Here is a 56389-nt window from a genome sequence, read left to right as displayed (position 1 = left end):
ACGCAGGACCATATAACGGTCATGCGTTACGGTCACGCAGGAAATACAGCGAATTATCTGGCCGCAGATCAAGCATAATCCATTTGGATGATCCGCGCCCGGCCAGGCCGGGCCGATGGCGAATCGGCAACCCGATCCGCGGGATGGGGGTCTGCGACGCGCGACACCGGATGGCCGGGACGGGGCTGTTTCATACGGTCTCCGACTGATCGCTTCGCGACGCGGAAATCGGCTTCGCTCGGGCGCCGCGCGGGCCCGTGATGCGAAGTCCGGAAGGAAACCTCCGGACTTCGCATCACCGTGCCAGGATCTCGCGGTAGCGCGCGAGATCGGCCGCGGCCATGCGGGTGGCCGAGAAGCGCTCGCGCGCGGCGGCCCGGCAGGCCTCCGGATCGAGGGCGCCGACCGCGTCCGGGCTCACCGCGGCGAACGGATAGGCGACGCCCGGGAGGGTGCGCGGCCTCACGGGCCCGGCCGCGCCTCGTCGCCCTTCGGGTGGCCGAGGGACAGCCGCCGCCCGGTCTCCTCCCCGGCATCCGCCGCCCCGAGCAAGGCCATCGCGGCGCGGTAGCCGTGGAGCGTGCCGGTATCGACGTAGGCGGTGCCGGCGCGCACGCCGACCGCACGGCCGCCCGCCGCGAGCCAGGCATTGACGAGGGTGCCGATATACTCGTCGCGGCACTGGCGCTCCCGCCACAGGGCGTAGAGCTCGGCGAGGATGCGGCCGGTGAGCTTGAACGCCCCCCAGACCCAGGACGAGGCGGCGTCCGCCCGCTTCACCTGGATCTCCCGCACGGCATCGCCGTCGAGCACCACGGCGTCGAACAGCTCCGGCCGCTCGACCGGGAAGAGCAGGAACGACAGGCCGTCCGCTGGCAGCCGCGTCAGCCCGTCATCCGGGAACCACACCGTGTCGGGCAGGCCGACCAGCACCGGCTCGTCGGGGGCGATCAGCGGCAGGGCACGGAACAGCGCGTCGCACAGGCCCTCGGGGCGCGGCTGCACCACGTAGGCGATCGGCGCCGGGCCGTAGCCGGAGCCGTAATACTCGACGATGTCGGACTTGCCCGGGGCGATCACGAAACAGATCTTGTCGGCCCCGCCGCGGATCATCCGCTCGACGACGTACTCGCTCACCGCGCAGGGGCGCTCGACCCCGTCGCGCAGGCGGCTGCCGACCGGCAGCAGCTCCTTGGAGAAGGCGAGCGGCTAGATGCGGCTGCCGCGCCCGGCGGCCGGAACGATGCCCCACATACGGTCTCACGCCTCCATCGCGACAGGTGTCCGGGCGCACTCGAGAAGCGCCTCCAGCTCGGCCGCCTAACGGTCCGCGGTGTGGTCGGCGAGCGTGCGGGCACGGCCCGCCTCGGCGATGCGGCGCAAGGCGGCATCGCTCAGGTCGAGGGCGCCCATCACCGCCTCCGGCGTTTGGGCGAGCAGGATTTCGTCGCCCGGCCGGGAGAAGGCGTCAAGCCCCTCGAAGGCGTCGCTCAGCACGGCGGCCCCGCAGGCGGTGGCCTCGAACCTTCGCGCCCCCGCCGTGCCTCGCCCGCCGTCCCACATCCCGATCCCTCCGCCGATTCTTCCGCAGATCCCTCAGGCGCCGGGAGAGAACGTACCCCGGCTTGATCCGTTCAGGTTCTAACGTTGATGATTCCCATCAAGCGTGGCCGGAGCACCCGAACCTCCCGCAGGCTCGGCCGTTGAGGGAGGTCCACGACCCGCCAGAAGGCCTCCTCCGGTTGCTCCGCGTCCTCACCTACAACGTGCGCCGCTGCCTCGGGGCCGACGGCCGGCTCGCCCCGGAGCGCATCGCCGCGGTGATCGCCGCCTGCCGGCCGGACGTGGTGGCGCTGCAGGAACTCGATGTCGGGCGCGCCCGCAGCGGCGGGATCGACCAGGCGGCGGCGATCGCCGGCCATCTCGGGATGCGCTCCCACTTCCACCCGGCGATGCGGGTGAGCGAGGAGCTCTACGGCGACGCGATCCTGACCGCCCTCCCCTCCCGGCTGGTGCGGGCGGGAAGCCTGCCGGGCCGGGACGGGTGCGAGCCCCGCGGCGCGCTCTGGGCGGCGGTGACCGCCGGCGATGCCGAGGTGCAGGTGCTCACGACCCATCTCGGCCTCGGCCGCCGCGAGCGGCGGGCCCAGGCCGAGGCTCTCCTCGGGCCCGATTTCCTCGGCGATCCGGCCTGCCGCGACCCGGTGGTGCTGCTCGGCGACTTCAACGCCCTGCCGGGCTCGGGCGCCCACCGCCGCCTCGCCGCCCGGCTCCCGGACGCGCAGGGATCCCGGGCCTGGACGCGGCCGACCTTCCCGGCCCGCCTGCCGCTCCTGCGCATCGACCACGTCTTCGTCAGCCACGGCGTCGCGGTGCGGGGGGTGCGCACGCTCGGCGGCAGGCTCGCCCGCGTGGCCTCCGACCACCTGCCCCTCGTCGCCGACATCGACCTCGCGCCGGCTGCGGCCGCCCGCATCTCCGTGCCCCGGGAGGAACCCGCGTGACGCAGGCCGACACCGTTCAGGACAAGACCTCCGACGACAAGCAGAAGAAATCCGCCCGCCGCCGGTTCTGGACCATCCTCCTCACCGTTCTGAGCGTGGCACTCGGCGGCTACCTGCTCTACCGCACGCTGGCCGGCTACAGCCTGGATCAGCTCGTCCAGTCGGTGCGGGCGCTGCCGGCCGGGCGGCTTGCCGCCGCCGGGGGCTTCGCCGCCGCGAGCTACCTCTGCCTCACCGGCATCGACTGGCTGGCCCTGCGCGCCGCCGGCACGCCGCTGCCCTATCCCCGGGTCGCGCTCGCGGCCTTCATCAGCCTGGGGCTCGGCCACAGCATCGGCTTTGCCGGCCTGAGCAGCGGGGCGATCCGCTACCGCTTCTACACCCGCTGGGGCCTTCACACCGCGGACGTCGCCAAGGCGGTGCTGTTCTGCGGCGTCACCGTCGCGGTCGGCCTGATGGCCCTCGGCGCCGTCGCGGTGCTGGTCCATCCCGATCTCGCCCGGGACGTGACGGGCCTGGGATCCGGGGCCGTGCTGGCGGCGGGCCTGGCCTGCGCGGGCGGCGTCGCGGGCTATCTCGGGCTGGCCGCCTGGTGGCGCAAGCCGCTGACGTTCCGGCGCTGGTCGCTCGAGATGCCGCCGCTGCCGCTGGCGGCGGCGCAGGTCGGCCTGGGAGCGGTCAACTTCGCCCTGGTCTCGGCCTGCCTGCACCAGGTCCTGTCGGCGGTCTCCGACGTCGGCTACCTGGCGGTGGCCTCGGTCTTCGTCATCGCCAACGCGGCGGTGCTGATCACCCACGTGCCGGGCGGCGTCGGGGTGATCGAGAGCGTGGTCGTCCACCTGCTGCCGAAGACCGACGTGATCGGCCCGCTGATCGCCTTCCGGTGCCTGTACTTCCTCGGTCCCCTGGCGCTCGGCCTCCTCGCCTTCGCGGTGACCGAGGCGGTGTTCCGGTGGCGCGACGCGGGTGGGGCGGCTACGCCGTCCCGAACGGCCGCTCCGGGTCGAGCAGCTCGGAGCTGACCAGCGGATCGAGCAGACCCTCCTCCTCCGGCACCTCGCAGACCCGCAGGGATCGGGGCCCGCCCATGTGGCGCCGGATCGCCGCGATCAGGCCGCCTTCCGCGATCGCCTCGGCCATCGCGTCGGGCGCCACCCCGAGATGCTCGGCCACCAGGAGGTCGCGCAGGCCGCGGATCGCCCGGCGCTCCTCTTGGGTGCGGGCCTCGACCGCGAGGTCGCATTCGGTGTCGAGGGCGACGGAGCGGTTGTTGAGGTTCGACGAGCCGATGCGCAGGAACCAGTCGTCGATCAGGACGAGCTTGGCGTGGACCTCGATCTCGCAATCGCCGTCCGGATCCGCGCCATCGGGCCGCGGCACCACCGGATAGGCGACGAACAGGCGCCCGAAGCGGTCGGCGGCGCGCAGGCGGCGCAGCACCCGGTCCCGGGGCGTACCCATGGCGACGCGCTCGGTGAAGTTGTGCGAGCGGCGCGTCAGCACCACCACGATCTCCGGCCCCTCGTCCGCCGCCAGGTGGGCGGCGAGCGCGTCGGCAACGAAGGTGGCCGTGAGGTACTGCGCCTCGAGGTAGATCGTCCGCCGCGCGGCCGCGAGCGCCGCGGCGGTGAGCGCCGCCGCCTCCTCCACCGAGGGCTCGCCGCCCTGGAGCGGCATGGTGCGGGCGATGGCGACGGGCGCCTCGGTGAACAGCGGGGCGAGGCCCTGCGGCCAGACCGGGGCGGCGGTGGGGTGGACGGGGGCCAGCACCTCGCCGGTGGCGGCGCGCCAGCGCTCGCGGGCGAGATCCCCCAGCCGCGCGGCGGCCTCGCCGTCGACCGCCATCTGCAGGTCATGCACCGGCGGATAGAGCTCGCCGTCGGGATTGGTGCGCAAGGGATCGCCCGCCGTGTGGGCCACGGTATCCCAGCGCCCGACCGTCAGGTCGATGCCGCCGCAGAAGGCGATCCGGTCGTCGATGCAGACGAGCTTCTGGTGGTGCGCGGCGTAGAGCGGGTGGTGGGTGTCGAGACGCAGGGTCACGCGCGGGTGCGCCTCCCACTCGGCCCCGAACAGCAGCGGCAGCGCCGCGCCGGGCCCGTGCACCGTGGCGGCGCTCCAGACCAGCACCCGCACCGCGAGCCCGGGGCGCTGCGCCGCGAGGTCGCGCAGCAGCGGGCCCAAGGGCGGAGACTCCTCCGGGCTGGCATCGTGGCGCAGGCGGATGCGCCCGTCGAAATCCCAGCCGACGATCAGGATCGAGGATTGCGCCTGCCGCAGCGCGTCCTCCAGCCGGGCGAAATACTCGGCGGAATCGATCATCACCGCGACCCGCCCGGCCCGCGCCACGCACCAGCAGGTGCGCCCGGGCTCAAACAGGGTCTCGGTCTCGTCGCGCGCGGGTTCGGTGGTCATGAGGCGCCTGGATCCTCCTGTCGGCGGCCGGGGGACGGGGCCGGAACGGCGGGCGGACCCGTCCGTTCCACAGCTCGGCCGTGGTGCCGGGATTTGCAGCCCGGCCCCGGACACCTGCCTTGGCTTCCCTTACCTTCGCTTCCATGACGCCGTGAAGGCCGCTTTCCCGTCGACGAGCCGAAACCTCCGATGAGCGGTCATCCCCCTTTGCCGAGCGGGACGTCCTGCGCGCCTGCGGCCGCCAGGCCCTCGACGCCGGACAGCGCCTGGCCGTCAAGGGGCGCGTCCTGGACGCGCGGCAGGCGGAGGCCGGCTTCATCTCGGGGGAGGTCTCGCGCGATTACGGACGGGGCCGGCACAGCGTCTTCGTCAACCTGGAACCCGACGAGGTCGGCATCGCCATCGACGGGGGGCGCAGCGGCCGCGACGGCGAGACGCCGCGGCTGGCACGGACCGGGCTCAACCTCGTTTCCGCCGATACGGTGATCCTCTACGACCCGTGGTGGAACCCGGCGGTGGAGGCCCAGGCCGTCGACCGCGCCCACCGGATCGGCCAGGACGAGCCGGTCTTCGCCCACAAGATCGTCGCGGCGCGCCGCATCGCGGAGAAGATGGAGGCGCTGAAGGCGCGCAAGAGCGCGCTGGCCGACTCGCTGTTCGATCCCGACGGAGCGCCGACCGGTGCGCTGACGCCGGCGGACCTGGACGTGCCGCTGGAGGGGTGAGGCGAGAGGCGCCCTCGGCCCTGCGCCCCGCCGTCATGACGTGCTCCGCGACATCCCGGGGCTGCGAAGGCGGAGCCCGGAACGATACGGCGTATGCCGAATCCGGCGCGCCCTCGCACCAGGCCCTCACGCCGCCCGCCGCATCTCCGGCAAGCTCAGTTCCGGCAAGGCCGCCACCGCCGGCCTGGCGAACAGGTAGCCCTGGAACAGGGTGATGCCGGCCTCGCGCAAGGCGGCGAACTCGTCCGCCGTCTCGACGCCCTCCGCGATCACCGCGACGCCGAGCGCCCGGGCGATGCCGATCACGCCGGCCACGATCGCCTGCCGGGCCGGCGAGCCGGGGATGCCGCGGATCAGCTCCATGTCGAGCTTGATCAGGTCGGGCTGGAACCGCGCCAGCAGCCCGAGGCCCGCATAGCCGGCGCCGAAATCGTCCAAGGCGGTGAGGAAGCCGCGCTGGCGGTAATCGGCGACGATGCGCTGGACATGGGCGACGTCGGTCATGCGCTCGTTCTCGGTGAACTCGAACATGATCCGCTGGTGCGAGAAGCCGATCCGCCGCGCTGCCTCCAGGGTGGCGCGGATGCAGGCCGCCGGCTCGTAGACCGCGTTCGGCAGGAAGTTGATCGACAGCCGCACGTCGCCGCCGGGCGGGAACAGCCCGCCGGCGAGCTCGATCGCCTTGGTGCGGCAGGCCTGGTCGAAGCGGTAGCGGTTGTCGTCGTTGACCTGGCCGAGGATGAAGCCCGCGCCCTGCCCCTCGGTGCCGCGCACCAGCGCCTCGTAACCCCACACGCCGCCGGCCGCGAGATCGACGATCGGGTGGAACGCCATCGTGAAGGAGAAGGGCAGCGGCTCGCCGCTCCTGCACTGCCCGCACCCGCTCTGCCTGGTCATGCTGCCGCTCCGGCCCCGTCCGCCGGGACTCTCGCCGGGCCGGCTTCACGCATCGTAAAACCGGAGCGTGAATTCGCGCCCGCGGCACATTTTGCGAGTGCGCGTCACGGCCGCGGCACGGCGTTGACCCACAGCACCAGGGCCGGCCGGTCGGGGGACGGGTTGCGGTAGCGGTGCGGGCGCCGGCTGGCGAAGCGGAAGCTGTCGCCGGGTCCGAGTTCCGCCGTCATGTCCTCGACCGTGAGGACGAGGGCGCCCTCCAACACCAGCCCGGCCTCCTCGCCGTCATGGACCAGGGGCTCGTCGCCGGTGCCGGCGAGCGGCGCGAGCTGCATCTGGAACAGGCTCAAGGCGCCGTCGCCCTGCGTCAGCAGCTGCTTGGTGATGCCGGCGCGCCAGAGGGTGAGCGCCGCCCGTGCCCCGGCCCGGGTGACGATGCCGTCGGCGGGGGGCGCCTCCGGCCCGCCGAACAGGGCGCCGAGGCCGACCCCGAGGAGGTCGGCGACCCGGGTCAGAACCCGCAGCGAGGGCGAGGACAGGCCGCGCTCGACCTGGCTGAGATAGCCGATCGACAACCCGGTCAGCCCCGCCACCGCCTTCAGCGACAGCCCGCGCTCCTGCCGCAGGGTGCGCAACCGCTGCCCGACCGCCCGGTCGGCGGCCAAGTCCGTGGCCGACTCGGCGGTCAAGTCCGCGGCCGAGCCGGCGGCCGGGCCGGTGGCCAACTCGGCGGTCGATTCGGCCGCCCCCTGCTCGTTCGGTGATCCGCCTGCCGCCTGTTTCATGTGCATGAAATTCGATTGCGTGACTCAGCGAATTATGGCCTGATGTTCATGTCAATGAAATTTAAGCGGTGGGGCGGCGCGCCGTACACCACCCGCAGGGGAGCAGAGGATGATGAGGCGTCTGGTTCGGGCCGCGGGCGCGGCCCTGGTGCTGCTCGCGGGGAGCGCCCTCGCCCGCCCGGCCCTGGCGCAGGAGACGGTCCGGGTCGGCTCGACCCCGACGGGCGTCCCCTTCACCTTCCTCGACACCAAGACCAACACCATCCAGGGCGTGATGGTGGACGTGATCTCGGCCATCGGCAAGCAGGCCGGCTTCTCGGTGCAGATCGAGCCGTTCCAGTTCTCGACCCTGATCGCGGCGCTCACCGCCAAGAAGATCGACGCGATCTCGGCGGCGATGTTCATCACGCCGCCGCGCAAGGAGGTGATCGCCTTCTCAGAGCCGGTCTACACCTACGGCGAGGGGCTGGTGGTGCCGAAGGCCGACACCAAGGCCTACACGGCCTTCTCCGACCTCAAGGGCGAGACGGTGGGCGCCCAGGTCGGCACCGCCTTCGTCGACGCGCTCAAGAAGTCGGGCCAGTTCGGCGAGGTGAAGGTCTACGACACCTTCCCGGACATGCTGCGGGACGTGAATGCCGGCCGTGTCAAGGCGGTCTTCGCCGATGCGCCGATCATCGCCTACAACCTCAAGAGCGGCAACTTCCCCAACGCCCACCTCGTCGCCTCGTACAAGCCGGTGGTCGTCGGCTCGGTCGGCATCGGGGTGCGCAAGGACGACACGGCGTTGCTCGCCAAGATCAATGCGGGGCTCGCCAAGATCAAGGAAACCGGCGAGCTGGCGCGCATCCTGGAGAAGTGGGGCCTGCAGCCGTCGGTGAACCCGTCCTGATCGGGTAGAATCGTCCGATGGACGGCTTCCTGTCCGACGCCCGCGAGTTCCTGCCGATCCTGCTGCAGGGCGTGTGGCTGACGATCCTGATCACGGCGGGCTCGCTCGTGGTCTCGACCGCGCTCGGCCTCGTCTGGGCGATGATGCGGGTCTCGGGCGTGCGCGCCCTTTCGTTCTTCGCCGCGACCTTCATCAACGTGATCCGGGGCATCCCGATCATCGTGCAGCTGTTCTACATCTACTTCGTGCTGCCGGATTTCGGAGTCTCCCTCACGGCGGTGCAGGCCGGCGTGCTCGGCCTCGGCCTCGCCTACTCGGCCTACCAGGCCGAGAACTTCCGGGCGGCCATCGAGGCGATCGACAAGGGCCAGGTCGAGGCGGCGCAGACCATCGGGATGGGCTGGGGCCTCACCATGCGGCGGGTGCTGCTGCCGCAGGCCTTCCGCACCGCACTCCCGCCCTTCGGCAACGTGATGATCATGATGCTGAAGGATTCGTCCCAGGCCTCGACCATCACGGTCGCCGAGCTGGCGCTCCAGGGCAAGCTCATCGCCTCGGCGACGTTCAAGAACACGAGCGTCTTCACCCTCGTCGCCCTGATGTACCTGACCTTGAGCCTGCCCCTGATCCTGATCGTGCGCCACTTCGAGAAGCAGGCGGGCCGGCGATGATCGCGCTCGACGACGTCCGCAAGGCCTACGGCGCCCTGCCCGTCCTCAAGGGCATCACCGCCCAGGTCTCGAAGGGCGAGGTGGTCTGCATCATCGGGCCGTCGGGCTCGGGCAAGTCCACGGTCTTGCGCTGCATCAACGGGCTCGAATCCTACGATTCCGGCACGATCACGGTGAACGGCCGCAAGGTCGACCGGTCCGACCGCTCGATCCGTGCCGTGCGGGTCCAGGTCTCGATGGTGTTCCAGCGCTTCAACCTGTTCCCGCACCGCACCGCCCTCGAGAACGTCATCGAGGGGCCGATCTACGTGAAGGGCGAGACCCGTCGGGAGGCGACCGAGCGCGGCCGGGCGCTCCTCGCCCGGGTCGGGCTCGCCGGCAAGGAGGAGGCCCATCCGCCGCGGCTCTCCGGCGGCCAGCAGCAGCGGGTCGCCATCGCCCGGGCGCTCGCCATGCGGCCCGACGCGATCCTGTTCGACGAGCCGACCTCCGCCCTCGATCCCGAGCTCGTCGGCGAGGTCCTGGGCACGATGCGCGGGCTCGCCGAGGAGGGGATGACCATGGTCGTCGTCACCCACGAGATGAGCTTCGCCCGCGAGGTCGCCGACCGGGTGCTCTTCCTCGACGGCGGCGTGATCGTCGAGGAGGGCGCCGCCCGCGAGGTGCTGGGCCGACCGCAGCAGCCCCGCACCCAGGACTTCTTGCGAAGGGTGCTGAACCCGCTGTGACGAGCTTGCCGATGACCGAACCCTTCCCCCTCGGCCCCGCCCTCTGGGCCACGACCGCGGCGCCTGCTCCCGCGACCGCGCCGCTCGTCGAATCCGGCCGTGCCGACGTGGTGGTGATCGGCGGCGGGTTCTGCGGCCTGTCGACGGCGCTCCACCTCGCCGAGGCCGGGCTGAAGCCCGTCCTGCTGGAGGCGCGCGAGATCGGCTTCGGCGGCTCGGGCCGCAACGGCGGCCAGGTGATCCCGGGCCTCAAGCACGATCCCGACGAACTGGTGCAGATGTTCGGGCCGGAGCGCGGCGAGCGCCTCGCCGCCTTCGGGGCCGGCACCGCCGACGCGGTGTTCGACCTGATCGCCAGGCACCGGATGGACGTGCCGCACACCCGCACCGGCTGGATCCAGGGTGCGCACACCGCCGAGGGGCTGGCGCAGGCGGAAAGGCGGGCGGAGCAATGGGCGCGGCGCGGCGCGCCGACCCGGCTCCTCGACAAGGCCGAGGCGACCCGGCTGATCGGCAGCGAGCGCTATCTCGGCGGCTGGCTCGACGGACGCGGCGGCGCGGTGCAGCCGCTCTCCTACGCCCGCGGCCTCGCCCGGGCGGCGCTGGCGGCCGGTGCCCGCATCCACACCGATACGCCGGTGGCCGGCCTGTCGCGGCAAGGCGATGTCTGGACGGTGCGGACGGCCCCCGGCCCGAGCCTGACCACCGGGCGTGTGGTGCTCTGCACCAACGGCTATTCGGGCGACCTGTGGCCGAACCTGCGCCGGACCATCATCGCGGCGAACTCGTTCCAGGTCGCCACGACGCCGCTCTCCGACAACCTGCGCCGCAGCGTCCTGCCGGAGGGCCAGGTCTCCTCCGACACCCGCAAGCTGCTGCTCTATTTCCGCCTCGACCATACCGGCCGGCTGCTGCTCGGCGGGCGCGGGCCGTTCCGCGAGCCGAAGGGCACGAGCGACTGGGCGCATCTGGAACGGATCGTGCCGAAGCTGTTTCCGCAGCTCGCCGGCATCGGCTTCGACCACCGCTGGTGCGGCCGGGTCGCGGTCACCCGGGACTACCTGCCCCACCTGCACGCGCCCGAGCCCGGCCTGCTCATCGACATCGGCTGCCAGGGCCGCGGCGTCGGCCTCCAGACCCGCATGGGCCAGGCGATCGCCGCCTATCTCGCGCGCGGCGACGCCGATGCCCTGCCGATCGCCCCCACCCCGATCACGCCCCTGCCGCTGCACGGGCTGCACCGGCTCTACGCCTCGGCGGTCGTGGCCTGGTACCGGTTTCAGGACGGGGGATTGTGAGACGCAATCCGGACGATCACCTCCGGATTTCGCATCACGCCGCGCCCGGACTCCACCCCGTACCGGCGGCCCCGAATCACCCGCGCGACGCGCGCCGAGGCGCCGGCCCGTCCGCCGCCCGCGGCGGACGGGCCGGCGCCTCGGCCCTCGCGCTCCCGGGCAGTTCCCCGGCCGGGCACGGCCGACCGAACAGGTAGCCCTGCAGCTCGTCGCAGCCGATCGCTCGCAGGAGCCTGGCCTGGGCCTCGGTCTCGACCCCCTCCGCCAGCACGATCATGCCGAGCGCCCGGCCGAGGCCGACCGTGGCGCGGACGATCTCGCCGCTGCCGCCCTCGCCGGATTCCTGCCCGAGGCTCGCCACGAAGCTGCGGTCGATCTTGATCTTGTCGAAGGGGAAGCGGCGCAGGTAGCTCAGGGACGAGTAGCCGGTGCCGAAATCGTCCATCGCGGTGCTGACGCCGAGGGCGCGCAGGCGGTGCAGGATCTCGAGCGTGGCCTCGTCGTCCTGCAGCAGCACCGATTCGGTGATCTCGAGCTCGAGCCGTCCGGCCGGCAGGCCGCTCGCTGCCAGCGCCTGCGCTACCTCCTCGACGAGGGAATCGCCGACGAACTGCGCCGGCGAGAGGTTCACCGCCACCTTGATCCCGGCCGGCCAGGCGGCGGCGTCGCGGCAGGCCCGGACGAGGGCCCAGGCGCCGAGCCGGCGGATCTGCCCGGTCGCCTCGGCGATCGGGATGAACTCTCCGGGGCCGACGAAGCCCTCGCGCGGGTGGCGCCAGCGCAGCAGCGCCTCGTAGGCCCGCACCCCCGACCCGTCGGCGGCGACGATCGGCTGGTAGTGCAGGTCGAGCTGCCCCGCCGCGAGGGCACTGCGCAGGTCGGCGCCGAGCTGCCGGCGCCGCTGCAGGTCGGCATCCATCGCCGGATCGAAGAAGCGCCAGCCGTTCCGCCCCGCGGCCTTGGCCTGGTAGAGCGCCACGTCGGCCCGGCGCAGCAGCTCGGCGCTCGTGACGTCGGCGCTCGCGACGTCGGCCTCCTCGGTCAGCGCGAGGCCGATCGAGGTGCCGATGCCGACCTCGTGGCCCTGGACCTCGAACGGCGAGCGCAGGAGCCGGACGATGCGCTCGGCGAGGGCCGCCACCCCGGCCGGATGGGAGGGCGCGCAGCGCATGACCGCGAACTCGTCGCCGCCGAGGCGCGCGACGAGGGCGGTGGCGCCGACCGCCTCCTGCAGGCGCCGGGCGACGAGGCGCAGGAGATCGTCGCCGACCGGATGGCCGTAGGTGTCGTTGACCTCCTTGAAACCGTCGAGGTCGAGGCAGAGCACGCTCACCGCGTCGCCGTCGCCCCGTCCCGCCAGCGCGGCGTCGAGCCGCTCCTGGAGCCGGGTGCGGTTCGGCAGCCCGGTCAGGCCGTCATGGCCGGCCATGTGGGCGATGCGGGCCTCGCTGCGCCGCCGCTCGGTCACGTCCTCGTGGGTGCAGATCCAGCCGCCCCCCGGGATCGGCACGTGCACGACCGCGATGGCGCGGCCGTCGGCGAGGTCGCAGGTGACGCTCTCCGGGACACGGCCGGCGCCGATGCGGGTGCACGCCGCCGCCAGCGGCTCCGCCGGCGTCCCGTCGGCGCCCAGATGGGCGAGCAGGGCGGCGATCGTCGTGCCCCGCCGGCGCAGGGCGTCCGGCACCGCATGCATCTGCGCGTAGCGGGCATTCATCACGATCAGCCGGTCGTCGCCGTCGAACAGGCACAGGCCCTGGGTCATGTGGTCGAGGGCGATGCCGAACTGGGCGTGCTGGGCGCTGAGCTCCCGCTCGCCGCGCTCCCGCACCTCGGCCGCCGCCCGGGCGGCCTCGGCCTCGGCGAGCCGCGCCTGGGCCCGCGACTGGCGCAGGCCGAGCAGGACCAGCCCGGCGAGGCCGAGATCGAGGAGGAAAGCGGCCACGCCGATGACCCAGGCCTGCCGGCGCCAGTCGGCGAGGCTCGCCTCGGTGGTGCGGCTGACGCTGAGGATCAGGGGAAAGCGCGCCAGCGCCCGGGCGCCGGCGATGCGGTCCTGCCCGTCGATCGGGCTGGTGGTGCGCATCACGCCGCCGGTCGGGTTCGCGCGGGCGATCCGCAGGGCCGCCGCGGTCGCGAAGACCTGCCCGACGACGCCGTCGCGCTTGGGGTGGCGGACGAGGAGCGTGCCGTCGTCGCGGAAGATCGACACGACGGCGTCGGCGGACGGCGAGGTCGCCGCGTAGAGCCGCTCGAAATAGCTGAGCTCGATGGCGCCGAGCACGAGGCCGAGGAACGAGCCGTCCGGCGCGCGCACCTTGCGGGCGATGTAGATCGTCCAGGCCCCGTCGCCGCGGTTCTGCACCGGCCGGCCGATATACCGATCGAGGTTGGGATCGGCCGAGAGCACCTTGAAGTAGTCCCGGTCGGCGATGTTGACCTTCGGGATCGGCCAGTAGCGGCTGAAGTTCAGGAGATTGCCGTTCCGGTCGATCACCGTGACGGCGTTCACCTGCGGCAGGGCGCCGATCCGCGTCTTCAGGATCTCATGCAGGGCCGGCAGCCCGGCCTGCGCGGCGTAATCGGCCTCGCTGGCCACCCCGGCGCTGCGGAACGTGGCGATCACGTTGTCCTGGACCAGCTCGATGGCCTGCAGCGCCCGGTCGGCCTGGTCGGCGAGCACGGTCGAGAGCCCGACGACGCTACGCTCGGTCTCCGTGACCGTCTGGCCGTGCAGGTCGTGCACGAGCAGCCCGGCGCCGATCGCGAGCGCCGCCGCCAGAAGCCCGGCGGACAGAGCCACGATCCGGAAGGAGCGGCCGCGCGACGGATCGGACGGCTGTGAGAGGTCGGTCGTCGGGCCCACAGGTCTCGTCTGATCGATACGAATGTCGCCGGGACCAGCCCTACGCCGTCCGGCTTAAGGGCCGATGAAGAAAAGCGCGCGATCGCCACATGTCGTGCATTGATCCCCAGTCTAACGGCAAGCAACGGCGGCAGAGGAGGGCAGGCCGCCGACAGCGATCTCCGTCAAATCCGGCCCGAGGGACGGGCGTATTCCGCCAGGCGCAGATCAGTACAGTGCCATGGAGCGGCCGTAACACCTCGCGCCGGCCCACGGTGCAGCGAGTGAAACAGACCGACTTGTCTATCCAGGATCTTCCGGCGGACCGGGATCGTGACCGGATTCCGTGTCTCTGCGAAGCAGGTGGGCCGACGCTCGATGACGTTTCGGCACATGCCGCCTGCCTCACGCCTCCAGCGGCACCGGCCTGCCGAACAGGTAGCCCTGCACCTCCGTGCACCCCTCGCGCCGCACCGCCGCGAGCTGGTCCTCGGTCTCGATGCCCTCGGCGGTGATCGTCGCCCCGAGCTGCGCCCCGATGCCGACCACCGCGCGCACGATCGCGGCCGTGTCGGGATCGGCGATGTCGGCGATGAAGGAACGGTCGATCTTGATCGTGTCGAAGGGAAAGCGGCGCAGGTAGCTGAGGGACGAGTAGCCGGTGCCGAAATCGTCCAGCGCGATCCGCACCCCGAGGCGGCGGAGCGCCATGAGCAGGTCGGCGGCCGTGCCCTCGATCGGCAGGCTCTCGGTGATCTCGATCTCGAGCCGCTCCGGCGCCAGGCCGGCGTCGCGCAACGCGGCCGTGACGGCGGCGACCAGCGGCCCCTGCCTCACCTGCGCCGCCGAGACGTTGACGGCGACCCGGGCGCCGTCGGGCCAGGACACCGCGTCCCGGCAGGCACGGCGCAGGATCCAGGCGCCGAGGCGCTCGATCAGGCCCGTCTCCTCGGCGAGCGGGATGAAGGAGGCCGGCGGGACCAGGCCGCGGGTCGGGTGGCGCCAGCGCACCAGGGCCTCGCGGCACACGACACGCCGCTCCGCCGCGGTGACGATCGGCTGGTAATGCAATTCGAACTCGCCGCGATCGAGGCCGAGGCGCAGGTCGAGCTCGAGGCCGTGCCGCTCGGCGACCGCGGCCTCCATCGCCGGATCGTAGAGCCGGAAGGTGCTGCGGCCGGCGGCCTTGGCGCCGTAGAGCGCCCGGTCGGCCCGGGCCATCAGGGTGCCGGCGTCGCCGCCGTGGCAGGGGCTCAGCACGACGCCGATGCTGACGCCGACATGCATCGCCCGGCCCGCGACGGTGACCGGCGCCTGCATCGCCTCGACGAGGCGGGCGGCCGCCTGCGACGCCGCCAGGGGATCGGCCTCGGGCAGGAGCACCGCGAACTCGTCGCCGCCGAGCCGCGCGATCGTGTCCGCAGGACCGAGCACGGCCCGCATCCGCCGGGCGACCTCGCACAGCAGGGTGTCGCCGGCGGCATGGCCGAGCGTATCGTTGACCACCTTGAACCGGTCGAGGTCGAGCCACAGGATCGCGCAGGCGCCCTCGCTCAAGAGGGCGTCGAGGCGTGCGCGGAACAGGGTCCGGTTCGGCAGGTCGGTGAGCGCGTCGTGGCCCGCCATGTGGGCGATCCGCCGCTCGGCCTCGCGCCGGGCGGTGACGTCCTCGACTTGAAGCAGGGTCGATGGGAGCGGGGACGAGACCGGATCGGGCGGCAGGTCGAGGCGCACCGCCGAGACCCGGGCCCACAGCATCGATCCGTCCGGACGGCGGAACCGCATCTCGGTCAGGACCGGACCGGCCTCCGCGGCCGCGCGGGCGAGGAGGCCGGCGAGCCGGTCCGCCTCCTCGGCCGGCATCAGGGCGGCGAGGGGCTGCCCGACGGGGTCGGCCCGCGCCTCGCCCCCGAGGGCGGCGCGGAAGGCGCGGTTCGCCTCGACCAGGGTCCCGGCGGCATCGACCACCAGCATCCCGGACGGCGCGTGCTCGATGATGCCGCGGAAATGGCTGGCGCGGCGCAGGGCCTCGGCCTCGGCGGCCCGCAACGCCGCCTGCTCGCGCTTGAGCGCGGTGATGTCGAAATGGACGCCGGTGCGCACGCCGCTCTCGCGCACGTGCTCGATCACCCGGATCCAGCGGTCGCCCGGCAGCGGCACCTCGAACGGCGCCCCGGCGAAGTGCAGGGATTCCCGCAGGCGCGCCAGCAGCTGGTCGGGCGCATCCCCGTCGGCCTCCTGCCAGGCCCGGGCCACCACCGCCTCGAGGGTCAGGCCGACGGCCTCGGCCGGGGGGAGGCCGTAGAGCTGGCCGAACTGCCGGTTGGCCGACACGATGCGCCCGTCGGCATTCGCCGCCGCGATGCCGTCCGGCGCCGCGCGGGCGGCCTGCGCGGCGGCGGCGTCGCCGGCGGGTGCCGCCTCCCGGGTGATCGGCCGCCACAGCCGCAGCCGGCCGAGCGCCGGGATGGTCTGAGTCGAGACCCGCAGCCAGGTGCCGCGATGCTCGAACTCGTAGGGGCGGCTCTGGGCCTGGTGGCGCGCGATCCTGCTCGCGACGTATTCCTCGACGTAGCGGAACTCGTCGGAGGTCAGGCGGGTGCGGTAGAACCGCAGCAGGTTCTCGCGGTAATGCTCGCCGACATGGACGAAGCCGTCATGCTCGGGGAAGAGATACAGGAAGGTCTGGTTCCAGCCCAGCGTCCGGTCGTCGGCGTCGAACGCGCACAGACCGATGTCGAGGCCGTCGAGCAGGTCGGCGAGGAGATCGAGGCTCGTCTTGGGCTTCGGCATGACTCTGATTTCAGCACGATTCAAGGTTTCGGAGCGACCCGGACTTCAGCATGGCCCGGGCCTCGACCTGCGGCGGACCTGGATGGTACGGCGCGCCGATCCCGGTCCGGGCGGCCGGCGGGCCGGAACGACCGTGACGTGCTCTTCGTCCCGGGCCACCCTCGCACGGACAGATGACCGTCATCTTTACCGTCGGGTGACCCGCCCGGCTGTGGCCCGCCTGCCTGTGACCCGCCTGGCCGGTCGGATCGCGGTGCCGCTGCGGGTGCGGGCGAAACGCGGCCCTTGCCTCGCGGGCGCGGATGGGCTGTGAAGGCGGAAGTGACGACACGACGTGACGACACGAAGAGACGAACGGGGCGACCTCGCGCGGGACGACGCGGGCGCCGGGAGGAGCCGAGGATGAACCGTTTCACCACCGCCCTGTGCGGGGCCGCCATGACGCTCGCGGCGCTCGCCGGACCGGCCGCGGCGCAGATCTCCGACGACGTGGTGCGGATCGGCGTGCTCACCGACCTGTCGGGCCCCTACGCCGATAGCGGCGGGCGCGGCTCGGTGGCGGCGGCCGAGATGGCGGCGAAGGATTTCGGCGGGGCGGTCCGGGGCAAGCCGGTCGAGATCGTCTCGGCCGACCACCAGAACAAGCCCGACGTCGCATCGGGCATCGCCCGGCGCTGGTACGACGTCGACAAGGTCGACGCCGTCGTCGACCTGCCGGTGACCGCCATCGCGCTCGCCGTCCAGGCGGTCGCCAAGGAGAAGAACCGCACGGTGATGATCACCGCGGCGGCGACGTCCGACCTCACCGCCAAGACCTGCTCCCCGGTCAGCTCGCACTGGACCGACGACACCCACGCGCTCACCGCCGGCACGGCCCGGGCGGTGTTCGAGCGCGGCGGCAAGTCCTGGTACTTCATCACGGTCGACCACGCCTTCGGCCACGCCCTGCAGAAGGAGGCGACGACCGTCGTCGAGTCGCTGGACGGCAAGGTGCTGGGCACCTCGCGCCACCCGATCAACACCGCCGACTACTCGTCCTTCCTGCTCCAGGCCCAGAGCTCGGGGGCGGACGTGGTCGCCTTCGCGAGCGTGGGCGACGACTTCACCAAGGCGGTCAAGCAGGCCGACGAGTTCGGCCTGACCGGCGGACGCCAGACCCTCACGGGCTTCCTCGTCTACGTCACCGACATCAAGGGGCTCGGCCTGTCGGTGGCCCACGGCCTGACCTTCTCGGAAGCGTTCTACTGGGACCAGAACGACGCGTCCCGGGCCTTCGCCAAGCGCTTCCAGGAGCGCACCGGCGCGATGCCGACGAAGAACCAGGCGCTGATCTACGCCGCCGTCACCCACTACCTGAAGGCGGTCGACAAGGCCGGCACCGACGAGGCGGTGGCGGCGAACGCCGCCATGCGCAGCCTGCCGGTGGCGTTCTTCGACCACCCCGCGACCTTGAGGGCCGACGGGCGGCTCCTCTACGACCCCGTGCTCTACCGAGCGAAGGAGCCCGCCGCCTCCAAGGGACCGTGGGACCTCTACGAGGTGCTGCGCACGATCCCCAGGGAGGAGGCGTTCCTGCCAATGAACCCGGCCTGCGCCCCGAAGGAGCGCGGGTGACCGGGATGACCGAGTCCAGCCGGACGAGCGACCCCGCCCTCGCCGAGGGGTTCGACCTGCGGCGCCTGCCGGAGGGGTTCGTCGCGAACCCCTACCCGGTCTACGCGGCGCTCCGCGAGCATGCCCCGGTCCACCGGATGGGAGAAGGGCAGATCCTGCTCTCGTGCTACGCGGATCTGGAGCGGGTCTACAAGGACGCCGCGACCTTCAGCTCGGACAAGACGGTCGAGTTCGGGGCCAAGTTCCGGGTGCCGGAGGCGGGGCCGTCCCCCCTCTACCGCCATCACACCGCGAGCCTCGTGTTCAACGATCCCCCGCGCCACACCCGGGTCCGGCGCATCATCGCGGGCGCGCTGACGCCGCGGGCGATCGCCGCGATGGAGGCCGGCATCGTTGCGCTGGTGGACGATCTCCTCGACGCGGCGGAGACGCGCGGGCGGATCGACCTGATCGAGGATTTCGCCGCCGCGATCCCCGTCGAGGTGATCGGCAACCTGCTCGGCGTCCCGAGGACCGAGCGCGGGCCGTTGCGCGACTGGTCGCTGGCGATCCTCGGCGCCCTCGAGCCCGTCCTGTCGCCCGAGATCGAGGAGGCCGGCAACCGGGCGGTGACCGGGTTCCTGGCCTATCTCGACCGGCTCGTCGCCGACCGCCGCCAGCGGCCGGGCGATCCGGACAAGGACATCCTCACCCGCCTGATCCAGGGCGAGGTCGGGGGCGAGCGGCTGTCGTCGGAAGAGCTGCTGCAGAACTGCATCTTCATCCTCAATGCCGGGCACGAGACCACCACCAACCTGATCGGCAACGGGCTCCACCTCCTGACCGAGCATCCCGACGCGCGGGCGCGCCTCCTCGCCGAGCCGGACCTGATGCGGAAGGCCGTCGAGGAGGTCCTGCGGTTCGAGAGCTCGAACCAGCTCGGCAACCGCGTCGCCACGACCGGCTTCGCGATGGGCGGGCGGGAGTTTCCGGCGGGCACCCAGATCACGCTCTGCATCGGCGCCGCCAACCGCGATCCCGCCCAGTTCCCCGACCCCGACAGGTTCGACGTCGCCCGCGACCCCAACCGCCACCTCGCCTTCGCCAGCGGCATCCACCAATGCGTCGGCATGGCGGTGGCCCGGCTGGAGGGCCGCATCGCGCTGTCGCGCTTCCTCGCCCGCTTTCCGGATTACCGCCTCGACGGGAGGCCGGAACGCTCGCAGCGGGTCCGCTTCCGGGGTTTCCTGCGGCTGCCCGCCTGCCTGGGGTGACCGCCCGCTCGGCTCCACCGCTCCCACCCACGACCTCATCCTGAGGTCGCGGATGGGAGAAAAGGGAGTCGCGAGAATCCTCGCAGGGATCCGAGACGGTGCCGAGATCGTCCGGATGCGGCTTCCCTCAAGCGCTTGTGTGCGGGCCCGGCGTGGGCAGGTCGCCCTCCGCGCCCTAACCTTCCCGCCAGCGAGGCAACGACGGTCCGAGGACTCATCGCATGACGCTCCACCGCCGCGCCGTGCTGGCCGGCTCAGTCGCCGGATCCTTGGCCGGATCCTTGGCCGCCAGCCTCCTGCCCGGCCGGCTCCTGGCGCAAGTGGGCCCGGCGCAAGGCGACGGGCCGATCCGCCGCCCGATCCCCTCCAGCGGCGAGACGGTGCCGGCCATCGGCATCGGCACCTCGCGGCGCTACGACGTGGCGCCGGATTCGGACGCGATGGCGCCGTTGCGCGACACCGTGGCGAAGTTCGCGGCCTTGGGCGGCACCGTGATCGACACCGCGCCCGATTACGGCCGGGCCGAGGAGGTGCTGGGCCGGATCCTCGCCGAGACGACGCTGCGCGACACGGTCTTCCTGTGCAGCAAGGTGGCGGCACGGGGGCGCGAGGCGGGGCAGGCGCAGATCGAGCAGTCGTTCCGCCGCCTCGGCACCGACCGGATCGACCTGATCGCGGTCCACAACCTGATCGACCCGCAGGCGCAGCTGCCGCTCCTGCGCGAACTGAAGCAGCAGAAGCGCATCCGCTACCTCGGCGCCACCACCTGGGCCGAGACGCAGTACGGCGACCTCGAAGCCCTGATGAAGGCCGAAAAGCTCGACGCGATCCAGGTCAATTACGCCGTCGATGCGAGGCAGGCCGCCGAGCGCATCCTGCCGCTGGCGCGGGACCGCGGCATCGCCGTGATGGTCAACGTGCCGTTCGGGCGCGAGCGGCTGTTCAACCTGGTGCGCGGCCGCGCCTTGCCGCCCTGGGCCGCCGAGTTCGACTGTGCGAGCTGGCCGCAATTCTTCCTCAAGTACGTCCTGTCGCACGAGGCGGTGACCTGCCCGGTCCCCGGCACGGCGCAGGTCCGCTACGTCGAGGACAATCTCGGCGCCGCGCGCGGCCGCCTGCCGGACGCCGCCACCCGCCGCAAGATGGAGGAGTTCATCGATGGCCTGTGATCGCCGCACGATTCTGCGCGCCGGGGCGACAGCCCTGGCGCTCGCCGCCGCGCCCGCCTTCGCGGGGGGCGCCTGGGCGCAGGATGCCAAGATGCCGGTCGCGGTGATCGGCGGCGGCAATATCGGAGGGACGATCGGGGGCCTGTGGGTCAAGGCCGGCCATCCGGTGATGTTCGCCTCGCGACATCCGGAAGACCTGAAGCCGCTGGTCGAGAAGCTGGGACCGCTCGCCAAGGCCGGCACGGTCGAGCAGGCCCTCGCCTTCGGCGGCGCGGTGCTGATCGCGGTGCCGTACAAGGCCTATCCGGAGCTGGGCAAGACCTATGGCGCTTCCTTGAAGGGCAAGGTCGTGCTGGACGCCGGCAACGCCACCAAGGCCCGCGACGGCGACCTCGCGGCGGAGGCCGAGAGCGCCGGCATCGGCGCCACCTCGGCCAAGTACCTGGCCGGCGCGCGGCTGGTGCGGGCCTTCAACGCGGCGAATTACCGGCTCTTCGCCCAGAACGCCCATCGCAGCGGGCCTGCGATGGCGGTGCCGGTCGCGGGCGACGACAAGCAGGCGCTGGACGTGGCCGCGACGCTGGTGCGCGATGCCGGCTTCGAGCCGGTGGTGGTCGGCGGCCTCGATGCGGCGCGGCAGTTCCAGATGGGCGCCCCCAATTACGGTCGCGACGTCACCGCGCCCGAGGCCCGCAAGGCCTTCGGGGTCGCCGAATGACCCCTGACGCCGCGCAGGCGGCGCAGGCCGGCCTGAAGGTGCCGGCCTGGCTCCGGCGCCTCACCGACGTGCGGCCGGAGGAGGTGCCGGCGCTGGGCTGGGCCTGGCTCTACATCTTCGCGCTGCTCTCATCCTACTACGTGATGCGGCCGATCCGCGACCAGATGGGGCTGGCCGGCGGGCTCGACAACCTGCCCTGGCTGTTCACCGCCACGCTCATCGGCATGCTGGTGCTCAACGTGCCGTTCGGCTGGCTGGTGCGCACGCTGCCGCGGGCCCGCTTCATCCCGATCACCTACCGCTTCTTTGCCGCCAACATCCTGGTCTTCGCCGTGGTGCTCTACCGCAGCGGGCCGGAGGAGGCGGTGTGGATCGGCCGGGCGTTCTTCGTCTGGCTGTCGATCTTCAACCTGTTCGTGGTGTCGATCTTCTGGGCGACGATCGTCGACGTGTTCGACACCGCGCAGGGCAAGCGGCTGTTCGGCTTTATCGCGGCCGGCGCGACGCTCGGCGCCATCACCGGCTCGGCCTTCACCGCCGTGCTGGCGCGGGACGTCCCCACGCCCTTCCTGCTGCTCGCGGCGGCGGCCCTCCTCGAAGTGGCCGTCATCAGCATGCGGGGGCTCGCGCGGATCTCCGATGCCTTGTCGCGCGAGCCGGGGGCGGCGACGCAGGCGATCGGCGGCAGCCCGTTCGCCGGCATCAGCCGGGTGCTCGGCTCGCCCTACCTGCTCGGCATCTGCCTGTTCCTGCTCCTGTTCTCGATCACCTCGACCTTCCTGTACTTCGAGCAGGCGGGCATCGCGAAGCGCGCCTTCCCGGATCGCGGCTCGCAGACGGCGTTCTTCGCCTCCGTTGACCTCGCGGTGAACGTGCTGACGCTGGGCATCCAGCTCTTCCTCACCGGGCGGATTGTGAAGCGGCTCGGCGTCGGCCTCACCCTGGCGATCCTGCCGCTCGTCAGCGCGCTCGGCTTCGGGCTGCTCGCGGTCGCGCCCACCGTCGCCAGCGTGGTGGTGTTCGGCGTGCTGCGCCGGGCCGGCAACTTCGCCATCGCCCGGCCGGTACGCGAGGTGCTGTTCACCGTGCTGCCGCGGGAGGACCGCTACAAGGCCAAGGCCTTCATCGACACGGTGGTCTACCGCCTCGGCGACCAGGTCGGCGCCTGGTCCTTCACCCTCGTGGCCTGGCTCGGCCTGAGCGCCACCGCCCTCTCGGTCCTGGCGGTGCCGCTGTCCCTCGCCTGGCTCGTCGACGGACTCTGGCTCGGGCGCCGGCAAGACGCTATGGCTGAGGCCAGGGCGAAGGGGCGGGCAGAGGCACCGGCGGAGGCGGGCAATGGCTGAGACCGAGGCGGAGTTGCGCGAGGCGATCGTCGCGACCTGCCGCAGCATGGCGGATCAGGGCCTGAACCAGGGCACGTCCGGCAACGTCTCGGCGCGGTTCGGCGACGGCCTGCTCATCACCCCCTCGGGACTCCCATACGAGGAGATGACGCCCGCCGACATCGTGCCGATGACGATGGACGGCCGGGCCGACCACGCGCTCCCGCCCTCCTCCGAGTGGCGCTTCCACCGCGACATCCTGCGGGCCCGCCCCGACGTGGCGGCGATCGTCCACGCCCACCCGACCTATTGCACCGCCTTCGCGATGTGCCGGAAGGACATCCCGGCCGCCCACTACATGATCGCCGCCGCCGGCGGTCCGACGGTGCGCTGCGGCGGCTACGCCCTGTTCGGGACCGAGGAGCTGTCGCAGCGGGCGCTGGAGGCGCTCCAGGACCGGACCTGCTGCCTGCTCGCCAATCACGGCATGATCGCCACCGGGCCGACCCTCGCCAAGGCCCTGTGGCTCGCGGTCGAGCTCGAGACCCTGTGCCGGCAATACGCCGTGGCGCTCCAGGTCGGCCGGCCGTACATCCTGAGCGAGGCCGAGGTGGCGGAGGCGACGGAGCGGTTCAAGTCCTACGGGCCGCGGCCGAAGGCGGGGTGAACTACCCTTTCCCTTGAAAGTTTCATGTCCTATATCTTCCTGAGAAAGAGGACATGGCCATGCTCAAGTCCGTCACCCAGCCCGACCGGGAGCAGCGCGAGGCGCAGACCGTCAGCAAGGCGGTGGTGCGGGCGGCCGCCGCCCTCGGGCTCAGCAACCGGGCGCTCGCCGGCATCGTCGGCCTGTCCGAAGCCTCGGTCTCGCGCCTGACGCGGGGCGACTTCATGCTGGAGCGGCACGGCAAATCGTTCGAGCTCGCCGTGATGCTGATCCGCCTCTATCGCTCGCTCGACGCGGTCACCGGCGGCGATCCGGCCGTGGCGACGGCGTGGCTCCGGGCCGAGAATACGGCCCTCAACGCCGTCCCCCTGGACCTGATCCGAACCGTCGAAGGCCTGGTGAGCACCGTCCTCTACCTGGACGCCCGGCGTGCCGTCATTTGAGACCGGGTCGCTCGCGGGCACCTGCTGGCGCCTCGTCGAGGCGCAGCACCTCGTCGCGACGATGAAGCTGACGGATACGCTCGAGGAGCAGCAGCTCCTCGAAGAGCTGATCGAGGCCTCGAAGCCGCCGATGCCGGCGGCGTGCCGCCCCCTCGACTACCTCCTGTCGGCACCGTTTCGCTACCGGCCCTATCCGTACGGTTCGCGCTTCCGGCGCGCCAACCAGCCGGAGGGCGTGTACTACGCGGCGGAAGCCGTCGAGACCGCCGTGGCCGAAGTGGCGTTCTACCGCCTCCTGTTCTTCGCCGAATCGCCCGGAACGCCCTGGCCCGAGAACCCGGCCGAGTACACCGCCTTCTCGGCGCGCTACGCGGTCGACCGGGGGATCGACCTCACCGCCCCGCCCTACGCCGCGCAGGCGGACACCTGGGGCCACCGGACCGATTACGGTCCGTGCCAGGCGCTCGCCGATGCGGCGCGGGCCGACGGCGTGGCGGCGATCCGCTACGCCTCGGTGCGGGACCCGGGCCGGGGCGCCAACCTCGCGCTCCTGACCTGCAAGGCCTTCGCGGGTCGTCGCATCGTCGACCGGCAGACCTGGCGCATCCATCCCGGATCGGCGGGCATCCGCGCGATCCGGGAGTTTCCGACCCTGCGGCTCGCCTTCGCCCGCGAGGCCTTCGACGACCCGCGCCTCGCCGGGATGGCGTGGGAGCGCTGAGCGCCGCCCCTACAGCTCCATCTTCATCGCCTGCGGGTAATACCGGAACCCGCCCTGCCCGTTCTCCGCGACGTGGCCGATGCCCGGCCAGGCGAAGTGGTAGGCCAGGACCGGGATGCGGTTCTTGGCCAGCATGGTCAGCATCTTGAGCCGGGTCTGGGCCGATTGCTTCGGGTCGGTGTCGTAGGCGAACTCGGTCAGCGGCTTCTCCATCAGCAGCACCGGATGGTGCGTCAGGTCGCCGAGGTAGCAGAGGCTGTCCTTGCCCGAGGTGATCATGAACATCGTATGGCCGATGCTGTGGCCCGGCGCCGCCAGGGCCTGGATGCCGGGCAGGAATTCCTGCCCGTCCTTGACGAAGACGAGGCGGTCGCGGATCGGCAGCAGGTTCTTGCGCGCCGTGTCGAGGAAGGCGCCGAACGAGGCCGGCACCTTGGCGGGATCGGTCCAGTAGTCGAAATCGGCCTGCGAGATGTAGAACTGGGCGTTGGGGAAGTGCGGCGTGCCGTCGTCGCCGACGCAGCCGCCGCAATGGTCGACATGGGCGTGGCTCATCACCACGGCGTCGATGTCCTTCGGGTCGATGCCGGCCTGGCGCATCGTGGTGAGGAGCTTGCCGGTGGTCGGCCCGAACAGCTTGAGCGAGCCCATCCCGGTATCGAACAGCACCAGCTTGCTGCCGGTGTTGAGGATCAGGATGTTCTGCTCCAGCACCGCGTTGGAGAGCGGCAGGAAGTTGCCGGTCAGCTGCGCGTCCATCTCGGCCGGGGTGAGGCCGAGGAAGTTGGCGTGGGGGTCGCCCAGCGGCAGCGTGCCGTCGGAGACCATGGTGGCCTCGGCGTCGCCCAGGGTGAAGCGGTAGAAGTAGGGGCTCTGGCTGCGCAGCATCGGCGCCTTGGCGTTCGCCGCGCCCGGCAACCCGGCCGTGACCGCGGCCGCCGCCGCGCCGAGCATGAGGCCGCGCCGGTTCGGGGCATCCAACCGAATCGTCATCGAGGGTTCCTCCACAGGTGAGCCGCGGGCGGCCTTGTGCGCGTACGGCCGGCGGGATCCCCGTCGGCTCGGCACGGCCGGAACCTCTGCGGTGCCGTCCTTGTCCGCCGGCCCGGAAACATTGTCAAACCGGCCCTTGGGTCAGGTGCCGCCCGGACGGGCCGGGGCGGCGTGCTCGTGCCCGAATTGCGGGCTTGCTGCCCACGCCACCGGCACCCGGACCGGTCGCCGCCGGGCCGGAATTGACAGCCCGCTCGAGCGGTTTCACCACCCCTGCAGACAGGGAGGGCCTTCACGATGTCGAGCCACGATTTCGACTACGACCTGGTGGTGCGGGGCGCGACCCTCGCCGGACCGGCCGAGGTGTTCGAGGCCGATCTCGGCGTGCGCGACGGGGTGATCGCGGCTTTGGGCCGGAATCTCAGGCGCGGTCGGGACGAGATCGACGCCAAGGGCCTCGTCGTCACGCCGGGCGGCCTCGACCCGCATTGCCACATCGAGGAGCCCTCCGAGGGCGGCGGCGTGCAGGAGGAGAGCTTTTCGAGCGGCTCGGCCGCAGCGCTCGCCGGCGGCACCACCTCGTTCATCTGCTTCGTGCCGCAATGGAAGGGTCACCCGATCGCCGCCACGGCGACCGGTTACGAGGCCCGCGCCCGGGCCTCGCGCGCCGATTACAGCTTCCACCAGATCATCACCGATCCGACGCCCGACGTGCTGGAGCGCGAGGTGCCGGCCCTCGTCGCCCGCGGCATCCGCAGCCTCAAGGTCTTCCTCACCTACGATCCCCTGCGCCTCACCGACGGGCAGTTCCTCGAGGTGCTGGCGACCGCGCGGCGCCTCGGCGCCTTCGTGACCGTGCATTGCGAGAACTACGACGCCATCGGCTGGCGCATCCGCGCCCTCCTGGACGCCGGCCTCACCGATCCGCTCCAGCACGCCTGGGCCCGTCCGCCGGTGGTCGAGCGCGAGGCGACCCACCGCGCCATCGCGCTCGCCGAACTCGTCGACCAGCCGATCCAGGTCTTCCACGTCTCCTGCGACGAGGCGGCCGAGGAGATCGCCCGGGCGCGCGCCCGCGGCGTGAAGGTCTGGGGCGAGACCTGCCCGCAATACCTGACCCTCTCGACCGACGACCTGGCGAAGCCCGATTTCGAGGGCGCCAAGGTGGTGTGCTCGCCCGCGCTCCGGGCGCCCGGCGAATCCGAGCGGATCTGGTCGCGCCTCCGCGAGGGCACGCTCGACGTCGTCTCCTCCGACCATTGCGGCTTCTCCTTCGCCACCGCCAAGCGCGATCCGGGCAGCAGCGGCTACGGCCAGGGCGGGGCGAAGGCCCGGCCGGACGGGATGCCGGCCTTCAACGCGATCCCGAACGGGGTGCCGGGCATCGAGACCCGGCTGCCGGTGCTCTTCTCCGAGGGCGTCGCGGCCGGGCGCATCGACCTGCCGACCTTCGTGCGCCTGACCTCGACCAACGCCGCCCGGCTGTTCGGCCTCGCCGGGCGCAAGGGCACGCTGGCGCCCGGGGCGGACGCCGACCTCGTGCTGTGGAACCCCGATGCCGAGCGCACGCTGACCAACGCCGACCTGCACCACGCCATCGACTACACGCCCTGGGAGGGGATGCGCCTCAAGGGAGCGCCCACCATGACCATCCGGCGCGGCGAGATCGCGGTGCGCGACGGGCAGGTCCTGGCCGAGCCCGGCTCGGGTCGCTTCCTCGCCCGCGGGCCCTACGCGCTCGCCACCCCGTCGGGCCGGGTGCCGGACGGCTTCGACGCGGCGGCGCTGACGCCCTCGACGCGGGACGCCGGCTGACGGACCATGCCGGCTTCCCCGGGAGGACCAGCATGGCGACCGTGAGACTGTGGAGCGACGCGGAGGCGGAAGCCGATCCCCGCGTCAAGGCGGTGTTCGACGACATCCGGGCGGTCCGCCGCTCGGACTTCATCAACAATTTCTGGCGCGCGCTCGCCAACCAGCCGGCCGTGCTGGAGCGGACCTGGGCCGACCTCAAGCAGGTCATGGCCGCCGACGGCGCCCTCGACCCGCTGACCAAGGAGCTGATCTACATCGCGGTCTCGACCGCCAACGGCTGCAGCTACTGCATCCACTCCCATACCGCCGCGGCGCGGGCCAAGGGCATGACCGAGGCGCAGCACGGGGAGTTGCTGGCGGTGATCGGCATGGCGAACCTGACCAACGCCCTGGTGACCGGAATGCAGGTGCCGGTGGACGAGGCGTTCCAGGTGTAGCGCGCCCTGCCCCGCCTCCGCGGGCTGCGGCCTTCACGGATCATGCTCCGGCCGTCGCTCCGCGGAGGAGGGCGGCCCCTGCGTCAGCAGGGGTCGGGACAAGGGAGCCACGCGTCCGGAGGGATCGCGCGCATCGTGCAGGGCGCCACCTGGAACGGCGTCGCGCGACCCGGCGCGCGAGCGGGGCGCCGGCCCGCATCACGGTGCGCGCGGGCCGCGCACGAGCAGGCCGGGAGACTTAAAAAACCCGATCCCCGGCCCACCAGACCCTACCCCTCGAACTCGCGCGTCAGCCCGCGCCGCGTCCGGTGCCGCTCCAGCGCCAGATCGACCAGCCGCGTCAGGAGCTCCGGATACGAGACTCCGGAGGCCTCCATCATCTTCGGGTACATGCTGATCGAGGTGAAGCCCGGCAGGGTGTTGATCTCGTTGAGGTAGAAGTCGCCGCCCTGCCGGTCGAGGAAGAAGTCGACGCGGGCAAGGCCGCTGCATTCGAGCGCCTCGAAGGCCCGCAGCGCCAGTTCCCGCACCCGCTCCATCTGCTCCGGGCCGATATTGGCCGGCAGGTCGACGGTGGCGCCCTCGGGATCGAGGTACTTGGCGGCGTAGGAGTAGAAGTCGTGATGAGCCTGCGGGTTCAGCTCGCTGGCGACGCTGACGAAGGGCGGATCGCCGTCGAGCACCGCCACCTCGATCTCGCGGGCGTCGATGCCCTGCTCGACCAGCACCTTGGTGTCGTATCGGAAGGCGTCGGCGAGCGCCGCGGGCAGGTCGGCCCAGGCCTTGACCTTATGGATGCCGACGCTCGAGCCCATGTTGCACGGCTTGACGAAGACCGGCAGCGTCAGGGTCGCGGCGATCTCGTCGAGGGAGACCGCGCCGCGCTCGTAGGCCCGCCGGGTGAAGGCGCGGTAGGGGGCGATCGGGATGCCGGCGAGGCCGGCGAGACGCTTGGTGACGTCCTTGTCCATCCCGACCGCCGAGGCCATCACGCCCGAGCCGACATAGGCGGTCCCGGTCAGCTCCAGCAGGCCCTGCAGGGTTCCGTCCTCGCAGAGCGGCCCGTGCAGGACCGGGAACACCACGTCGATCTCGGTGCGCTCCCGGGCCCCGTCGAGGCCGACCACGGCGGCGCGGCCGCCGGACCCTTCGCCGTCCCCTTGCGCCAGGCGCACCTCGGGGCTCTCCGGCGGGATCGCCAGGACCTCGTCGCCGGTCTGCCCGATCCGGCGCAGGTCGTGGCGCTGCCAGCGGCCGGCCTTGTCGATGCTGACCGGGATCACCTCGAAGCGGGTGCGGTCGAGGTGGCGCACCACCGAGGCGGCGGAGCGCAGCGAGACCTCGTGCTCGCCGGATCTGCCGCCGTACAGGACGGCGACGCGGGTCTTCTCGGTCATGCGCAGATCCTCGGATTCCCTCGGCAATCACGGTCCCGCGGCATGCGGGGCCCCTGCTTATCGCCCGGGGAAGATTTCAGAAACCCTACGCGGCCGCGCCGGCGTGCTCCCGCATCAGCGCGAGGAAGTTCTCGGTGACGGCGCTCGCCGGCGCCCGGTAGAGGGCGAAGACGTCGGCGGCCGGGGCCGGCGCGGCGAGGGGGCGGTAGGCGATGTCGGGCCGCGGCAGGGCGCCGACCGATTCCGGCACCAGGGCGACGCCGAGACCCGCCGCCACGAGGTTCACCAGCGAGGCCGATTCGACCACCTGCTGCACCAGCCGCGGCGCGAAGCCGGCGGCGAGGCAGGCGTCGCGCAACGAGGTGGCGAAGCGCGAATCGCGCAGGCGCAGCGAGACGAAGGCCTCCCCGGACAGGTCGCTCAAGGCGATCTCGCGGCGGGACGCCAGGCGGTGCCCCGCCGGAAGGGCGACGCCGACCGCCTCGGGCCAGGCGCGCAAGCGGCGCAACGAGGGATCGTCCGGCGGGTGGCGCAGGAAGCCGAGATCGGTGCGGTGGGCGTGGAGCGCCGCCGGCTGCTCGCCCGGCGGCATCTCGTGCAGGCGCACCAGCACGGCGGGGTAGCGCTCGCCGAAGAGCCGGATCAGCCGCCCGAGGGGGCCTGCCAGGATCGAGCCGGTGAGCCCGAGATCGAGGGTGCCGGTGCGTCCGGCCCCGACCGCCCTCGCCTCGGCGGATGCCTCCTCGACCTGGGCCAGGATGGCGCGGGCGCGGGGCAGGAAGGCGGCGCCGGCGGGGGTGAGGGCGACGCTGCGGCTGGTGCGCCAGAGGAGCGGCGTGCCGAGCTCCGCCTCGAGGTCGCGGACCTGCTGGCTCAGCGGCGGCTGCGACACGCCGAGCCGCTCCGCCGCCGCGGTGAAGCTCAGGGATTCCGCCACCGCCACGAAGTAGCGCAGGTGCCGCAGCTCCAACGGGGACCGACTCCGAGACGGGCGTTTCCGGACCGTATCCAGACGAAAGACGACTGGATCATACGCAACGGAATATTGGACGTCCAGGCGAGGCCGCCCCAACGGTAGGCGTCCGGTCCCGGACCGGCGAGAGGGGCGCAAGGCCCCCGCCCGGGACCGGCATCCCCCGGGAAGGACCCGCCGATGCCCCGCTTCCTCCGCTCGCTGTTCGGTCAGGTCGTGGCCGCCCTGGTGCTCGGCGTGGTGGTGGGGATCGTCTGGCCGGGCTTCGCGGTGGCGTTGAAGCCGCTCGGCGACGGCTTCATCAAGCTCATCAAGATGGCGATCGCGCCGCTGGTCTTCGGCGTCGTGGTGCACGGCATCGTCGGCGCCGGCGACCTGCGCAAGGTCGGCCGCGTCGGCCTGAAGGCGCTGGTCTACTTCGAGGCGGTGACGACGGTGGCCCTCCTGCTCGGCCTCGTCCTCGCCGATCTGGTCCGCCCGGGCGAAGGCATGGGGATCGATCCCGCCGCCCTCGATGCCAAGGCGATCGCCGGCTACACGGCGAATGTCGGGCAGGTCACCAACACCACCGAGTTCCTGCTCAAGCTCATCCCGACCACGATCTTCGACGCCTTCACCCGCGGCGACATCCTGCAGGTGCTGATCATCGCGGTGCTGTTCGGCGCCGGGCTGTCGCTCATGGGCGAGAGCGGCCGGCCGCTCGCCCTGTCGATCGAGCGGATCACCGCGGTGCTGTTCCGGGTGATCGGCCTCATCGTCCGGCTGGCGCCGCTGGGCGTGCTCGGCGCGGTGGCGTTCACGGTCGGGCGCTACGGCGCCGGCTCGCTCCTGCAGCTCGGCAAGCTCGTGGCGACGTTCTATGCCGGCGTCGCGCTGTTCGTGGTCGTGGTGCTCGGCGGCATCCTGCGGCTGGCCGGCTTCAGCCTGTTCAAGCTCCTCGCCTACCTGCGCGAGGAATTGCTGGTGGTGGCCGGCACCGCCTCGTCGGACAGCGTGCTGCCGCAGGTGATGCGCAAGCTCGAAGGCCTGGGGATCCGCGATTCGACCGTCGGCCTCGTCATCCCGACCGGCTACTCGTTCAACCTCGACGCCTTCTCGCTCTACCTCACCCTGGCGACGGTGTTCATCGCCCAGGCCACCGGCACAGCCTTGTCGTTCCACGACCTCGCGCTGATCCTCGGCATCTCGCTCCTCACCTCGAAGGGCGCCCACGGCGTCCCGGGCTCGGCGATCGTGGTGCTGGCCGCCACGCTCTCGGCGGTGCCGGCGATCCCGGTGATCGGCCTCGTGCTGGTCCTCTCGGTCGACTGGTTCATCGGCATCGCCCGGGCGCTCGGCAACCTCGTGGGCAATTGCGTGGCGACCGTGGTGGTGGCCGCCTGGGAGGGCGACATCGACCGCGAGCGGGCCCGCCGGGTCCTCGACGGCGAGATCCCGGTCTCGACCGACGCCGTGCCGGCGGCGCCCGCCGAAGCTGGACAGGCGAGCGCTCCGGCCATACCCCAGAGGCCCTGATCGGACGACCGCCATGCAGCACACCGACACGACCCTCGGCGCGGGCGTGATGGCCCGCCTCGACGACCTCGCGCGCTCCAGCGCCGAGCCCGACGCGCTCACCCGCCTCTACCTCACCCCCGCCCACGCCGCCGCCGCCCGGCAGGTGACGGGCTGGATGGACGCGGCCGGCATGGCGGTCCGGCGCGACGCCGCTGCCACGGTGATCGGCCGCTACGAGGCGGCCGTGCCGGGTGCTCCGACCCTGCTCCTCGGCTCCCACATCGACACCGTGCGCAATGCCGGCCGCTACGACGGCGCTCTCGGCGTCGTGGTGGCGATCGCCGCCGTGGAGGAACTGCACAGAGCCGGCGAGCGCCTGCCCTTCGCCATCGAGGTGCTGGCCTTCGGCGACGAGGAAGGCGTGCGCTTTCCCGTCACCCTCACCGGCTCGCGGGCGCTCGCCGGCTTGGTCCGGCCCGATGCCCTGGAGGCCCGCGACGCCGACGGGGTGAGCCTCGCGCAGGCGCTCACCGCATTCGGCTGCGACCCCGCCGGGCTGGCCGGCCTCGCCCGCGATCCGGCCGCGACCTTGGGCTACCTCGAGGTCCATATCGAGCAGGGCCCGGTCCTGGAGGATGCGGGGCTTCCGGTCGGCATCGTCTCGGCCATCGCCGGGGCGAGCCGCCTCGTCGTCACGGTCGAGGGCCGGGCGGGCCATGCCGGCACGGTGCCGATGTCGTTGCGCCGCGACGCCCTGGCGGCGGCGGCCGAGATGGTGCTGGCGGTCGAGGCCGAGGCCAACGCCACCCCGGACCTCGTCGCCACGGTCGGCCAGATCGAGGTGCCGCGGGGCGCCGTCAACGTCATTCCGGCCTGCACCCGGTTCAGCCTCGACCTGCGCAGCCCGGCCGATTCCGTGCGCCACGCCGCCCTCGCGCGCCTGCGCGAGACCTGGGAGGCGATCGCCGCCCGCCGCGGCGTGACGGCGACCGCGCAAGGGAGCTACGACGAGCCCGCCGCCGCCTGCGCGCCCGGGCTGATGGACGCGCTGGCCGAGGGCATCGCGCGGCTGGGCCTCGCCCCGTTGCGCCTGCCGAGCGGGGCCGGCCATGACGGCCTCGCGCTCGCCGGCCTGTGCCCCATCGCCATGCTGTTCGTGCGCTGCGCCGGCGGGCTCAGCCACTCCCCGGCCGAATCGGTCACCGAGGCCGATGTCGACGTCGCCACGCGCCTGCTCGTCGACGTGCTGCGCCACCTGAGGCCGGGATCGCTGCGGCCGTGATGTCTGGCCCGGCCCTCGCTTCTGGGGGCAGCCCCCGATCCACCACCCACCAAGGAGAATCCCCGTGAAGGAACTGAAGATCAAGGCCGGCCCGTTCGACCTCGTCGGCCGGCTCGAGCTCGAGAAGGCGCCCCAGACCTGCGCCGCCTTCCTCAAGGCGCTGCCCTTCGTGAGCGAGGTCATCCACGTGCGCTGGAGCGGCGAGGGCGTGTGGATGCCCCTCGGCGACCTCGATTTCGGCGTCGGCTACGAGAACCACACCAGCTATCCGGCCCCGGGCCAGATGATCCTCTATCCGGGCGGCATCAGCGAGACCGAGATCCTGCTCGCCTATGGCGGCGTGCACTTCGCCAGCAAGGTCGGCCAGCTCGCCGGCAACCACTTCCTGACCATCACCACCGGCATCGAGCACGTCTACGACCTCGGCCGCATGACCTTGCTCAAGGGCGCCCAGCCGATCCGCTTCGAGGCGCCGTAACGGCCCGAACCCCGTCCCGCGGCCACACTTGCTCTGACAAGATTCCCTTGCCGCGGGACGGTCGGTTCCGTACGCCTGTCGTGCGGCCCGCCCGGAATGCCCTTGCCGGCGCCCGGACGGGGCGCGCGGGGCACGGGCGCGCGTGAGATGAACCTGAAACGGTCCTACCGCTCTCTCGTCGGCGGCGTCTGGGCGGGCGTCGTGACGACCTGCCTCGGGCTCGCCACGGTCACGGTCTGGACCGACACCCGCGACTACGAGCGCACGATCCGCGACGCCCGCAGCACCGCCGAGGCGGTGGTGCAGGCACTGGGCCAGGAGGCGAACCGCCTCGTCTCCTCGGTCGACATGCTGCTCAGCGCCGCCGCCGCGCGGGTCGACGCCCACACCTTCGGGGCGAGCCAGGCCTATACCCGCCAGCTCCTGTCCGGCCTGATGGCCCATATCCCGGCGGTGATGGCCGTGCGGGTGCTCGACGGCACCACGGCGGGCGTGCTGTTCGGCCAGGGCGGGGCCGGAGCCGAGGGCCGCTCCACCGATGCCGGGCTGATCCGGGCCGCCCTGGCGATGGGCCAGTCCGAGCTCGCGATCGGCTCGCCGACCCGGGTCGGGCCGGCCGATACCTGGTTCGTCAGCGTCGCCCGGATGGTGACGCCGCGCCCGGGCGAGACGCCGCTGGTCGCGGTGGCCGACCTCTCGCTGACCGAGCTGCAACGGCTCTACGGCCAGCTCGATCTCGGGGCCAACGGCGCCATCGGGCTCCTGCGCAGCGACGGCGTGGTCCTGGTGCGCCACCCCTACGTGCCGGACAAGGTCGGGTCGAGCGTCGCCGGCGGCTCCCTGATGCGGGCCGCGGCCGGCGCGGCCGGCGGCACCTTCGACGGCAGCGCCTCGCCGATCGACGGCGTGCCGCGCTACGGCAGCTTCCAGCGCGTCGCCGGCGCGCCGCTCCTCGTCACCACCGGCCTGTCGAAGGACGAGACGCTGGCGGCCTGGCGCGACGGCGTCCGCCAGGATGCCGCGATCGTGCTCGGGATCAGCGCCGTGCTGGTCGGCCTCGGCTTCGGGCTGACCCGGGCGCTGACGCGCCACCGCGACCTCGAGGAGGCGCGGCGCGCCGCCGGCATGCTCTCGGCCGGCGAGGCGCGCTACCGGCTGCTGGCCGAGAACACCAGCGAACTCATCGTGCTCGCCCACGACGACGGCCGGCGCAGCTACGTCTCGCCGGCGGTGCGGCGCCTGCTCGGCTACATGCCGGAGGAGGCCGCCGCGATGCGCCTGCGCGACTGCGTCCACCGCGAGGACCTCGCCCTCCTGGTGACCCAGGCCCGCCGCCTCGCGGCCGGCGAGACGCAGGTGAGCGTCGTCTGCCGCGCCCGCCACCGCAGCGGGTCCTGGGTCTGGGTCGAGGGGGCGTTCCGGCGCATCCCGGGCGCCGCCCCGGGGGAGCCGGCGATCATCGCGACCTTCCGCGACGTCGGCGAGCGCCAGCGCCACGCTCGCGCCCTCGAAGAGGCCCGGATCACCGCCGAGCGGGCGAGCCAGGCCAAGACCGACTTCCTGGCCTCGATGAGCCACGAGATCCGCACGCCGCTGAACGGCGTCATCGGCTATGCCGACCTGCTGCTCGCCGACCGCACCCTGCCGGGCCGGCACCGCCGCTACGTCGACCGGATCGCCGCCGCCGGCGGGGCGCTGCTGACCGTCGTCGACGACATCCTCGACTTCTCGCGCATCGAGGCCGGCGGCATCGCGCTGGCCGAGGTGCCCTTCGCCCCCGCGGCGCTCATCGACAACGCCGCCTCGATCGTGCGCGGCCTGTCCGAGCCCAAGGGCCTCGCCCTCGACGTCGCCCTCGATGCGACCGTGCCGGACTGGGTCCGGGGCGATCCCGACCGGCTGCGCCAGATCCTGCTCAACCTCCTCAACAACGCGGTCAAGTTCACCCCCGCCGGCCGGGTCGCGGTGCGGGTCGAGGCCGAGGGCGGGACGTTGCGCTTCTCGGTCTCCGACACCGGCATCGGCATCGCCCCCGAGCAGCACGGCCGCCTGTTCCAGCGCTTCAGCCAGGTCGACGGCTCGATCCGCCGGCAATACGGCGGCAGCGGCTTGGGCCTCGCCATCTGCAAGGGTCTGGTCGATCTGATGGGGGGCACGATCGGCGTCGAGAGCCGGCCGGGTGCGGGCTCGACCTTCTGGTTCCGGGTGCGGCTCCCGGCCTGCCCGGCCCCGGCGGCCGAGGAGGCGGCGGGCCGGCCCGAGCCGGTGCGCCCGGCCCGCCTGCTCCTCGTCGAGGACGTGCCGATCAACCAGGACCTCGCCCGGGCGGTGCTGGAGGCCGACGGCCACAGCGTCGACGTCGCCGGCGACGGCGCGGCGGCGATCGAGGCGGTGCGGGCCAAGCCCTACGACCTCGTGCTGATGGACGTGCAGATGCCCGGCATGGACGGGATCACCGCCACGCGGGCGATCCGGGCCCTGCCCGAACCGGTCGGCACGGTGCCGATCGTCGCGATGACCGCCAACGTGCTGCCGGCCCAGCTCGAGACCTTCCGGGCCGCCGGGATGGACGGCCATGTCGGCAAGCCGTTCAAGCGCGCCGAGCTCGCTGCGGCGATCGCCCGCCACCGCGCCGATGGCGGCGGCCCCGTCCCGGTCCCGGTGCTGGTCGATGCCGAGGCCTTCGCGGAGGCCCGCACGCTGATGGGCCCGGAGCGGATCGACGCCCTCCTCGGGCTCCTCGCGGCGGAGCTGGAGCAGCGCTTCCGCGCCCGCAGCGGCGACCGCGCCGGCCTCGCCCACGACGCCCACGCGATGATCTCGGCCGCCGGGCTCCTCGGCTTCACCGGCCTGTCCGATCTCTGCCGCGAGATCGAGGAAGCCTGCCGCGCCGGCGCCGACCTGCCGGACCTCCAGTGCCGGATCGAGGCGGCGCGGGCGGCGGCCCTGGCGCAGATCGAGACGTTGCGGGCGGCGTGATCGGTCCTCCGACCGTCATTCGCCTCGCATGACGGTCCTTTCACCTTCCTCGTCATCCACGGGGCTCGCCGAAGGCGAGAACCCGGGATGTCGCCGAGGGTTGGCAGTGCTGCGCGAGAACAGGATCTTGTCGACGGGGGCGCGCGGGTCCCTCACCCGACCCCGTCCCGCACTGCCAGATCCCGCCGCAAAGCCGCGGCATCGGCCACCCGCCCTCCGGCCGCCTCGATCGCCCGCCGCGCCGCCGCGACCCAGGCCCGGTTGCCCTGCCCGCTTCCCCATGGCGCGTCCTCCAGCCCGACCCGGACATGCCCGCCGCGGGAGACCGCCGCCGGCACCAGCGGCAGGATATCGACGCCGAGACCCGCCACCATCCAGGGCGCGCCGGGCGCGCATTCGGCCAGTAGGGCCAGATGCGCGTCGAGATAGCCCGGCCGCGGCGGGAAGCCCCACGCGAACTCGTCCGAGAACATGAAGCGGTAGACCGGCACCGGCGGGCGCGGCTCCAGGGCGGCGAGCGCCGCGCCGAGGCGGGTGAAGCCCGGCTCGTAGATGGCGTAGCCGGGGCGGATCCGGTGGGTGCGGGCGATGCGCAGGCCCTCGCGGATGTCGGCCATCGGGTTCTGGTAGACGAAGCCGCTCGCCTCGTCCGACGCTTCGTCGTGGCGCAGGAAGGTGGTCGAGCCGGGATCGCACACCGCCCACTCGATCAGGCCGCGCCGGGCCAGCTCCTCGGTATGGGCGTAGCGGATCGCCGCGCTGGCGGCGTAGTCGGAGCCGGCGAGCGGGATCGTCGGGTAGACGATGGCGTCGGATTTCGCCCGGATGCCCTCGATGATGCGGGCATAGGTCTCCCAGGCGTCGTTCTGGCGCCCGGTCCCGGGATCGTAGGCGTGGACGTGGACGATCGCCGCGCCTTCCGCGACCGCGGCGAGCCCGTCGGCCACCACCTCGTCGACGGTGATCGGGATGCCGGGCTGGCGCTCGCGCCCCCATGGCCCGTTCAGGGCCGCCTCGATCCAGGTCTCCGTCATGACCGCCTCCCGCTGGTTTTCGGGCATCATGCGCCGGACGCGCGCCGCTGTCTGCTGTCCGGCTCGGCTCTCGAACCGGAGAGCGGGCGGCGCCAACGGCGTGCACATGCCGCCGCGGAAATCTGCCTTGCCGCCGTCATGAAACCAGACCGGGAATGGAGTACGCAGGCAGCATTTTCTTAATTCAATGTTAATATGAAGTGATGCGCCCCGACGTCGTTGCCGGAGCGATCTCGCACATCGTTTCCTTGACGAAAGGCTTACTCATGGCCATATTTGAAAGGCTCGACCGAGATGTTTCGTCGACAAAAGGAGGAGGCGATGCGGATGCTCGATAGAATTGGAGTTTAGCTTGCAGGAGGCGGAGTGACCGCACCGACGATCGAGATAAACTCTCCGGTTTTGACAATTTCCGACAAATCTTCGTCGCCCCGCATCTGATTGATCTCAAATGCGGGGTCGCTCGCATGATTGAGGCACGCCCGGGCATCCGCCAGCGCCAATTGCCGGTCCGCGGCGTTGCTGTTGGCCAGAAGCCGTCGAGGCAGGACGTGCGACGCGTCCCGTCGTCGGTTCGATCGTACGAGGCGGGAGGGTCGGTCGACCGTGATATCCCGCGCGGCCTCGGGCCTTCGCCGCGTGGCCCGCAACTTGCCCGCGCCCCGACGCTGCCTCACCTCCCGACGGATTGCGATGGACCTCCGCTTCGACGACCTCCCGTCCCGCGACCGCTACCGCCTGCTCACCGCCCTCGTCACTCCGCGGCCGATCGCCCTGGTGACCACGCGCTCGGGCGACGGCACCGACAACGCGGCGCCGATCAGCTTCTTCCAGGTGCTGGCCGAGGAGCCGCCGATCGTGGCGCTGAGCTTCAACCTGCGCTCCGATGGCAGCCTGAAGGACACGCCCCGCGCCATTGCCGAGACCGGCGAGTTCGTCGTCAACCTCGTCGACGAGGGGCTGGTCGCGGCGATGAATATCTGCGCCGCGGAGTTTCCGCCCGGCGAGAGCGAGATCCCGGCGGCGGGGCTGACGCTGCGTCCCTGCACCGGCGTGCGGCCGGGGCGGATCGCCGAGGCGCCGGCGAGCCTCGGCTGCCGCACCCATACGGTGATCGACCTCTCGCCCGAGCGCCGGATCGTGCTCGGGCAGGTCGTGTCGCTGCAGGCGAAGGACGCGCTGTTCACCCCGGACGGGCGCCACCTGCGCGACGGCGCCTTCCTGCCGGTGGGCCGGCTCTACGGCGACCTCTATGCCCGCACCGGGGACCGCTTCGCGGTGCCCCGGGTCACGGTCGATGAGGCGAGAGAGCGTTAGAGCGTTTTTCCGACGAAGTGGAGACCGGTTCGTCGCAGAAAACGCGGCCGAATCAAAGACCTAGAGCACCGCCCGGTTGCAATGCGATCGGGCGGTGCTCTAGCCCCGGACCGCGTCCGGTACCCCGAACACCGCCAGCGTGGTCTCGCCGGCCGAGAGCCGCTTCTCCCAGCCGATCTCGGCCTGGGCCCGCTCCTCGGCCCTCGCGATCAGGCCGTCCGCCGCCTCGCGCGGGATCACCACGACGCCGTCGTCGTCGCCGAGGATCAGGTCGCCGGGGCGGACCGGCGCGCCGCCGATCGTGACCGGCGCGTTGACCGTGCCACCGTCCTTCGAGGCCGGGCCGCGGGCCGTGACGTGGCGGGTGAACACCGAAAAATCGCTCCAGCGGCCGAGGATGCCGGTGTCGCGCACCGCAGCGTCGGCGAGAAGGCCGACGATGCCCTTGCGCCGCGCGGCCGTGGAGAGCAGGTCGCCGATCATCGCGACGTCGCCGCGTCCCCCGGCATCGATCACCACCACGTCGCCGGCCTGCGCCACCGCGATGGCGTGGTGCACGGCGCCGTAATCCTTCGGGTCGCACAAAGCGGTGACGGCGCTGCCGAGGAGCGACGGCCCCCCGGCGATGCGCCGCAGCGGCCGGATCGCCGGATCGACCTGGGTGCGCCCCTCCAGGAGATCGACCACCACCGCGACCGGCACGGCGGCGAAGCGCCGGATCAGGTCGGCGGAGAGGCGGGGCGGGGTCTCGGCGATGATGCGGGTCGGCATGGCGTCTCCTCTCGGGGCCGTCTTCACTTTGCGGCCGGTCTCCGATCTCTATAGGCTGTGCCGGCAGGCGCCGACAGGCGCCGCCCAACAAGAAACCGGTGCGCCGACAGGCGTGAGGACAACATGGCTCCCCCCAGGGGGCCGAGGGAGGACCGACATGGCGGAGGGCGGGAGCGTCCCGGGCTCGCGACGGCTCGAGGGCAAGGTGGCATTGCTGTTTGGGGCCGGCTCGGCGGGGCCGGGCTGGGGCAACGGCAAGGCCGCGGCGGTGACCTTCGCGCGCCACGGCGCCCGGGTGGTCTGCGTCGACGTACGGCGCGAGGCGGCGGAAGAGACGGCCGAGATCATCCGCCGCGAGGACGGCGCCGCCACGGCCGCGGCGTGCGACGCTACCGATTCGGCCGCGGTCGCGGCCCTCGTCGCCGAGGTGATGGCCGCGCAAGGCCGCATCGACGTGCTGCACAACAATGTCGGCTACGCCCAGATGGGCGGTCCCGTGGAGCTGAGCGAGGCCGACTGGCACCGCACCCTCGACCTCAACCTCACCACCTGCTTCCTCACCTGCAAGCACGTGCTGCCGCACATGCTGGCGCAGCGCGCGGGCAGCATCGTCAACATCTCGTCGGCGGCGGCGATCCGCTACACCGGCTATCCGTACGCCGCCTACTATGCCGCCAAGGCCGCGGTGAACAACTTTACCTTAGGGCTCGCGCTGCAATACGCGAAGGACGGGATCCGCGCGAACGCGATCATGCCCGGCCTGATGAACACGCCGCTGATCCACCAGCAGATCTCCGGCCAGTACCAGGACCCGGACGACATGGTGCGCGCCCGCGACGCCGCCTGCCCGATGGGCCGGATGGGCACCGCCTGGGACGTCGCCAACGCCGCCCTGTTCCTGGCCTCCGACGAGGCCGCCTACATCACCGGCGTGGCGCTCCCCGTCGATGGCGGCCTGACCGGGAGGGTCGCGTGACGCTCCAAGCGGCCTCGTCGCAAGCGACCTCCTTGCAAGGAACCTCCTTGCAAGCGATCTCCGACCTGCTCTGGCGGCACTGGCGCGAGGGGCGCCTCCTTGCCGCCCTGCCGCCGGAACTCGCGCCGCCCGACCGCACCGCCGCCTACCGGATCCAGGCCTTGCTCGAGCCGCGCAGCGCCTCGGCCCTCTATGGCTGGAAGATCGCCGCCACGAGCCTGGCCGGCCAGCGCCATATCGGCGCCGACGGGCCGCTCGCCGGGCGGCTCCTCGCCGAGCAGGTCCTGTCCGCGGACGAGCCGGTGCCGCTCGCCCACAACCAGATGCGGGTGGCCGAGCCCGAGGTGGCGTTCCGGATGGGAGCCGACCTCCCGCCCCGCCCGGAGCCCTACACGGTCGAGGAGGTGATGGCGGCGGTGGCCGGCGCCCACCCGGCGATCGAGTTCCCGGATTCGCGGCTGGAGGCCTTCGAGCGCGCCGGCGAGGCGGCCCTGATCGCCGATAATGCTTGCGCCCACCTCTTCGTCCTCGGTCCCCCGGCGCCGGAGGGCTGGCGCGCCCTCGACCTCGCCGCCCTCCCGACCCGGATCGCCGCGGAAGGCCGCGAGCCCCATGAGGGCCGCGGCGGCAACGCCCTCGACGACCCGCGCCTCGCCCTGACCTGGCTCGCCAACGCGCTCTCGGCGCAGGGCGTGACCCTGCGAAAGGGCGAGATCGTCACCACCGGCACCACCACGGTGCCGCTGCCGATCGAGGCGGGGGACGTGGTGCGGGCGGAGCTGGGGGGATTGGGTGGGCTGACGGTGCGGGTCGGGGCGTAGAGGCCTCATCGACACCCGTCGGGGTCCTCCGACGCGAGAGAGGGGGCGGACGGGGTCTCGCCCGTCCGCCCCCTCGCATCGTTCCGCCGCCGGTCCGGGTGGACGGCCCCGTCGTCAGGCCGCCTTCACCCCCTCCAAAAACACCGCCACCTCGCGCTCCAGCTCGCCGGCATAGCGCCCGAGACGGTCGGCGGCGCCGAGCACCTCCGTCGCGGCAGCGCCCGTGCTGCCGGCCTCGCGCTGCACCGCCACGATGCCGGTCGTCACGGCCTGCGTGCCTTGCGCCGCGTGCTGGACGTTGCGGGCGATCTCCTGGGTCGCCGAGCCCTGCTGGTCGACGGCGCCGGCCACGCCCATGGCGATCTCCGACATCCGCTCGATCACTCCGGAGATGTCCCGGATCGCCTGGACGACGCCGCCGGTGGTCTCCTGGATGTGGCCGATCTGCTGGGCGATCTCGGCGGTGGCGCGGCTCGTCTGGCTCGCCAGCTCCTTGACCTCGGCGGCGACGACCGCGAAGCCGCGGCCCGCCTCGCCGGCCCGCGCCGCCTCGATGGTGGCGTTGAGCGCCAGAAGGTTGGTCTGCCCGGCGATCGACGAGATCAGGCTCACGATGTCGCCGATCTGGTCGGCGGACTTCACCAGCCGCTGCACCGTCTCGTCGGTCCGGCGCGCCTGGTCGACCGCATCGCGGGCGATGTCCGACGACTGGGCCACCTGGGCGGCGATGCCGCCGATCGAGACCGACAGCTCCTCGCTCGCCGCCGCCACCATCTGGACGTTGGCGAGCGTCTGCTCGGCGGCGCCCGCCACCTCGGTCGAGCGGCCGTTGGTGGTCTCGGCGGCCCGGGTCATGGTGCGGGCGGTCGCCTCCATGCCGGTGGCGGCCTCGGCGAGCGTCGCGGTCATCGCCACCACGTTGGCCTCGAAGGTGCGGGTCACCGCGTCGAGGCGGGCGGCCCGCTCGGCCTTGGCGGCAGCCTCGGCAGCGGCGGCCCGGTCGGCGGCGTCCTTGGCGAGCAGGGCCTCGCGGAACACCCGCACGGTCCCCGCCATGGCGCCGATCTCGTCGCGGCGCGCCTGATCCGGGACCTCGGTGGCGAGGTCGCCGCCGGCGAGCGATCGCATCGCGCCCGACAGCCGGTCGATCGGCCGGGTGATGCCGCGCCCGATCAGCAGGGCCAGAGCCGCGCCGATAGCGCAGGCGAGGCCGACGCCGCCGGCGAGCAGCCACAGGGCGCGGTCGCGCTCGGCGGCGAGCTGGGTCAGCTCGCTCGCGCCGATCCCCTGGGCGGCCGCGACCAGCTCGGACGAGCGGCGGTCGAGGTCGGCGAAGATCCTGGCTTGCGCCTCGTTGGCCTTGACGATCTCCGGGATGCTGGCCTGGAACCCGCGCACCTTCGCGGTCAGATCGCGCAGCACCGTCTGGGCGGCGGCGTCGATGTCGCCGTAGAGGATCGTCTCGGCCTGGTCGATCAGCGTGTCGGCGGCGGCCTCGACCGCCTTGGCGGCCTCCGCGTCGCGGACCAGGATCAGGCGCTGCTCCTGCATCTGCGCCTCCTTGGCGGCGGAGATCGCCTTGCCGCTGGCGATGAGCAGACCGGTCCCCGAAGCGACCTTGTCCTGCTGCTGGCGCAAGACCACCTGGGCGGCGGTCTGGGCGTTGTTCTGCGCCTGCTCGATCTGGCGCAGGCCGACGATCAGGCTGGCGAACAGCGGCGCGAGTTCCTCGCCGCGCTCCGCCCGGCCGCCCGGCCCGAACGGCTCCTCGATCTTGGCCTGATACGCGTCGAGGGCCTTCAGCGCCGGCTCGACGGTCTCGAGCGAGGTCATGGCGCCGAGGCGGCGCAGCAGCACGGCGACGGAATTCACCTTCGACTGGATCTCCAGCTTGCCGTCCTCGCCGTCGCCGGCGAGGAACGCGACCTGCAGCACCTGCATCTCGAGCGCCGAGCGGATCGCGAAGGCCACGACGACGGCGGTGTTGGTGGCGCCCTTCTGGTCGGCGAGCGCCTTGTCGAGGGCCTTGCCGGCCTCGGCGAGCTGGCGCTCCTGCGCCGTGCCGATGCCGGTCACGGTCTTCTGCAGGTCGGCGATGAGGGCGGCGTGGCGGTCCTGGAGCGCCCGCGTCGCCGCCTTCTGGGCGTTGAGGGCCTTCACTGCCGCCTCGAACCCGTCGAGCGCGCCGGCGATGCCACCTGCCGCCTCCGCCGCCTTGGGGTCGTCGCTGAGGCGGCCCGAGAAGGTGCCGGCGCTCGCCCGCACCCGCCCGATCGCCGCCCGCAGGGCGTCGTCCCGGCGCGCATCGTCGCTCTTGAGGGCGCGGTCGGTGGCCAGCGCGAGATCGCCGATCTCCCCCGCCAGCAACTGCGCCGCATTGGCCGTATCGACCCGCCGGGCGAAGCCCGTCAGGCTGTGCCACCCGATCGCCGCAACCGCGACCGTCAGCAGGAGGATCAGCCCGAATCCCCCGAATACGCGCGCCCTGATGGACATTCTCTCGTATCTCCTCACCCCGGGCAGGGTAAGGATGAGGTCTGAAGCAATTCCTACGATCTCGCTGCAGATCGTGGTTGATCGGACGGGTTCTGCTTGTCAGCGCCCGGCCCGGGGCCGGGCGCTGCAAGACCTCAGGGGATCAATCGGTCCGCGCGCAGGCGCGCGAACAGGTCGAGGAAGGCGTCGTCGGTCGGCTGGTAGTCGAGGAAGCCGAGGCGGCGGCTCTTGCTCATGTCGGTGACGACCTCGATCGGCCGGCCGAGATCGGCATCGGTGTGCCAGGGCGAGGCGAGACGGTCGAGATCCGGCTCGGCGAGGCCGTGCCGCGTCGCGATCTCGGCCCAGAGCGGGGCGTCGCCGGCCATCTGCTCCTCCAGCGGGCGCACCGTGCCGTCGAAGGGGGCGGGCTCGAGGCCGAACCAGGCTGCGAGGCGGCCCCACATCCAGCTCCAGCGGAAGACGTCGCCGTTCACCACGTTGAAGTCCTGGTTCGCCGCCTGGGGGGCCGTGGAGGCCCAGAGCAGGTGGCGGGCGAGCAGCCGCGCGTCGGTCATGTCGGTGAGCCCGTTCCACTGCATGGCGGAACCGGGGAAGCGGAACGGCCGGCCGGTCTCGCGGCAGAGTGTGGCGTAGACCGCGAGCGTGGTGCCCATGTTCATCGCGTTGCCGACCGCCTTGCCGATGACGGTGTGCGGGCGGTGCACGCTCCACGAGAAGCCGTCGCGCCCGGCCGCGGCGAAGACCTCGTCCTCCTGCGCGTAGTAGAAGTTCTCGACCGGCAGCCGGCCCTGCTCCTCGCGGAACGGGGTCTGGGGCACCGCACCCTTCCCGTAGGCCTCGAACGGGCCGAGATAGTGCTTCAGCCCCGTCACCAGGGCGACGTGGCGCACGCTGCGGGCGGGTTGCAACGCGTCGAGCAGGTTGCGCACCATCGCGCCGTTGACCCGGATCATCTCGGCCTCGGTCGGCCGGCGCATCCAGGTCGAGAGCACCACCCGGGTCGGCCGGTGCGGCGCCAGCGCGGCCTTGAGACCCTCCGCGTCCTGCAGGTCGGCGGCGACGGGCTCGACGCCGACCTGCGCCGACGGGTTGCGGGCGAGCCCCAGCACCGTCCATCCGGCCTCGTTCATCACCGCCGCCGCGGCGCTGCCGACGATGCCGCTCGCGCCGACGATCAGCACGGTTTCCGTCATGTCCCGGGTCCTTTGTTCGCACTTGGTCGGCGGGACAACGCCTGGGGAGCGGGAGGGTCCCGCCGGGCGGCCGTGCTCTGCCGTCACGGCATAGCGTCCTCGCCTAGGCCGCCGCCGCGGCGGAGCCGGACGCGCCGATCCGCGTTCCTGCATGCGGCAGCGGGACGGAGCGCCCGGGCGTGCCGGCGGAGGCGACCCGTGGGCCAGCTCATCGGCACGGAAGAGGAAACATCGTCGACGGCACCGGCCCCGGAGCCGGCCCGGCGCCTGAAGCCCGCTCTGCTGCTCGGCGCCCTCGGGGTCGTCTACGGCGATATCGGCACCAGCCCGCTCTACGCCTTCAAGGAAGCGGTGCGGGCCGCCGGCCACGGCCAGGCCGAGCCCGCGGCGGTGATCGGCGCGGTGTCGCTGATCCTGTGGGCCCTCCTCGTCGTGGTGTCGCTCAAATACGCCGTGCTGATCCTGCGGGCCGACAATCACGGCGAGGGCGGCATCGTGGCGATGCTGGCGCTGCTGGGTGCCCGCCATGCCGAGCCGCGCAGCGGGGCCGGCCTCCTCCTCGTCGTCGGGCTGATCGGCGCCGCGCTCCTCTACGGCGACGGGGCGATCACGCCGGCGATCTCGGTGCTCAGTGCCGTCGAGGGCCTGAAGGTCGAGGCACCCGGGCTCGCCCGCGCGGTGGTGCCGATCACGCTGGTGATCCTGATCGGGCTGTTCCTGATCCAGAGCAAGGGCGCGGACTTCATCGGGCGGATCTTCGGGCCGGTGATGCTGGTGTGGTTCTGCGTCCTCGCCGTGCTGGGTCTGGGCGGCATCCTGCACGCGCCGCAGATCCTCGGCGCCCTCAACCCGTTGAAGGCGGTCGACTTCCTGACCCATGCGGGCTGGGGCGTCAGCTTCGCGATGCTCGGCGCCGCCTTCCTGGCGGTGACCGGCGGCGAGGCGATGTACGCCGATCTCGGCCATTTCGGCGCCCGGCCGATCCGGCTGGCCTGGTTCGTCCTGGTGCTGCCGGCCCTCGTCATCAACTATTTCGGCCAGGGCGCGGTGCTGCTCGCCGAGCCCGACGCGATCGAGAACCCGTTCTACCACCTCGCCCCCAACTGGGCGCATTACCCGCTGATCGGGCTCGCCACGCTCGCCACCGTCATCGCCTCGCAGGCGATCATCTCGGGCGTGTTCTCGCTGACCCAGCAGGCGGTCCAGCTCGGTTTCCTGCCCTATATCCGCATCGTCCACACGGCGCGGGACGAGCGCGGCCAGATCTACGTGCCGATCGTGAACTGGCTGCTCGCCGCCGCGACCCTGAGCGCCGTCCTGATCTTCGAGACCTCGGACGCGCTCGCCGGCGCCTACGGCATCGCGGTCTCGCTCCTGATGGCGATCACGACCCTGCTCGCCGCCCTGATCGCCCGGCGCTGGGGCTACAGCCTGCTGATCGTCCTCGTGGTCAACGGACTGTTCCTGATCATCGACCTCGTGTTCCTGTCGGCCAACAGCGTGAAGGTGTTCGAGGGCGGCTGGTATCCCCTGGTGCTCACCGCGATCGTCGCCGTGACGATGCTGACCTGGCTCCAGGGCAACCGCCTGATCGAGGCCTACCGGGCCGACGCCCGCCAGGACGAGGGCGCGTTCCTGGCCGCCCTGCGGGCCGATCCGCCGATCCGGCTGCCGGGGGCGGGGGCGTTCCTCTCCTCGGCCACCAAGGGCATCCCGCTCCACATGAGCCGACTGGTGGAGCGCAGCCACGCCCTGCCGTCCCGCTGCAGCATCGTCACCGCCCTCTACGAGGAGAAGCCGGTCGTGCCGGCCACCGAGCGCGCCGAGGTGACCCGGATCGCCCCCGACCTCTACCGGGTGACGCTCCGCTACGGCTACATGGAGGACGCCTCGATTCCCGACGGGCTGGCCTGCGCGGTGGCGCATCGCGGCCTTCCGGCCGAGTTCGTCGAGGACGTCACGGTCTTCATCGGCCACGAGACGGTCATCCCGAAGCACAACCACCGCGGCATGGCGGCCTGGCGCGAGGCCCTGTTCGCCTTCATGGCGCGCAACGGCGAGCGCACCGGCGCCTTCTTCTGCGTGCCGACCCGGCAGGTGATGGAGGTGGGGACGGAGATCGAGATCTGAGGATCAGGCGGGCGTGCCGATGCGATTCTCCCGGCGGAATTCACATCCGCCGGGGCACTCCGGTGCCACTGTCGCGGCCCTGGAGCGCAGGAGCGGCCTCGGCCCGATCCCGAGCGAGCGTTCCAAAAATTTTACCCCACGCCCAACGGCCGCTGCCCCAGGCTCGCGGCCGGTCGAAGGCGACCCGGAAGCCAATCAGCTCGACCCGGAAATGCAGGCTGCGCGCGAGATCGGTGACCAGGAGTTCCGGCGTCAGCCGCGCGAATGTGAACGTCATGCCTTCATCCCATCCCCGCGCGGCCTTCGCCGGTTGACCGGATGCTGCCGATCCGTGACGGTTCACGCAACGGCGCCCGAATGAGCGCCGACGGGAAGGATGGGCGGCCGCCGGCCGTCCGGGGAGGATGACATGAGCCTGTACCACAAGCTCGCGGCGCGGGCCGAAGCCGGCAATCCGGTGCGGATCGGGGTGATCGGGGCCGGCAAGTTCGGCTCGATGTTCCTGTCGCAGGCGCCGCGCACGCCGGGCCTGCACGTCGTCGGCATCGCCGATCTCGATCCGCAGCGGGCGCGGGCCGCCCTCGACCGGGTCGGCTGGCCGGCGGAGCGCTACGGGGCGACGAGCGCCGCCGAAGCGATGCGCAACGGCACGACCTTCCTCACGGACGATGCCGAGGGCCTGATCGCCGCGGACGGGATCGAGGTGATCGTCGAGGCGACCGGCCATCCCGGCGCCGGCATCCGCCACGCGCTGGCCTGCTGCCGGCACGGGCGCCACATCGTGATGGTCAATGTCGAGGCCGATGCGCTGGCCGGCCCGCTGATCGCCCGCCGGGCGGCGGAGGCCGGCATCGTCTATTCCTTCGCCTACGGCGATCAGCCGGCGCTCATCGCCGAGATCGTCGACTGGGCCCGCACGGCCGGCTTCCGGGTGGTCTGCGCCGGCAAGGGCACCAAGTACCTGCCGGTCTACCACGCCTCGACCCCCGACACGGTCTGGGGCCATTACGGGTTTACGCCAGAGCAGGTCGCCGGCGGCGACTTCAACCCGCAGATGTTCAACTCCTTCCTCGACGGCACCAAGTCGGCGCTGGAGATGGCGGCAGTCGCCAATGCCTGCGACCTGACCCCGCCGCCCGCCGGCCTCGCCTTCCCGGCCTGCGGCGTCGATGACCTGCCGACCCTGCTGAAGCCCCGATCCGCCGGCGGCATCCTGCCGGTGGACGGCACCGTCGAGGTGGTCTCGTCCCTGGAGCGCGACGGCCGCCCGGTCTTTCGCGACCTGCGCTGGGGCGTCTACGCCACCTTCGAGGCCCCCTCCGACTACGTCCGCAGGTGCTTTTCGGAGTACGGCCTGAAGACCGACCCGAGCGGCACCTACAGCGCGATGTACAAGCCCTACCACCTGATCGGGCTCGAGCTCGGCCTGTCGGTCGCCAGCATCGCGGTGCGGGGCGAACCCACCGGCACCACCCGGGGCTTCTCCGGCGACGTGGTGGCGACCGCCAAGCGCGACCTGAAGGCCGGCGAGCGCCTCGACGGCGAGGGCGGCTACACGGTCTACGGCCGGCTGATGCCGGCCCGCGACTCGCTCGAGGCCGGCGGCCTGCCGATCGGCCTCGCCCACGGCCTCACCCTCACCCGGCCCGTCGCCGCCGGGACGCCGGTGAGCTGGGACGACGTGTCGTACTCGGCCGACGACCCGGCGATCCGGTTCCGGCGGGAGATGGAGGAGGTGTTCCGGGGAGAGGCGGGGTAGGCGCCGGCAGCGCCTCCCTCGGCGGCCGCCTGGTCACTGCCCGCCAGGACGGCCGCGGGCGAACCCTCCCCCTTCTGCGGGCTGCGGCCTTCACGGACATGCTCCGGCCCGAGCGATCCCGTTTCCGGACGAGTCCGTCCGGAGACGGCCACGGCCGCGGACCGGCCGCAGGTGGCGCCGGGAGGATGTCTCCCCGGGAATATCCGGCAATCGATCCGGGAATATGTGGCAATTCCGGAAGAGTTTCGATGAGAACTTCCTGAGAAAACGCCCCGCCACGGCCGGCAAGATCGTAGCAATAAAATCACATCCCCTTGAAAAGGCGCGGATAGACCCTGGAGCACGGCTGTCGTCGAGCCCTGCTCCGTGATTACCCTGCGTCCGTCACCGCTGCGGCCGTCGAAGCGCACCGCGCGGTCGGCGATGTCGTCGTGCGGGGTCTCGATCCGTGCGGTCGGCCCCGCCGTGCCATCGATCATTGCGACACAAGGGGAGGAATCATCCGATGCCGGTCTTCAACAATACCGTGTACGGCGCCGGGTTCGTCGCTTCGGATGACGGAGCGCCGTCGCCCGGCTTCGGCCTCGACGACGTCTCGACCTCGAACATCACGGTGACCGGCACGGTCACCAAGGTCGGCGACACCGTCCAGGCGTCCGGGATCTTCCCGGGCGAGAGCACGTCCACCACCAGGACGCTCTACGCGACCCAGTACGACTCGCCGAGCATGATCCAGTTCACGGACAGCCCGAGCAACCCGACCACGCGCTACGTCCTGTCGAATACGGCGCTGGCCGAGAGACAGCGCGTCACCTTCGACGACAACAACAAGCCGACCGATTACGCCCCGGTCTGCTTCACCACCGGCACACTGATCCGCACCGCCCGCGGCGAGGTGGCCGTCGAGGACCTGCGGGTCGGCGACCGCGCGGTCACCGCCTCCGGCGCCCTGCGGCCGATCGTCTGGATCGGGCATCGCACCCTCGCGGGCGCCGGCACCGCCCTGCCCCACGACCAGCAGCCCGTCCACGTCCGCGCCGGCGCCTTCGGGGCCGGGCTGCCGTCCCGCGACCTGCGCCTCTCCCCCGGCCACCCGGTCCTCGTCGGGGCCGATGCGGACGGCGCGGGCGGCCACCTCGTGCCGATCATGTGCCTGATCAACGGCACCAGCATCGCCCGCGAGCCGGCGGCGTCCATCACCTACTGGCACGTCGAGCTGGACAGCCACGACATCCTGCTCGCCGAGGGCCTGCCCGCCGAGAGCTACCTCGACTGGGGCGACCGGCCGTTCTTCACCGAAGGCTCCGACCACGCCCTGCACAACCCCGATTTCGTCGTGCCGGGTCTCGCCGCCCGCTGCCGGCCGGTGGCCGTGGACGGGCCGGTGGTCGAGGCCGAGCGCGCCCGCCTGTCGGGCGTGTTCGCCGCCTCGCTCGGAGAGGCCTGCGCCTGGGACGAGGCCGGGCGCTTCACCTGGATCGCCGCCTGATACGAAGTCCGGACGATTCCTTCCGGACTTCGTATCACCAGCCCGCGCGGCGCTTGAGCGAAGCGAACTTCCGCATTGCGAAGCAATCAATCGGAAGTCGTATGACACAGAGGTCGGGCCGGGCCGCGAAGGCCCGGCCCTCACGCGACGCCGCGCTCCGCGCCGCCCGTGCGGAGCCGCGCGATCTCCCAGGGCGGCGCGATCTCCTCCCGGGTCGCGCACAGGCCCGACCGGACCATGGCCCGGCCGAGACCCGGCGCCGCGGTGAGGACCGCGAACGGGATGGCGAGCAGGCTGCCGAGGGTGAGCGGCAGGCTCCAGGCCAGCAGAGCCGGCGAGATGACGGCGAGCGCCCCGCAGACGACGAGCCCGAACAGCGTGACGCCGGAGAGGGCCCTGGCGGCCTCGCCCCAGCGCAGGCCCCGCGCGTCCCGGTCTTGCGCGGACCACAGCCCGGCGCGGCCGGCGAGCATCGCGACCAGCACCGCGGTGAGCCGCACCGACGAGGCGCCGAGCAGCAGGAACGAGGCCGCGATCTCGGCCAGCATCCCGGCGAGGACGCGCAGGCCCCCGCCATGGGCCGCCCGCTCCTGCCCGTCGGCCAGCACGGCGGCGTAGCCGGCGAGCTTCGGCGCCAGCGAGAGCAGCAGCCAGACGAGGAAGAGCGCGCCGGCGCCCGGGGCCGGCCCTTGCGTCGCGGCCCGCCAGGGCAGGAGCAGGAGGGCGAGCGTCAGGGCCGGCGGGTTGAGGAACATCAGGACCGCCCAGGCGAGCTGGAACCGGCTCATCGGCAGGAGCCCCGGCAGGGCCGGCAGGCGCAAATACTGCATGTTGCCGCGGCACCAGCGGGCGTCGCGGGTGAGGTGGTCGAGGAGGGTCGGCGGGTTGTCCTCGAAGCTGCCCTCCTCGATCGGCAGCACCCGCACCTCGTAGCCGGCCCGGCGCATCAGCACCGCCTCGACCTGGTCGTGGGACAGCACCGCCCCGCCGCCGCGCAAGGGCGGCAGCCGGCAATGCGCCGCGAAGGGGGCGATGCGCACCACCGCGTTGTGGCCCCAGAACGGGCCGCATTCCGCCCCCCACCAGGCGGCGCCGAGCGTGTAGGGCAGCATGCCGTGGCGCATGCCGAACTGGAACAGCCGGGCGAAGGCGCTCGTGGCCGGCGCGCCCACCGCCAGGCTCTGCAGGATGCCGAGGCGCGGATGCGCCTGCATGATCCGCACGAGGCGCAGGATCGCCGGTCCCGTCATCAGGCTGTCGGCATCGAGGGGCAGCATCAGGTCGGCGTCGCTGCCGGCGCAGAACTCCTGCAGGTTGCCGGCCTTGTAGCCGGTATTCGCGGACCGGCGCCGGTAATGGATGCGGGCGGCCTCGTCGGCCCCGAGCCCGGCGCGCCAGGCCGCGACGCCGGCCTCCTCGGCCCGGATCGCCGCGGGGTCGTCGCTGTCGCTGAGCACGTGGTAGCGGAAGGCCTCGCCGTGGCCGGTGCAGGCCAGGCTCTCGCGCACGAGCGCGAGGCGGGCGAGCGCCCGGGCCGGATCCTCGTTGCGCAGGGTCATCACCACGGCGGTGGCGAGGTGGAGCGGGGCGTCCGCCTCTCCCGCGGCGGCGTGCGGCGCGGCCGCCATCAGCCCGGCGCGGCCGGCCCGCAGCAGCAGGAAGCCGATCGCGGCGTTCCAGAAGCCCAGGACCGTCCAGGGCAGGGTGGCGAGCCCGCAGGCGAGGAGCGCGAGGTCGATCCCGTCGAACCCGTCCTGCCCCAGGACGATTCCCAGGGCCGCCGCGAGGCCGAGGATCGTCGCGAGGGTGAGCCCGAGCACCAGGAGGCGGCGGCGACGCAGGGTGATGCAGGCTTGCAGGCCCGTCGGCGTCGTGAGAGGAGCGCGGGCGGGCCCCTCCGCGAGGGTGACGACCGAGGAGTCGGTGTGCGGCATCGTCAGGCATCCGGGAGCGGGACGGCAAAGGCCGTGCGGGCGCTCTGGTATAGCGCAGCCGGGCAAGCGGAGCTGCGGCAAGAGCGCCTGCCCCCGCCCGGTCCCGACGCGGTCCGGGTGCGGACCCTGTGGACGGCCCTGAGCCGCGGCACCGAGCGGCTGGTCTTCCACGGGCGGGTGCCCGACGCGGTGGCCGAGCGGATGCGGGCGCCGGCGCAGGAGGGCGCCTTCTCCTTCCCGGTCAAGTACGGCTATTGCGCCGTCGGCGAGACGGAGGACGGCACGCCGGTCTTCGCGCTCCAGCCGCACCAGGAGGCGTTCAATGCCCCTGCCGCGGCGCTCTGCCCGCTGCCCGAGGGCCTGCCGCCGCGTCGCGCCGTGCTCGCCGCCAACATGGAGACGGCGCTGAACGCCGTGTGGGAGTCGGGCGCCGGGCCCGGGGACCGGATCGCCGTGGTGGGCGGCGGCGTGGTCGGGCTTCTCGTCGCCCATCTCTGCGCCGGTCTGCCGGGGGCGGAGATCGGCCTGATCGACCGCGATCCCGCCCGGGCGGAGACCGCGCGGGCGCTCGGCCTTCCCTTCGCCCTGCCGGACGCGGCCATCCCCGACGCCGACATCGTGTTCCATGCCAGCGCCAGCGAGGCCGGGCTGGCCCTCGCCCTGTCGCTCGCCGGCGAGGAGGGGCAGGTCGTCGAACTGAGCTGGTACGGCGCCGAGCCGGTCGCAGCACCCCTCGGCCTCGCCTTCCACGCCAGGCGCCTGCGCCTCGTCGCGAGCCAGGTCGGGGCGGTGGCGGCCTCGCGCCGCCCGCGCTGGAGCCACCGGCGGCGCCTCGCCAAGGCCCTCGCCCTGCTGCGCGATCCCCGCCTCGACGCCCTCCTCACCGAGGAGGTCGCCTTCGCCGACCTGCCCGGCGCCCTGCCCCGGCTGCTCGCGCCCGGCGCGCCGGGCCTGTGCACCCTGATCCGCTATTGAGAGGACGTCCCATGTACGCCGTCGAGGTCCGCGACCACGTGATGATCGCCCACAGCTTCAAGGGCGAGCTGTTCGGGCCGGCGCAGGCCCTGCACGGGGCGACCTTCGTGGTCGACGTGGCCTTCTTCCGCGAGACCCTGACGCCGGACGGGGTGGTGGTCGATATCGGCCGGGCGGGCGAGGCGCTGAAGGCGATCCTGGCGCCGCTCAACTACCGCAACCTCGACGACCTGCCGGACTTCGCTGGAAAAAACACCACCACCGAGTTCCTGTGCGGGCACATCCACGCCGCGATGGCGGCGGCGACCCGGGCCGGCGATCTCGGCCCCGGCGGCGAGGGCGTGAGCCGGATCCGCGTCACCCTGCACGAATCCCACCTGGCGCGCGCCTGGTTCGAGGCGCCGCTCGCCTGATGCGCCTCGTCCTCGCCGTCCCGGGCGACCTCGCGGCCCCCACCGGGGGCTATGCCTATGCCCGCGCGCTCCTGGGACACCTGCCGGCGCAGGGGGTCGCGGTCACGCATCTCGCCCTGCCGGGCGCATTTCCGGATCCCGGCGCCGACGACCTCGCCCGCACCGCCGCCGCCCTCGCGGACGTGCCAGCGGAGTCCGCGCTCCTCGTCGACGGCCTCGCCTACGGGGCGTTGCCGCCGGAGGTGATCCGCGCCGCCGGCCGGCCGGTCTCGGCGCTCGTCCACCATCCCCTCGGCTACGAGACCGGGCTGGCGCCGGAGCGTGCGGCGGCCCTGGTCGCGGGCGAGCGCGCCGCCCTGGCGCTCGCCGACCGGATCGTCGCGACGAGCCGCTACACCGCGCGCCTGCTCGCGGCCGAGTTCGGCGTCGCGCCGGAGCGCATCGCGGTCGCCGAGCCCGGCACCGCCCCCGCCGCCCGGGTGATGCCGCGCAAGGACCCGCGCGTGCGGCTCCTCGCGGTCGGCACCGTGACGCCGCGCAAGGGCACCGACGTCCTGGTCGAGGCGCTGGCGGGCCTGACCGACCTCGACTGGTCGCTCACGGTCGCCGGCAGCCTCGACCGGGCGCCGGATTGCGCCGCCGCCCTGCGCGACCGGATCGCCTCCCTGAACCTCGCCGACCGCGTCACGCTCGCCGGAGCGGTCACGCCCGACGCCCTCGAGCGCCTCCATGCCGGGGCCGACCTCGCGGTCTCGGCCTCGCTGTTCGAGGGCTACGGCATGGCGCTCGCCGAGGCCCTGGCGCGGGGCCTGCCGCTCGTCGCCACCACCGGGGGCGCCGCCGCCGAGACGGTGCCGCCGGGGGCCGGGCTCGCGGTGCCGCCCGGCGACGCCCCGGCGCTCGCCGCCGCCCTGCGCGCCCTGATCGCCGACCCCGCCCGCCGCGCCGAGGCCGCCGACGCGTCCTGGGCCGCCGGGCAGCGCCTGCCGGACTGGCCCGACACCGCGGCCGCCGTCGCCGCCGCCCTGAGGAGCCCATAGGACGCCATGACCGGCTTCAGCCCCGACTGGCTCGCCCTGCGCGAACCCGCCGACCACGCCGCCCGCGATCCCGGCCTCGTCGCCGCCCTCGGATGCGCCATGCGGGACCGGGCGTCGGAGGATCCGGTGCGGGTGGTCGATCTCGGCTGCGGCGCCGGCTCGAACCTGCGTGCGCTCGCAGCCCATCTCGGGCCGGCGCAGGCCTGGACGCTCGTCGACCACGATCCCGCCCTGCTCGCCGCCGCGCGGGCGCGCCTCGCGGCCTGGGCCGAGCGGGTGGCGGAGGACGGCGACGGCCTGGTCCTGCATCGCGGCGGCGCCCGGATCGCCGTGCGGTTCCGCGCCCTCGACCTCGCCGCCGATCCGGCGGCGGCTTTCGACGAGCGACCGGACCTCGTCACCGCCGCGGCCCTGTTCGACCTCGCCTCGGAGGGCTGGATCGCCGCGGCGGCGGGAGCGGTCGCCGGCTGCGGCGCCGTGTTCTACACCGCCCTCACCTATGACGGGCAGGAGAGCTGGACCCCGGCCCACCCCGCCGATGCCGCGATCCACGCCGCGTTCCTGGCCCATCAGGCCGGCGACAAGGGCTTCGGCCCCGCCGCCGGGCCGGGCGCGACCGACGCCCTCTGCCGCGCCTTCCGCGCTCACGGCTACGCGGTCGAGACCGCCGCCAGCCCCTGGCGCCTCGGACCGGGCGAGGCCGCATTGCTGCGCGAGCTCGCCGAGGGGACGGCGCGGGCAGCGGCGGAGACCGGGCGGGTGGCCGCGGCCGAGGCGGAGGTCTGGGGTGCGCTGAGGCAGGCGCCCGGGACGGGGGCGGTGATCGGGCATCGCGACCTGCTGGCGGTCCCGCCCAGATTGGGGAGTGCGGCGGGACTGTCCCGGTGATGCCGGCTCGCCCGATCCGGATTCTCGGTCGGCGCGGATGCGCGTCCTGCCGTGATGGCGTGCGACCGGGCGCCGGTGCGATCCTCGCTCCGGATCGACGGCTCGGTGCCCGCACTGTTGGGAGATGCCACTCGGCCGGCCACGCCTATCGGGGATGTCATCATGCCTTGCACGACGGCTCGAAGAGGAGGAACATCGCACCGCCGGGACGAGCACCCGAGATTTGTCTCTCCTGCGTCGCCCCGCGCCTCATCACCTACAATAACGACATACGCTGTCAGACATACATTAGAGATCGAGAACCTATGAAAATCTTCATACCTTGAAAATTTTTGCACTCCGTGCAAAAATATAACGTTTTAAAGTTTACAGAAAGAGCTTAAATACCATGTCAAATTTCGCCGACGTGTATAGAAAATTTGTAAGCATAGGAGATAATTGCGAGTTCGGTTTTGCGCAGCGTGCGCACGGCGTCGAGGATGGATCGTTGCTACGCTGGGCGATCACACCGCCCGACGCCTTGGCGAAATGTATTCGCGGTATTATGCAGCAAGCTCACCGGAAAGCGTTGATGTCGGCTTGATCCACCTGGCCTTGGCGGCTTCTATCTCGACTTGTATGTGTCAGATTATGCATCGGTTGAGCGAAACGCGCGACCGCCCCCTCCTGCCAGTTGACTTATATGCCAACCAGCGCCAGATTGGTCATAGCAGGCTTGACCCCGATCGAGATCCCCCTCGACGGAAGCCCTGAGGCATGGAGATTTCTCTATGGTCCTAGTGACTTTCTGAGATCATTGGACCGGCTTAGGGAGGCGGATGAGGCCTCCTCATATG

At 72.4% G+C, this 56389-nt stretch carries 47 protein-coding genes and 1 pseudogene; 31 read left to right on the top strand and 17 right to left on the bottom strand.

Annotated elements, in window-relative coordinates; all coding sequences use genetic code 11:
• Positions 1–295: 295 nt before the first annotated feature.
• From G4G93_RS28745 to G4G93_RS28735, 3 genes and pseudogenes are all read right to left on the bottom strand, one after another.
• Complete coding sequence (locus tag G4G93_RS28745) at positions 296–466, bottom strand: glycosyltransferase family 4 protein (RefSeq protein WP_165089675.1); 171 nt, start codon at positions 464–466, stop codon at positions 296–298.
• Positions 463–1254: pseudogene (locus tag G4G93_RS28740) on the bottom strand (nucleotidyltransferase family protein). Before G4G93_RS28740 ends, G4G93_RS28745 begins: the two are co-directional and overlap by 4 nt.
• 66 nt (positions 1255–1320) lie before the next feature.
• Positions 1321–1563, bottom strand: coding sequence for a glycosyltransferase (locus tag G4G93_RS28735; RefSeq protein ID WP_165089672.1), 243 nt, complete (start codon positions 1561–1563; stop codon positions 1321–1323).
• 179 nt (positions 1564–1742) lie between these two features.
• Here G4G93_RS28735 and G4G93_RS28730 point away from each other — a divergent pair, with 179 nt between their 5' ends.
• Both G4G93_RS28730 and G4G93_RS28725 read left to right on the top strand, forming a co-directional pair.
• Positions 1743–2504, top strand: coding sequence for an endonuclease/exonuclease/phosphatase family protein (locus G4G93_RS28730; RefSeq protein WP_165089670.1), 762 nt, complete (start codon positions 1743–1745; stop codon positions 2502–2504).
• Positions 2501–3526 (top strand): YbhN family protein, encoded by a 1026-nt coding sequence (locus tag G4G93_RS28725; protein ID WP_395412402.1) that lies wholly within the window; start codon positions 2501–2503, stop codon positions 3524–3526. The genes G4G93_RS28730 and G4G93_RS28725 overlap by 4 nt, the downstream gene beginning before the upstream one ends.
• Here G4G93_RS28725 and G4G93_RS28720 read toward each other — a convergent pair.
• Positions 3480–4919: a phospholipase D-like domain-containing protein gene (locus G4G93_RS28720; protein WP_165089668.1), complete on the bottom strand. Its 1440-nt coding sequence runs from the start codon at positions 4917–4919 to the stop codon at positions 3480–3482. The two genes, G4G93_RS28725 and G4G93_RS28720, sit on opposite strands and share 47 nt — an antisense overlap.
• 224 nt (positions 4920–5143) lie before the next feature.
• Between G4G93_RS28720 and G4G93_RS36810 the strand changes: the two genes are divergently transcribed.
• The gene (locus tag G4G93_RS36810; RefSeq protein WP_165089811.1) at positions 5144–5644 is read left to right on the top strand and encodes a C-terminal helicase domain-containing protein; all 501 of its coding nucleotides are present in this window, start codon (positions 5144–5146) and stop codon (positions 5642–5644) included.
• A 126-nt stretch (positions 5645–5770) separates the two neighbouring features.
• Here the strand turns inward: G4G93_RS36810 and G4G93_RS28710 are convergent, their stop codons facing one another.
• Together G4G93_RS28710 and G4G93_RS28705 are read right to left on the bottom strand one after the other, a co-directional pair.
• Positions 5771–6541, bottom strand: coding sequence for an EAL domain-containing protein (locus tag G4G93_RS28710; protein ID WP_165089664.1), 771 nt, complete (start codon positions 6539–6541; stop codon positions 5771–5773).
• A gap of 104 nt (positions 6542–6645) precedes the next feature.
• A complete protein-coding gene (locus tag G4G93_RS28705) occupies positions 6646–7326 on the bottom strand; it encodes a cupin domain-containing protein (RefSeq protein ID WP_165089661.1) in 681 nt (226 codons plus the stop codon).
• A 112-nt stretch (positions 7327–7438) separates the two neighbouring features.
• Here G4G93_RS28705 and G4G93_RS28700 point away from each other — a divergent pair, with 112 nt between their 5' ends.
• The 4 genes from G4G93_RS28700 to G4G93_RS28685 are packed head-to-tail and all read left to right on the top strand — an operon-like array spanning position 7439 to position 10915.
• Entirely contained in the window at positions 7439–8218 is a 780-nt protein-coding gene (locus tag G4G93_RS28700) for an ABC transporter substrate-binding protein (protein WP_165089658.1), read from the top strand.
• Positions 8219–8235: 17 nt separating this feature from the next.
• A complete protein-coding gene (locus G4G93_RS28695) occupies positions 8236–8889 on the top strand; it encodes an amino acid ABC transporter permease (RefSeq protein WP_165089655.1) in 654 nt (217 codons plus the stop codon).
• Positions 8886–9617, top strand: coding sequence for an amino acid ABC transporter ATP-binding protein (locus tag G4G93_RS28690; protein WP_165089653.1), 732 nt, complete (start codon positions 8886–8888; stop codon positions 9615–9617). The genes G4G93_RS28695 and G4G93_RS28690 overlap by 4 nt, the downstream gene beginning before the upstream one ends.
• 11 nt (positions 9618–9628) lie before the next feature.
• Positions 9629–10915, top strand: a complete 1287-nt coding sequence (locus tag G4G93_RS28685; RefSeq protein ID WP_165089650.1) for an FAD-binding oxidoreductase — start codon at positions 9629–9631, stop codon at positions 10913–10915.
• Between the two features lie 76 nt (positions 10916–10991).
• Here the strand turns inward: G4G93_RS28685 and G4G93_RS28680 are convergent, their stop codons facing one another.
• On the bottom strand, positions 10992–13718 hold the full coding sequence (locus tag G4G93_RS28680; RefSeq protein WP_312892288.1) for an EAL domain-containing protein: 2727 nt from the start codon (positions 13716–13718) through the stop codon (positions 10992–10994).
• A gap of 447 nt (positions 13719–14165) precedes the next feature.
• Entirely contained in the window at positions 14166–16553 is a 2388-nt protein-coding gene (locus tag G4G93_RS28675) for an EAL domain-containing protein (protein WP_165089647.1), read from the bottom strand.
• A gap of 402 nt (positions 16554–16955) precedes the next feature.
• On the opposite strand from G4G93_RS28675, the gene G4G93_RS28670 reads away from it, so the two are divergent.
• From G4G93_RS28670 to G4G93_RS28635, 8 genes are all read left to right on the top strand, one after another.
• On the top strand, positions 16956–18167 hold the full coding sequence (locus G4G93_RS28670; RefSeq protein WP_165089645.1) for an ABC transporter substrate-binding protein: 1212 nt from the start codon (positions 16956–16958) through the stop codon (positions 18165–18167).
• Between the two features lie 5 nt (positions 18168–18172).
• Positions 18173–19420: a cytochrome P450 gene (locus G4G93_RS28665; RefSeq protein ID WP_165089643.1), complete on the top strand. Its 1248-nt coding sequence runs from the start codon at positions 18173–18175 to the stop codon at positions 19418–19420.
• Positions 19421–19641: 221 nt separating this feature from the next.
• Entirely contained in the window at positions 19642–20589 is a 948-nt protein-coding gene (locus G4G93_RS28660; protein ID WP_165089640.1) for an aldo/keto reductase, read from the top strand.
• Positions 20579–21307 carry an NADPH-dependent F420 reductase gene (locus G4G93_RS28655; RefSeq protein ID WP_165089638.1) on the top strand — a complete coding sequence of 243 codons (729 nt, stop codon included), beginning with the start codon at positions 20579–20581 and terminating at the stop codon, positions 21305–21307. Before G4G93_RS28660 ends, G4G93_RS28655 begins: the two co-directional genes overlap by 11 nt.
• Positions 21304–22653 carry an NTP/NDP exchange transporter gene (locus G4G93_RS28650; RefSeq protein WP_165089635.1) on the top strand — a complete coding sequence of 450 codons (1350 nt, stop codon included), beginning with the start codon at positions 21304–21306 and terminating at the stop codon, positions 22651–22653. Before G4G93_RS28655 ends, G4G93_RS28650 begins: the two co-directional genes overlap by 4 nt.
• The gene (locus tag G4G93_RS28645; protein ID WP_165089632.1) at positions 22646–23299 is read left to right on the top strand and encodes a class II aldolase/adducin family protein; all 654 of its coding nucleotides are present in this window, start codon (positions 22646–22648) and stop codon (positions 23297–23299) included. Before G4G93_RS28650 ends, G4G93_RS28645 begins: the two co-directional genes overlap by 8 nt.
• Positions 23300–23358: 59 nt before the next feature.
• Positions 23359–23742 (top strand): MbcA/ParS/Xre antitoxin family protein, encoded by a 384-nt coding sequence (locus tag G4G93_RS28640; RefSeq protein WP_165089630.1) that lies wholly within the window; start codon positions 23359–23361, stop codon positions 23740–23742.
• Positions 23729–24463, top strand: a complete 735-nt coding sequence (locus G4G93_RS28635) for an RES family NAD+ phosphorylase (RefSeq protein ID WP_312892287.1) — start codon at positions 23729–23731, stop codon at positions 24461–24463. Before G4G93_RS28640 ends, G4G93_RS28635 begins: the two co-directional genes overlap by 14 nt.
• A gap of 9 nt (positions 24464–24472) precedes the next feature.
• On the opposite strand, the gene G4G93_RS28630 is transcribed toward G4G93_RS28635, so the two are convergent.
• On the bottom strand, positions 24473–25456 hold the full coding sequence (locus G4G93_RS28630; protein ID WP_165089627.1) for an MBL fold metallo-hydrolase: 984 nt from the start codon (positions 25454–25456) through the stop codon (positions 24473–24475).
• Between the two features lie 297 nt (positions 25457–25753).
• Between G4G93_RS28630 and hydA the strand changes: the two genes are divergently transcribed.
• Complete coding sequence (hydA, locus tag G4G93_RS28625) at positions 25754–27271, top strand: dihydropyrimidinase (protein ID WP_165089625.1); 1518 nt, start codon at positions 25754–25756, stop codon at positions 27269–27271.
• 32 nt (positions 27272–27303) lie between these two features.
• Positions 27304–27708 (top strand): carboxymuconolactone decarboxylase family protein, encoded by a 405-nt coding sequence (locus G4G93_RS28620; protein ID WP_165089622.1) that lies wholly within the window; start codon positions 27304–27306, stop codon positions 27706–27708.
• Between the two features lie 269 nt (positions 27709–27977).
• On the opposite strand, the gene G4G93_RS28615 is transcribed toward G4G93_RS28620, so the two are convergent.
• Together G4G93_RS28615 and G4G93_RS28610 are read right to left on the bottom strand one after the other, a co-directional pair.
• Positions 27978–29105 carry a D-alanine--D-alanine ligase family protein gene (locus tag G4G93_RS28615; protein ID WP_165089619.1) on the bottom strand — a complete coding sequence of 376 codons (1128 nt, stop codon included), beginning with the start codon at positions 29103–29105 and terminating at the stop codon, positions 27978–27980.
• A gap of 85 nt (positions 29106–29190) precedes the next feature.
• Positions 29191–30075 carry a LysR family transcriptional regulator gene (locus G4G93_RS28610; protein WP_165089617.1) on the bottom strand — a complete coding sequence of 295 codons (885 nt, stop codon included), beginning with the start codon at positions 30073–30075 and terminating at the stop codon, positions 29191–29193.
• A gap of 183 nt (positions 30076–30258) precedes the next feature.
• Here G4G93_RS28610 and dctA point away from each other — a divergent pair, with 183 nt between their 5' ends.
• From dctA to G4G93_RS28590, 4 genes are all read left to right on the top strand, one after another.
• Entirely contained in the window at positions 30259–31593 is a 1335-nt protein-coding gene (dctA, locus tag G4G93_RS28605; protein WP_165089614.1) for a C4-dicarboxylate transporter DctA, read from the top strand.
• Positions 31594–31606: 13 nt separating this feature from the next.
• Positions 31607–32857: an allantoate amidohydrolase gene (locus G4G93_RS28600; RefSeq protein WP_165089611.1), complete on the top strand. Its 1251-nt coding sequence runs from the start codon at positions 31607–31609 to the stop codon at positions 32855–32857.
• A 64-nt stretch (positions 32858–32921) separates the two neighbouring features.
• Positions 32922–33335 (top strand): DUF3830 family protein, encoded by a 414-nt coding sequence (locus tag G4G93_RS28595; protein WP_165089608.1) that lies wholly within the window; start codon positions 32922–32924, stop codon positions 33333–33335.
• A gap of 147 nt (positions 33336–33482) precedes the next feature.
• A complete protein-coding gene (locus G4G93_RS28590; RefSeq protein WP_165089606.1) occupies positions 33483–36314 on the top strand; it encodes an ATP-binding protein in 2832 nt (943 codons plus the stop codon).
• A gap of 152 nt (positions 36315–36466) precedes the next feature.
• Here G4G93_RS28590 and G4G93_RS28585 read toward each other — a convergent pair whose 3' ends face one another.
• A complete protein-coding gene (locus tag G4G93_RS28585; protein WP_165089603.1) occupies positions 36467–37348 on the bottom strand; it encodes a 3-keto-5-aminohexanoate cleavage protein in 882 nt (293 codons plus the stop codon).
• A 693-nt stretch (positions 37349–38041) separates the two neighbouring features.
• Between G4G93_RS28585 and G4G93_RS28580 the strand changes: the two genes are divergently transcribed.
• Positions 38042–38665 (top strand): flavin reductase family protein, encoded by a 624-nt coding sequence (locus tag G4G93_RS28580; RefSeq protein ID WP_165089600.1) that lies wholly within the window; start codon positions 38042–38044, stop codon positions 38663–38665.
• A 99-nt stretch (positions 38666–38764) separates the two neighbouring features.
• Here the strand turns inward: G4G93_RS28580 and G4G93_RS28575 are convergent, their stop codons facing one another.
• Positions 38765–39436 (bottom strand): RraA family protein, encoded by a 672-nt coding sequence (locus G4G93_RS28575; protein WP_165089597.1) that lies wholly within the window; start codon positions 39434–39436, stop codon positions 38765–38767.
• Between the two features lie 157 nt (positions 39437–39593).
• On the opposite strand from G4G93_RS28575, the gene G4G93_RS28570 reads away from it, so the two are divergent.
• The gene (locus tag G4G93_RS28570) at positions 39594–40412 is read left to right on the top strand and encodes an SDR family NAD(P)-dependent oxidoreductase (protein WP_165089594.1); all 819 of its coding nucleotides are present in this window, start codon (positions 39594–39596) and stop codon (positions 40410–40412) included.
• A 47-nt stretch (positions 40413–40459) separates the two neighbouring features.
• Entirely contained in the window at positions 40460–41233 is a 774-nt protein-coding gene (locus G4G93_RS28565) for a 2-keto-4-pentenoate hydratase (RefSeq protein ID WP_246737083.1), read from the top strand.
• Positions 41234–41347: 114 nt separating this feature from the next.
• Here the strand turns inward: G4G93_RS28565 and G4G93_RS28560 are convergent, their stop codons facing one another.
• Both G4G93_RS28560 and G4G93_RS28555 read right to left on the bottom strand, forming a co-directional pair.
• Complete coding sequence (locus G4G93_RS28560; RefSeq protein ID WP_165089592.1) at positions 41348–43729, bottom strand: methyl-accepting chemotaxis protein; 2382 nt, start codon at positions 43727–43729, stop codon at positions 41348–41350.
• 134 nt (positions 43730–43863) lie between these two features.
• The gene (locus G4G93_RS28555; protein WP_165089590.1) at positions 43864–44925 is read right to left on the bottom strand and encodes an SDR family oxidoreductase; all 1062 of its coding nucleotides are present in this window, start codon (positions 44923–44925) and stop codon (positions 43864–43866) included.
• 198 nt (positions 44926–45123) lie between these two features.
• Here G4G93_RS28555 and G4G93_RS28550 point away from each other — a divergent pair, with 198 nt between their 5' ends.
• The gene (locus G4G93_RS28550) at positions 45124–47055 is read left to right on the top strand and encodes a KUP/HAK/KT family potassium transporter (RefSeq protein ID WP_312892286.1); all 1932 of its coding nucleotides are present in this window, start codon (positions 45124–45126) and stop codon (positions 47053–47055) included.
• Between the two features lie 40 nt (positions 47056–47095).
• Here G4G93_RS28550 and G4G93_RS35590 read toward each other — a convergent pair whose 3' ends face one another.
• Positions 47096–47332 carry a hypothetical protein gene (locus tag G4G93_RS35590; protein WP_206290079.1) on the bottom strand — a complete coding sequence of 79 codons (237 nt, stop codon included), beginning with the start codon at positions 47330–47332 and terminating at the stop codon, positions 47096–47098.
• A 132-nt stretch (positions 47333–47464) separates the two neighbouring features.
• Here G4G93_RS35590 and G4G93_RS28540 point away from each other — a divergent pair, with 132 nt between their 5' ends.
• Together G4G93_RS28540 and G4G93_RS28535 are read left to right on the top strand one after the other, a co-directional pair.
• On the top strand, positions 47465–48814 hold the full coding sequence (locus tag G4G93_RS28540) for an NAD(P)H-dependent oxidoreductase (protein ID WP_165089588.1): 1350 nt from the start codon (positions 47465–47467) through the stop codon (positions 48812–48814).
• Positions 48815–49319: 505 nt separating this feature from the next.
• A complete protein-coding gene (locus tag G4G93_RS28535) occupies positions 49320–50303 on the top strand; it encodes a Hint domain-containing protein (protein ID WP_165089586.1) in 984 nt (327 codons plus the stop codon).
• Between the two features lie 140 nt (positions 50304–50443).
• Here the strand turns inward: G4G93_RS28535 and mdoH are convergent, their stop codons facing one another.
• Positions 50444–52237, bottom strand: a complete 1794-nt coding sequence (gene mdoH, locus G4G93_RS28530; protein WP_165089584.1) for a glucans biosynthesis glucosyltransferase MdoH — start codon at positions 52235–52237, stop codon at positions 50444–50446.
• Between the two features lie 33 nt (positions 52238–52270).
• Between mdoH and G4G93_RS28525 the strand changes: the two genes are divergently transcribed.
• From G4G93_RS28525 to G4G93_RS28510, 4 genes are read left to right on the top strand one after another with little or no spacing between them, the layout of a single operon-like run.
• Complete coding sequence (locus G4G93_RS28525) at positions 52271–53212, top strand: zinc-binding alcohol dehydrogenase (protein WP_395412448.1); 942 nt, start codon at positions 52271–52273, stop codon at positions 53210–53212.
• Positions 53213–53223: 11 nt separating this feature from the next.
• Positions 53224–53625, top strand: coding sequence for a 6-pyruvoyl trahydropterin synthase family protein (locus tag G4G93_RS28520; protein ID WP_165089582.1), 402 nt, complete (start codon positions 53224–53226; stop codon positions 53623–53625).
• A complete protein-coding gene (locus G4G93_RS28515) occupies positions 53625–54665 on the top strand; it encodes a glycosyltransferase family 4 protein (protein WP_165089580.1) in 1041 nt (346 codons plus the stop codon). Before G4G93_RS28520 ends, G4G93_RS28515 begins: the two co-directional genes overlap by 1 nt.
• Positions 54666–54671: 6 nt before the next feature.
• Positions 54672–55553, top strand: a complete 882-nt coding sequence (locus G4G93_RS28510) for a methyltransferase domain-containing protein (protein WP_165089578.1) — start codon at positions 54672–54674, stop codon at positions 55551–55553.
• Positions 55554–56389 lie beyond the last annotated feature (836 nt).

It is taken from the genome of Methylobacterium sp. DB0501, from assembly GCF_011043735.1.
Taxonomy (GTDB): domain Bacteria; phylum Pseudomonadota; class Alphaproteobacteria; order Rhizobiales; family Beijerinckiaceae; genus Methylobacterium; species Methylobacterium alsaeris.
Note: the sequence above shows the minus strand (reverse complement) of the source record. Positions and strands in the feature narration are given on the sequence as shown.

What these genes read in the sequence shown, in the direction of transcription:
- G4G93_RS28735 (WP_165089672.1), bottom strand. Translation starts at nt 1,563, where the DNA reads ATGTGGGACGGCGGGCGAGGCACGGCGGGGGCGCGAAGGTTCGAGGCC.
- G4G93_RS28720 (WP_165089668.1), bottom strand. Translation starts at nt 4,919, where the DNA reads ATGACCACCGAACCCGCGCGCGACGAGACCGAGACCCTGTTTGAGCCC.
- G4G93_RS28710 (WP_165089664.1), bottom strand. Translation starts at nt 6,541, where the DNA reads ATGACCAGGCAGAGCGGGTGCGGGCAGTGCAGGAGCGGCGAGCCGCTG.
- G4G93_RS28705 (WP_165089661.1), bottom strand. Translation starts at nt 7,326, where the DNA reads ATGAAACAGGCGGCAGGCGGATCACCGAACGAGCAGGGGGCGGCCGAA.
- G4G93_RS28700 (WP_165089658.1), top strand. Translation starts at nt 7,439, where the DNA reads ATGAGGCGTCTGGTTCGGGCCGCGGGCGCGGCCCTGGTGCTGCTCGCG.
- G4G93_RS28695 (WP_165089655.1), top strand. Translation starts at nt 8,236, where the DNA reads ATGGACGGCTTCCTGTCCGACGCCCGCGAGTTCCTGCCGATCCTGCTG.
- G4G93_RS28690 (WP_165089653.1), top strand. Translation starts at nt 8,886, where the DNA reads ATGATCGCGCTCGACGACGTCCGCAAGGCCTACGGCGCCCTGCCCGTC.
- G4G93_RS28685 (WP_165089650.1), top strand. Translation starts at nt 9,629, where the DNA reads ATGACCGAACCCTTCCCCCTCGGCCCCGCCCTCTGGGCCACGACCGCG.
- G4G93_RS28675 (WP_165089647.1), bottom strand. Translation starts at nt 16,553, where the DNA reads ATGCCGAAGCCCAAGACGAGCCTCGATCTCCTCGCCGACCTGCTCGAC.
- G4G93_RS28670 (WP_165089645.1), top strand. Translation starts at nt 16,956, where the DNA reads ATGAACCGTTTCACCACCGCCCTGTGCGGGGCCGCCATGACGCTCGCG.
- G4G93_RS28665 (WP_165089643.1), top strand. Translation starts at nt 18,173, where the DNA reads ATGACCGAGTCCAGCCGGACGAGCGACCCCGCCCTCGCCGAGGGGTTC.
- G4G93_RS28660 (WP_165089640.1), top strand. Translation starts at nt 19,642, where the DNA reads ATGACGCTCCACCGCCGCGCCGTGCTGGCCGGCTCAGTCGCCGGATCC.
- G4G93_RS28655 (WP_165089638.1), top strand. Translation starts at nt 20,579, where the DNA reads ATGGCCTGTGATCGCCGCACGATTCTGCGCGCCGGGGCGACAGCCCTG.
- G4G93_RS28650 (WP_165089635.1), top strand. Translation starts at nt 21,304, where the DNA reads ATGACCCCTGACGCCGCGCAGGCGGCGCAGGCCGGCCTGAAGGTGCCG.
- G4G93_RS28645 (WP_165089632.1), top strand. Translation starts at nt 22,646, where the DNA reads ATGGCTGAGACCGAGGCGGAGTTGCGCGAGGCGATCGTCGCGACCTGC.
- G4G93_RS28640 (WP_165089630.1), top strand. Translation starts at nt 23,359, where the DNA reads ATGCTCAAGTCCGTCACCCAGCCCGACCGGGAGCAGCGCGAGGCGCAG.
- G4G93_RS28630 (WP_165089627.1), bottom strand. Translation starts at nt 25,456, where the DNA reads ATGACGATTCGGTTGGATGCCCCGAACCGGCGCGGCCTCATGCTCGGC.
- hydA (WP_165089625.1), top strand. Translation starts at nt 25,754, where the DNA reads ATGTCGAGCCACGATTTCGACTACGACCTGGTGGTGCGGGGCGCGACC.
- G4G93_RS28620 (WP_165089622.1), top strand. Translation starts at nt 27,304, where the DNA reads ATGGCGACCGTGAGACTGTGGAGCGACGCGGAGGCGGAAGCCGATCCC.
- G4G93_RS28615 (WP_165089619.1), bottom strand. Translation starts at nt 29,105, where the DNA reads ATGACCGAGAAGACCCGCGTCGCCGTCCTGTACGGCGGCAGATCCGGC.
- dctA (WP_165089614.1), top strand. Translation starts at nt 30,259, where the DNA reads ATGCCCCGCTTCCTCCGCTCGCTGTTCGGTCAGGTCGTGGCCGCCCTG.
- G4G93_RS28600 (WP_165089611.1), top strand. Translation starts at nt 31,607, where the DNA reads ATGCAGCACACCGACACGACCCTCGGCGCGGGCGTGATGGCCCGCCTC.
- G4G93_RS28590 (WP_165089606.1), top strand. Translation starts at nt 33,483, where the DNA reads ATGAACCTGAAACGGTCCTACCGCTCTCTCGTCGGCGGCGTCTGGGCG.
- G4G93_RS28585 (WP_165089603.1), bottom strand. Translation starts at nt 37,348, where the DNA reads ATGACGGAGACCTGGATCGAGGCGGCCCTGAACGGGCCATGGGGGCGC.
- G4G93_RS28580 (WP_165089600.1), top strand. Translation starts at nt 38,042, where the DNA reads ATGGACCTCCGCTTCGACGACCTCCCGTCCCGCGACCGCTACCGCCTG.
- G4G93_RS28575 (WP_165089597.1), bottom strand. Translation starts at nt 39,436, where the DNA reads ATGCCGACCCGCATCATCGCCGAGACCCCGCCCCGCCTCTCCGCCGAC.
- G4G93_RS28570 (WP_165089594.1), top strand. Translation starts at nt 39,594, where the DNA reads ATGGCGGAGGGCGGGAGCGTCCCGGGCTCGCGACGGCTCGAGGGCAAG.
- G4G93_RS28560 (WP_165089592.1), bottom strand. Translation starts at nt 43,729, where the DNA reads ATGTCCATCAGGGCGCGCGTATTCGGGGGATTCGGGCTGATCCTCCTG.
- G4G93_RS28555 (WP_165089590.1), bottom strand. Translation starts at nt 44,925, where the DNA reads ATGACGGAAACCGTGCTGATCGTCGGCGCGAGCGGCATCGTCGGCAGC.
- G4G93_RS35590 (WP_206290079.1), bottom strand. Translation starts at nt 47,332, where the DNA reads ATGACGTTCACATTCGCGCGGCTGACGCCGGAACTCCTGGTCACCGAT.
- G4G93_RS28540 (WP_165089588.1), top strand. Translation starts at nt 47,465, where the DNA reads ATGAGCCTGTACCACAAGCTCGCGGCGCGGGCCGAAGCCGGCAATCCG.
- G4G93_RS28535 (WP_165089586.1), top strand. Translation starts at nt 49,320, where the DNA reads ATGCCGGTCTTCAACAATACCGTGTACGGCGCCGGGTTCGTCGCTTCG.
- mdoH (WP_165089584.1), bottom strand. Translation starts at nt 52,237, where the DNA reads ATGCCGCACACCGACTCCTCGGTCGTCACCCTCGCGGAGGGGCCCGCC.
- G4G93_RS28520 (WP_165089582.1), top strand. Translation starts at nt 53,224, where the DNA reads ATGTACGCCGTCGAGGTCCGCGACCACGTGATGATCGCCCACAGCTTC.
- G4G93_RS28515 (WP_165089580.1), top strand. Translation starts at nt 53,625, where the DNA reads ATGCGCCTCGTCCTCGCCGTCCCGGGCGACCTCGCGGCCCCCACCGGG.
- G4G93_RS28510 (WP_165089578.1), top strand. Translation starts at nt 54,672, where the DNA reads ATGACCGGCTTCAGCCCCGACTGGCTCGCCCTGCGCGAACCCGCCGAC.